Origin of the sequence: Aedoeadaptatus coli, assembly GCF_900343085.1 — a bacterium.
In the GTDB taxonomy this organism is placed as follows: Bacteria; Bacillota; Clostridia; order Tissierellales; family Peptoniphilaceae; genus Aedoeadaptatus; species Aedoeadaptatus coli.
In genome coordinates this window covers 1-56,888 of the sequence record NZ_OPYI01000014.1, presented here as the reverse complement: position 1 = coordinate 56,888, position 56,888 = coordinate 1, and the positions used below count along the sequence as shown (strand labels likewise).

46 protein-coding genes and 1 pseudogene are annotated in these 56,888 nt (G+C 53.7%); 39 read left to right on the top strand and 8 right to left on the bottom strand.

All coding sequences use genetic code 11. The features are described 5' to 3' along the window. The first annotated feature begins 531 nt into the window (after window positions 1-531). Both DG046_RS08090 and DG046_RS09930 read left to right on the top strand, forming a co-directional pair. Window positions 532-1,722 (top strand): pyridoxal phosphate-dependent aminotransferase, encoded by a 1,191-nt coding sequence (locus tag DG046_RS08090; RefSeq protein WP_108832002.1) that lies wholly within the window; start codon window positions 532-534, stop codon window positions 1,720-1,722. A gap of 78 nt (window positions 1,723-1,800) precedes the next feature. Further along, entirely contained in the window at window positions 1,801-1,932 is a 132-nt protein-coding gene (locus DG046_RS09930; protein WP_255419590.1) for a hypothetical protein, read from the top strand. 109 nt (window positions 1,933-2,041) lie between these two features. Here DG046_RS09930 and DG046_RS08085 read toward each other — a convergent pair whose 3' ends face one another. The 3 genes from DG046_RS08085 to DG046_RS08075 all read right to left on the bottom strand — a co-directional run bounded on the left by DG046_RS08085 (window position 2,042) and on the right by DG046_RS08075 (window position 5,163). Continuing rightward, the gene (locus tag DG046_RS08085) at window positions 2,042-4,147 is read right to left on the bottom strand and encodes a stalk domain-containing protein (protein WP_108832001.1); all 2,106 of its coding nucleotides are present in this window, start codon (window positions 4,145-4,147) and stop codon (window positions 2,042-2,044) included. Window positions 4,148-4,211: 64 nt separating this feature from the next. Further along, window positions 4,212-4,766 (bottom strand): ImmA/IrrE family metallo-endopeptidase, encoded by a 555-nt coding sequence (locus DG046_RS08080; protein ID WP_108832000.1) that lies wholly within the window; start codon window positions 4,764-4,766, stop codon window positions 4,212-4,214. Then, window positions 4,750-5,163 (bottom strand): helix-turn-helix domain-containing protein, encoded by a 414-nt coding sequence (locus tag DG046_RS08075; RefSeq protein WP_108831999.1) that lies wholly within the window; start codon window positions 5,161-5,163, stop codon window positions 4,750-4,752. Before DG046_RS08075 ends, DG046_RS08080 begins: the two co-directional genes overlap by 17 nt. A gap of 155 nt (window positions 5,164-5,318) precedes the next feature. Here DG046_RS08075 and DG046_RS08070 point away from each other — a divergent pair, with 155 nt between their 5' ends. The 14 genes from DG046_RS08070 to DG046_RS08005 all read left to right on the top strand — a co-directional run bounded on the left by DG046_RS08070 (window position 5,319) and on the right by DG046_RS08005 (window position 17,997). Further along, a complete protein-coding gene (locus tag DG046_RS08070; RefSeq protein ID WP_108832006.1) occupies window positions 5,319-6,557 on the top strand; it encodes a DNA polymerase Y family protein in 1,239 nt (412 codons plus the stop codon). A 94-nt stretch (window positions 6,558-6,651) separates the two neighbouring features. Next, a complete protein-coding gene (locus tag DG046_RS08065) occupies window positions 6,652-6,852 on the top strand; it encodes an AtpZ/AtpI family protein (RefSeq protein ID WP_234411489.1) in 201 nt (66 codons plus the stop codon). Next, window positions 6,849-7,235 (top strand): ATP synthase subunit I, encoded by a 387-nt coding sequence (locus DG046_RS08060; protein WP_108831998.1) that lies wholly within the window; start codon window positions 6,849-6,851, stop codon window positions 7,233-7,235. The genes DG046_RS08065 and DG046_RS08060 overlap by 4 nt, the downstream gene beginning before the upstream one ends. Then, window positions 7,232-7,957 carry a F0F1 ATP synthase subunit A gene (gene atpB, locus DG046_RS08055; RefSeq protein ID WP_108831997.1) on the top strand — a complete coding sequence of 242 codons (726 nt, stop codon included), beginning with the start codon at window positions 7,232-7,234 and terminating at the stop codon, window positions 7,955-7,957. The genes DG046_RS08060 and atpB overlap by 4 nt, the downstream gene beginning before the upstream one ends. Window positions 7,958-7,987: 30 nt before the next feature. Further along, window positions 7,988-8,245, top strand: coding sequence for an ATP synthase F0 subunit C (gene atpE, locus DG046_RS08050; RefSeq protein WP_108831996.1), 258 nt, complete (start codon window positions 7,988-7,990; stop codon window positions 8,243-8,245). A gap of 34 nt (window positions 8,246-8,279) precedes the next feature. Then, on the top strand, window positions 8,280-8,780 hold the full coding sequence (gene atpF / locus DG046_RS08045) for a F0F1 ATP synthase subunit B (protein WP_108831995.1): 501 nt from the start codon (window positions 8,280-8,282) through the stop codon (window positions 8,778-8,780). Next, complete coding sequence (atpH, locus tag DG046_RS08040; RefSeq protein ID WP_108831994.1) at window positions 8,773-9,303, top strand: ATP synthase F1 subunit delta; 531 nt, start codon at window positions 8,773-8,775, stop codon at window positions 9,301-9,303. Before atpF ends, atpH begins: the two co-directional genes overlap by 8 nt. 11 nt (window positions 9,304-9,314) lie before the next feature. Next, complete coding sequence (gene atpA / locus DG046_RS08035; protein ID WP_108831993.1) at window positions 9,315-10,814, top strand: F0F1 ATP synthase subunit alpha; 1,500 nt, start codon at window positions 9,315-9,317, stop codon at window positions 10,812-10,814. Window positions 10,815-10,823: 9 nt separating this feature from the next. Next, a complete protein-coding gene (gene atpG, locus DG046_RS08030) occupies window positions 10,824-11,681 on the top strand; it encodes an ATP synthase F1 subunit gamma (protein WP_108831992.1) in 858 nt (285 codons plus the stop codon). Between the two features lie 14 nt (window positions 11,682-11,695). Continuing rightward, the gene (atpD, locus tag DG046_RS08025; protein WP_108831991.1) at window positions 11,696-13,153 is read left to right on the top strand and encodes a F0F1 ATP synthase subunit beta; all 1,458 of its coding nucleotides are present in this window, start codon (window positions 11,696-11,698) and stop codon (window positions 13,151-13,153) included. Beyond that, entirely contained in the window at window positions 13,150-13,560 is a 411-nt protein-coding gene (locus tag DG046_RS08020) for a F0F1 ATP synthase subunit delta/epsilon (RefSeq protein ID WP_108831990.1), read from the top strand. Before atpD ends, DG046_RS08020 begins: the two co-directional genes overlap by 4 nt. A gap of 204 nt (window positions 13,561-13,764) precedes the next feature. Then, a complete protein-coding gene (gene cls / locus DG046_RS08015) occupies window positions 13,765-15,339 on the top strand; it encodes a cardiolipin synthase (protein WP_159082107.1) in 1,575 nt (524 codons plus the stop codon). 9 nt (window positions 15,340-15,348) lie between these two features. Further along, the gene (locus tag DG046_RS08010; protein WP_108831988.1) at window positions 15,349-17,094 is read left to right on the top strand and encodes a DUF4153 domain-containing protein; all 1,746 of its coding nucleotides are present in this window, start codon (window positions 15,349-15,351) and stop codon (window positions 17,092-17,094) included. A gap of 30 nt (window positions 17,095-17,124) precedes the next feature. Continuing rightward, on the top strand, window positions 17,125-17,997 hold the full coding sequence (locus DG046_RS08005; protein WP_108831987.1) for a TMEM165/GDT1 family protein: 873 nt from the start codon (window positions 17,125-17,127) through the stop codon (window positions 17,995-17,997). 123 nt (window positions 17,998-18,120) lie between these two features. On the opposite strand, the gene DG046_RS08000 is transcribed toward DG046_RS08005, so the two are convergent. Continuing rightward, window positions 18,121-20,898 carry an S-layer homology domain-containing protein gene (locus DG046_RS08000; protein ID WP_108831986.1) on the bottom strand — a complete coding sequence of 926 codons (2,778 nt, stop codon included), beginning with the start codon at window positions 20,896-20,898 and terminating at the stop codon, window positions 18,121-18,123. 302 nt (window positions 20,899-21,200) lie between these two features. On the opposite strand from DG046_RS08000, the gene DG046_RS07995 reads away from it, so the two are divergent. The 10 genes from DG046_RS07995 to DG046_RS07950 are packed head-to-tail and all read left to right on the top strand — an operon-like array spanning window position 21,201 to window position 36,023. Continuing rightward, window positions 21,201-21,869: a tRNA1(Val) (adenine(37)-N6)-methyltransferase gene (locus DG046_RS07995; RefSeq protein ID WP_108831985.1), complete on the top strand. Its 669-nt coding sequence runs from the start codon at window positions 21,201-21,203 to the stop codon at window positions 21,867-21,869. Beyond that, a complete protein-coding gene (gene rsmI / locus DG046_RS07990; RefSeq protein WP_108831984.1) occupies window positions 21,859-22,671 on the top strand; it encodes a 16S rRNA (cytidine(1402)-2'-O)-methyltransferase in 813 nt (270 codons plus the stop codon). The genes DG046_RS07995 and rsmI overlap by 11 nt, the downstream gene beginning before the upstream one ends. After that, the gene (locus DG046_RS07985) at window positions 22,668-23,618 is read left to right on the top strand and encodes a DNA double-strand break repair nuclease NurA (RefSeq protein ID WP_108831983.1); all 951 of its coding nucleotides are present in this window, start codon (window positions 22,668-22,670) and stop codon (window positions 23,616-23,618) included. The genes rsmI and DG046_RS07985 overlap by 4 nt, the downstream gene beginning before the upstream one ends. A 23-nt stretch (window positions 23,619-23,641) precedes the next feature. Beyond that, window positions 23,642-26,581, top strand: a complete 2,940-nt coding sequence (locus DG046_RS07980) for an S-layer homology domain-containing protein (protein ID WP_108831982.1) — start codon at window positions 23,642-23,644, stop codon at window positions 26,579-26,581. A gap of 25 nt (window positions 26,582-26,606) precedes the next feature. Further along, entirely contained in the window at window positions 26,607-28,442 is a 1,836-nt protein-coding gene (locus DG046_RS07975) for an ATP-binding protein (protein WP_234411488.1), read from the top strand. Then, complete coding sequence (gene glgB, locus DG046_RS07970) at window positions 28,439-30,205, top strand: 1,4-alpha-glucan branching protein GlgB (RefSeq protein ID WP_108831981.1); 1,767 nt, start codon at window positions 28,439-28,441, stop codon at window positions 30,203-30,205. Before DG046_RS07975 ends, glgB begins: the two co-directional genes overlap by 4 nt. Before the next feature lie 9 nt (window positions 30,206-30,214). Then, window positions 30,215-31,348, top strand: coding sequence for a glucose-1-phosphate adenylyltransferase (locus DG046_RS07965; RefSeq protein WP_108831980.1), 1,134 nt, complete (start codon window positions 30,215-30,217; stop codon window positions 31,346-31,348). A gap of 9 nt (window positions 31,349-31,357) precedes the next feature. Next, entirely contained in the window at window positions 31,358-32,485 is a 1,128-nt protein-coding gene (gene glgD, locus DG046_RS07960) for a glucose-1-phosphate adenylyltransferase subunit GlgD (RefSeq protein ID WP_108831979.1), read from the top strand. Next, on the top strand, window positions 32,482-33,903 hold the full coding sequence (locus DG046_RS07955; protein WP_108831978.1) for a glycogen synthase: 1,422 nt from the start codon (window positions 32,482-32,484) through the stop codon (window positions 33,901-33,903). The genes glgD and DG046_RS07955 overlap by 4 nt, the downstream gene beginning before the upstream one ends. After that, window positions 33,900-36,023 (top strand): alpha-amylase family glycosyl hydrolase, encoded by a 2,124-nt coding sequence (locus DG046_RS07950; RefSeq protein ID WP_108831977.1) that lies wholly within the window; start codon window positions 33,900-33,902, stop codon window positions 36,021-36,023. Before DG046_RS07955 ends, DG046_RS07950 begins: the two co-directional genes overlap by 4 nt. 121 nt (window positions 36,024-36,144) lie before the next feature. On the opposite strand, the gene DG046_RS07945 is transcribed toward DG046_RS07950, so the two are convergent. Further along, window positions 36,145-37,104 carry an L-lactate dehydrogenase gene (locus DG046_RS07945; protein ID WP_108832003.1) on the bottom strand — a complete coding sequence of 320 codons (960 nt, stop codon included), beginning with the start codon at window positions 37,102-37,104 and terminating at the stop codon, window positions 36,145-36,147. 549 nt (window positions 37,105-37,653) lie between these two features. On the opposite strand from DG046_RS07945, the gene DG046_RS07935 reads away from it, so the two are divergent. Together DG046_RS07935 and DG046_RS07930 are read left to right on the top strand one after the other, a co-directional pair. Next, on the top strand, window positions 37,654-39,582 hold the full coding sequence (locus DG046_RS07935; protein WP_108831975.1) for an acyl-CoA dehydrogenase family protein: 1,929 nt from the start codon (window positions 37,654-37,656) through the stop codon (window positions 39,580-39,582). 17 nt (window positions 39,583-39,599) lie between these two features. Further along, the gene (locus tag DG046_RS07930; RefSeq protein ID WP_108831974.1) at window positions 39,600-40,835 is read left to right on the top strand and encodes an FprA family A-type flavoprotein; all 1,236 of its coding nucleotides are present in this window, start codon (window positions 39,600-39,602) and stop codon (window positions 40,833-40,835) included. Window positions 40,836-40,927: 92 nt separating this feature from the next. Here DG046_RS07930 and DG046_RS07925 read toward each other — a convergent pair whose 3' ends face one another. Then, complete coding sequence (locus DG046_RS07925; protein WP_108831973.1) at window positions 40,928-41,416, bottom strand: hypothetical protein; 489 nt, start codon at window positions 41,414-41,416, stop codon at window positions 40,928-40,930. 228 nt (window positions 41,417-41,644) lie between these two features. On the opposite strand from DG046_RS07925, the gene DG046_RS07920 reads away from it, so the two are divergent. The 6 genes from DG046_RS07920 to DG046_RS07895 all read left to right on the top strand — a co-directional run bounded on the left by DG046_RS07920 (window position 41,645) and on the right by DG046_RS07895 (window position 51,232). Continuing rightward, window positions 41,645-43,276 carry a putative manganese-dependent inorganic diphosphatase gene (locus DG046_RS07920; protein WP_108831972.1) on the top strand — a complete coding sequence of 544 codons (1,632 nt, stop codon included), beginning with the start codon at window positions 41,645-41,647 and terminating at the stop codon, window positions 43,274-43,276. 163 nt (window positions 43,277-43,439) lie between these two features. Beyond that, window positions 43,440-43,979, top strand: coding sequence for an HdeD family acid-resistance protein (locus DG046_RS07915; protein ID WP_108831971.1), 540 nt, complete (start codon window positions 43,440-43,442; stop codon window positions 43,977-43,979). Between the two features lie 2 nt (window positions 43,980-43,981). Next, window positions 43,982-45,361, top strand: a complete 1,380-nt coding sequence (locus DG046_RS07910; RefSeq protein ID WP_108831970.1) for a radical SAM/SPASM domain-containing protein — start codon at window positions 43,982-43,984, stop codon at window positions 45,359-45,361. Between the two features lie 35 nt (window positions 45,362-45,396). Next, window positions 45,397-46,095, top strand: a complete 699-nt coding sequence (locus DG046_RS07905) for a GTP pyrophosphokinase (protein WP_108831969.1) — start codon at window positions 45,397-45,399, stop codon at window positions 46,093-46,095. 14 nt (window positions 46,096-46,109) lie between these two features. Then, window positions 46,110-46,856, top strand: coding sequence for a TVP38/TMEM64 family protein (locus tag DG046_RS07900; protein ID WP_234411487.1), 747 nt, complete (start codon window positions 46,110-46,112; stop codon window positions 46,854-46,856). A gap of 128 nt (window positions 46,857-46,984) precedes the next feature. Next, complete coding sequence (locus tag DG046_RS07895) at window positions 46,985-51,232, top strand: 2-hydroxyacyl-CoA dehydratase (protein ID WP_108831967.1); 4,248 nt, start codon at window positions 46,985-46,987, stop codon at window positions 51,230-51,232. A gap of 69 nt (window positions 51,233-51,301) precedes the next feature. On the opposite strand, the gene pdxS is transcribed toward DG046_RS07895, so the two are convergent. Next, complete coding sequence (gene pdxS, locus DG046_RS07890) at window positions 51,302-52,159, bottom strand: pyridoxal 5'-phosphate synthase lyase subunit PdxS (protein ID WP_108831966.1); 858 nt, start codon at window positions 52,157-52,159, stop codon at window positions 51,302-51,304. A 108-nt stretch (window positions 52,160-52,267) separates the two neighbouring features. On the opposite strand from pdxS, the gene pdxR reads away from it, so the two are divergent. After that, window positions 52,268-53,638, top strand: coding sequence for a MocR-like pyridoxine biosynthesis transcription factor PdxR (gene pdxR, locus DG046_RS07885; RefSeq protein ID WP_234411490.1), 1,371 nt, complete (start codon window positions 52,268-52,270; stop codon window positions 53,636-53,638). A gap of 64 nt (window positions 53,639-53,702) precedes the next feature. Continuing rightward, window positions 53,703-54,290, top strand: coding sequence for a xanthine phosphoribosyltransferase (locus tag DG046_RS07880; RefSeq protein WP_108831964.1), 588 nt, complete (start codon window positions 53,703-53,705; stop codon window positions 54,288-54,290). A gap of 42 nt (window positions 54,291-54,332) precedes the next feature. On the opposite strand, the gene DG046_RS07875 is transcribed toward DG046_RS07880, so the two are convergent. Next, window positions 54,333-54,857, bottom strand: a complete 525-nt coding sequence (locus DG046_RS07875) for a nitroreductase family protein (RefSeq protein ID WP_108831963.1) — start codon at window positions 54,855-54,857, stop codon at window positions 54,333-54,335. Window positions 54,858-55,026: 169 nt separating this feature from the next. On the opposite strand from DG046_RS07875, the gene DG046_RS07870 reads away from it, so the two are divergent. The 3 genes and pseudogenes from DG046_RS07870 to DG046_RS07865 form a co-directional block, all read left to right on the top strand. Further along, window positions 55,027-56,238 carry a S1C family serine protease gene (locus tag DG046_RS07870; RefSeq protein WP_108831962.1) on the top strand — a complete coding sequence of 404 codons (1,212 nt, stop codon included), beginning with the start codon at window positions 55,027-55,029 and terminating at the stop codon, window positions 56,236-56,238. A gap of 232 nt (window positions 56,239-56,470) precedes the next feature. After that, a pseudogene (locus DG046_RS10030) lies at window positions 56,471-56,542 on the top strand (hypothetical protein); the annotation flags it as partial. Beyond that, on the top strand, window positions 56,543-56,888 hold a 346-nt coding region (locus DG046_RS07865; protein ID WP_234411486.1), incomplete at its 3' end, for a helix-turn-helix domain-containing protein.

Sequence of the window (56,888 nt, the reverse complement as noted above, 5' to 3'; positions counted from 1 at the left end):
CCACGTGCTGCTTAAATTCATCCGTAAAGTTTCTTCTTTTTCTAGGTGCTTTATCCATGTGATCCTCCTTGTTGATCATAAGATACCACACCTTAAGGAAACTGTCCTAATTATTGTAACCTATCCAGGGCGAATCGCAACGCCCTGGCCCCTTCCCCGGGTTTCAGAACCGTGCGGGAATGGTTTTTAAGCGAAAAATAAATCAACACGTCTTTCAGTTGGCTACGCATATCAACTATTTGCCATCCGCAGGATCCCTCGGCGGGCAGGACTCAATTGGAATCAGAAATCAAGAACAAACATAATTGAAGAAGCGACATAATTTAAAAAAGTCCGCAGCGTAAGCAATCTCCTGGGGGCTCGGGGGCGTCTCCTCCTTCCTTCAACATCATGAAGCCCACTTTCCCATCAAAACAAAAGAAAAAACCAAAATCCCCGCTTTTGCCGACAATATACCCTCGTTCTTCCCTTGAGAAATCGTTTTATATCCACTATAATGAAGATAGTCATAGAGAAAGAGAGGAGACTATTATGAAACTATCCAATCGTATCGAGTCCATGCCTTACAGTGCCATCCGTAAACTCACCCCCTACGCAAACAAAGCGAAAGAAGCAGGGAAAAAGGTTTACCACTTAAACATTGGTGCACCGGACGTCGAAACCCCGCAAGAATTCTTCGATGCCATTAAAAACATCGACATGAAAGTATTAAGCTATGCACCCTCTCCGGGTCTTCCCGAACTTCGCGAAGGCATGGCAAAATACTACCAACGCAGAGACATCCCCATGACCGCTGACGACATCGTCGTTACCGCAGGCGGCTCCGAAGCCCTTCTTTTCACCCTGCTCGCAATTACCGATGTAGGCGATGAAATCCTCACCTGCGAACCCTACTACACCAACTACTACTCCTACTTCATCGAAACCTCGACCACGGTAACCACTTTCCCCACCGTCGTCGAAGACGACTTCCACCTCCCCTCGAGAGAAGTCATCGAATCCAAGATCACCGACAAAACCAAAGCCATCCTCTTGGCCAACCCCGGCAACCCCACCGGTGCCGTTTACACCCAAGAAGAAATCGAATTGATCGCAGACATCGCCATCGAACACGATCTTTGGATCATTGCTGAAGAACTCTACCGCGAATTTATCTTCGACGGCCAAAAATTCCACAGCTTCGGTACCATCGAACGCATCCAAGATCGCCTGATCCTTCAAGACTCCATCTCCAAACGCTTCAGCGGTTGCGGCGCCCGTATCGGTAACCTGGCCTGCATGAACAAAGACTTCATCGCCGCCGCCAACAAACTGGCGACCGGCCGCTTGGCTTGCCCCACCGTGGACATGATCGGTGCCGCAGCCCTCTATGAAATCGACGATTCCTACTTGGATCAAATCTCCGAAATCTATCAAGAACGTCGCGACGTCATCGTCGAAGAATTAAACAAGATCGACGGCGTGAAATGCAACATGGCCGGCGGCGCTTTCTACACCGTAGCCGACCTGCCCGTCGACGATGCCGAAGACTTCTGCCGCTGGTTGCTTGAAGAATTCGATGTCGACGGCGAAACCCTCATGATGGCTCCCGCCGCAGGCTTCTACGAACACAGCGAAGACTACCTGAGCCAAGTTCGTTTGGCCTACGTACTCAACGTCGACGCATTGAGAAAAGCAATGCACATCCTCGACGAAGGCCTGAAAGCATACAAAGCAAGATAAGAGAAGAATAAAAACCTTAGGTAAATGCACGGACCCCCAAAAGTCGGACCGAGAAATCCGACCTTTAGGGGTCTTTTAATGGCAAAATACAGTGACGAATTGAAAAAAATCGTCGAAAAAGGCAACGGCGACGACAATAACGATCGAATCAAAGAAAATTTAGGAGGCCTGAGCCCAAAGCAATGCCTTGAACGCATGATATCCGCATAGAAAATAAGTTATGTAAAACAAAATCGAGCAAGCGAAATGCTTACTCGATTAAGTCCGACTGTATGGGGCACCCGTTTTTTCGGGTGCTTTCCTTTTGCCCTAAAAGGCTTTAATTGATTTTTTGGAAGATGGAGATGGAGCGATCGGAATTTTCGTAGTACACTTCCATGCCCATATTTTCCACGATAAAGCGCAGGGGCACCATGGTGCGGTTGTTTTGGATCGTGGCGCCCACATCGAGGGCGACGGTGTTGCCGTCGATTGTGGCTTCGTTTTTGTTCGCGGGAAGGGCAATGGTGTGGCCCTTGTAGTTTACCATGGCCGTGCGGCTCTCATTGTCCCAGGTGACTTCGGCGCCGTAGGCTTCCATTAAGAAGCGCAGGGGCACGAGGGTGCGGTTGTTTCGAATCACCGGCGTCGTGTCCATGGTGCGGTTTTCGCCGGCGAAGGTAAAGTTTTTCTTGCCCACGGTCATGCGCACTTTCGCATAGCCCGGCGATTCCTTCACATAGCTGGCCTCGTGTCCGCCGAAGTTTGCCTTGTAGGCCACGTAGGCGCCTTGTGCTTTTTCTTGGCGGAAGATGGCGGCGGGCTCTTTCACGCCGGCGCCGGGAGCTTTCCAGCTGCTTGTGTCCGATTTCGCCGCGCCGTTTTCTACGGTCCAGGCGATTTGGGCCGGGTCGATGGCGATGCTTCTGCCGGCTTTGGTGACGCCTTTCGGGGCCAGGCTAATGGTGTTGCCGCTCTCTTTTGCAGCGAGGGTGAAGCTTTTTAATGCGGCGGGGCTTTGAATGTCCACGGGCAGGGTGATGGTGACGCCGCCTGAGGTGGTCAGGACGATGTTGGTCTTGCCCACCTTCGGCGAGAGGAAGCGGCTGTAGATCCAGGCGTCTTTGCCGAAGGTGCTGTCCGTTAAGCTGTAGCCCACGTTTTCGGCTTTAATGGGATGGTAGTTGCTGTCCCAGGCCTTGTTCAGCTTGTAGGTGGCCACTTCGCCCAACACGACGTGGCGGGGGCCTGCGATTTCGCCGCCTGCCAGGGCGGTTCTGGGTGCGTTGTTCATGACGCCGATGCCGTTGACGATGCGCCGCTCGGCGCCGTTTTTCTCGGGACGGGTGATTTTCGTGTTTTTGAAATCGCCGTGGCCTCGGGCCACCAAGGTGGTGGAGCCGCCGCCGTCTAAGTTAATGGCTTTTTCCACGCCCAGGGCGGCCACGGTGGCTGCCCATTCGTCCAGCTTCATGCCGCGGCTTTTTTTCGTGCGGCCTTCCGTGGCCACGAGGTAGACGGTTTTGCGGTCTTTGGAAATGGCCGCGGCGCTTCGGGCCCGGTAGCCGTCGATGGCTACCGCGTCCATAATGTAGGGCTGGGGCCTGCCGCCGTTGACCAAGAGGGCGTGGCCGCCGATTAAAAAGCGCCAGTTTCTGTCCGGGCTCACGCGGTAGTCCAGGCGCAGTTTTTGCCCGGGCTTCACGTGGTTTCGAATAAAGTCTTTGGCCCGTCCGTTGACCTGCAAAATGTATTTGCCCTTGGGGGTGACCATGGGAATAGGCTTGTCGAGTGAAATCCGTTCCACGACGAAATTGCCGTCGACCAAGACTTCGCCGCTTCCTTTGAGTCCGCGGGAGGGAGCGGTCCAAAAGTCGTTGTACAATTGGATGCTGTCTTTGTGGGAGGGGACTTGGGTGTGGTTGATGATGTAGTCGGTTTTGTTCAGGCCGCTGATCTTGTAGTGGGCACCGTCTTGGGCGGTGGCGCGGCCGTTGAAGGTAAAGCTTTCGATGTAGGCGTTTTTCCCGCTGTCGATGCCGAAGGCGAAAAGGCCCACGGATTCCAGGGGAGAGGACTGAAGCTTGCCGTCCACGACAGAGGGGCCGAAGGGGGCGCCTTGCTTGGACATATTGAAGAAGTCGCCGTTAATGCCGGCGTAGGCGTCGGTGCGATTGGCCATGTGGCTCACCGTGTCTTTGCGGGTGTAGTTGCCCGCTCCGGCCATGACCTCGAGATCCGCCCCGGGATTGTTCAGATCCACTTGGATCACATCGACGATGTGGTTTCTTCCGCCGATTTTTGCGGAAAGCTCGCGGCGCACCACGCCGGGGGAGACGGTGGTGCGGCCGTTTTCTTTTAGGGAGACGGCCTCGGCGCCTTTGGGCACGAGAAGCACGAGGGCCAAGACCCATAAAAATACAAATTGCCTTTTAAATACGTTCAAAGGAAACACCTCTTTCTTTCTTCCATTGTACTGGAAAAGGGATTTTCTGTGGGTGTTAATCCCGTTACAAATCCTCGGGAAGCTTGCGTCCGTCGATTTTTCTGTAAAACTGATTGTCTGCCGGATCCAGGGGCGGCAGATCGTAGCCCATGCGCTGCATTTCGTTGAGCTTAAAGATCATGAGGTTCACGTCCACGGAAAAGGCCCGGGCCATGTCCATGTAGGAGTAGCCCGATCGCGCCATGGCGTAAACCGCCTCGTCTTCCAAAAGGAAGTGGGCGGAGAAAATATTGGCCTCAAGCTCCATGGCATCGGTTAAATGGAAGAGGGTGTATTCGATGAGGGCATCGGCCTCGGCGTGGTTTCTGTGGTAGAGGTGGTGGCCCAGCTCGTGGGCCAGGACCATGCGCTGAATCGGCGCCGGCATGCGGTCGTTGTAAAAGACGAAGGGCTTGTTCAACACCGTTTTGTACATCCCGAGGAGCTTCGTGGAGGTGGCCATGGCCACGAGGCCTACGCCCAGGGCCTCCAGCACCGCCTTGGGATCTGCGCCGTAGCGGGCCCGCAGGCGATTGGCGTCGTCGTAAAGGTGGCGGTAGCGATTACTCGTCTTGTTCATAAGGATCGCCCGCCTTCTTCGATTCGTTCTCCAGCTTCGCGCGGAAATAGGCTTCCTGTATGGCCTCAAACACCGCCTGCTTGTCTTCCTCGTCCAAGCGGCCGCCGGCAAAGAGCCCGATGCCCCCGTCCACCAATTCCCGGGCGTCGGCACCGCCGCTTTTTCCCCAGCGGGCCTCGGCCGCTGAGATAAAGGCGTCTTCTTCCGTAAAGAAATAGGTTTTGGGCACGTGGAAGAGCGCGGCCAGGGCGTCGTAGGTGGCGTCGTGGCGGGGGCGCAGGCCGCCGGTTTCGTAATTGGATATGGTGCGCAAAGAAAGGCCCAGGGCCTCGGCCAAATCCTTTTGCGTCATGCCCCGCTCCTTGCGCAGGTTTTTTATTTTTTCTCCGAATGTCATGGGTCACCTCGAATGGTTTATACGCAATTAAATTGCGCGTCTATGGAAAAACAGCCTTGAAATATGCAATCAAATTTCGTATCATGGAAACAAATAGGAAATCGAGTTGCGTAAATCATAAAATGAATTGCGTCTTTTGTCAAGAAAGGATCGCCGTGAAACGGGTTATTTTACATTCGGATATGAACAATTGCTACGCCTCCATCGAAATTCAGAGAAACCCGGCCCTCCGGGGCAAGGCCCTGGTGGTGGGGGGCTCTGTGGAAGATCGCCACGGCATCGTCCTGGCCAAGTCCGTGGAGGCCAAGGCCATGGGGATCAAAACCGGTGAGGCCCTGTGGCAGGCGAAAAATAAATGCCCGAACCTTATCGTGGTGGCGCCCCACTACGAGGTGTATTTGGATTTTTCCAGAAGGGCCCGGGCCATCTACTACGACTACACCAATCAGGTGGAGCCCTTCGGTCTCGACGAGTGTTGGCTGGATGTGACGGGGAGTGTGCATCTCTTCGGCACAGGCGAGGCCATGGCCCACGCCATTCGCCGGCGCATGAAAGAAGAACTGGGCATTACGGTTTCCGTGGGCGTGAGCTTTACAAAGACCTTCGCGAAGCTGGGAAGCGACATGAAAAAGCCCGATGCCGTGACGGTCATCGCCGAGGAAGACGTGGCGAGGAAGGTCTATCCCCTTCCCACCGACGCCATGATCGGCATCGGCAGCAAGACGAAGGAAAAGCTGCGGGCCGTGGGGATCCACACCTTGGGGGATTTGGCTCAGGCGGATCCATCTCTTTTGAAAAGCCGCCTCGGGATCAACGGCGAAAAGCTTTGGAAAAAGGCTCGGGGCATGGAGGAAGATCCGGTGCGGGACCGAGACGACCTTCTGCCCGTGAAAAGCGTGGGCAACGGCATCACCCTTCGGGAAGATTTAAAGAACCCCGTGGAGGTGCGGCGGATCTTTCAGATTCTCGCCCTGAACGTGGCGCGCAGGCTCAGGGAAGGGGAGCTCATGGCCCGGGGCATCGAGATTCATTTGCGGGATAAAGATTTAAGAAGCATGACCTTTCAGCGCATGCTCCCCACCGACGGCGCCTCCTCTTTTTTGCTCCGTGACAGCGCCTTCGATCTTTACACGGAGAAGGTGGATCCCGCTCGCCCCATTCGCGCCGTGACCCTTCGGGCCACGAATCTCGTGCCGAGCAAGGCGGCGGTGCAGACGGATTTTTTCTCAGATTACGAAAAAAAGAAAAAAGAAGAGGATTTGGACCGGGCCATTTATACAATTCGTCGGCGCTACGGGGAAGAGGCCATAACTTTTTTAGGGCTCCTGAACGATACGAAAATGCCCATTCGTACCAATGATGTGATCACTTTGCCCCATCCCGTCTTTCGATAATCGTTTAAAAACCCCTGAAAACGGGGTAAATAGATTGAATAGAACATGGGGATCCGATAAAATAGGGGATAGACAGAAAAGGGAGGTGGTGTCCGTGAAAAAGTCGCCTTACACCGGCTTGGCCTTAATTACGCAGGTGGGACTGAATATCCTTCTGCCCATATTGGGGTGCATGCTGCTCGGTGCGTGGTTAGACAAGAAAACGGACGGAAGCGGATTGTTTCTTCTGATTCTCACCCTTCTGGGCATCGCCGCCGGCGTCATGAACATCCTTCGCTTGGGCAAGAAGCTATGAAAGATCGTTTCACCAACGAATACATCGCCCTCACCGCCGGGCTTACGCTCGTGGTCTCGGGGGTGCTTCTTATGGCCTTAAAAGACCCGAAGCCCGCTGTGTTGGGCTGGATCTTCGGCTCGCTGATTGCCATGGCCATGTTTAAGCTCATGTACCTTACCTTGCTCCGCGCCGTGGACAAAACCGAGGCGCAGGCGTCGCGCTACGCGGGTATGCACTACCTGTTTCGCTTCGCCCTGTACGCCGCGGCATTGGTGGTGGCGGCCAAGGCGGAGTATTTGAGCCTTGTGGGGACGTTTTTCGGTCTATTATCCGTCAAGTACGTGATACTCTTTAGAAACATGTTCGACTATCTTCGCAGTAAGAAAGGAGGGGGCTTTTGAAACGAGGCATCGTCTTTCACGCAGGTGATAAGACCATATGGCTCCACGAATCCCTGTTCACGACCTTCGTCATCGTGATCGTGCTCGGGATTCTCAGCTTGTATATTCACTCGAAAATCAAAAAAGCCGATTTCAAGGAAAAGCCCACGGGACTTCTGCACATCGTCGAGATCGCTGTCGAGGCGATCAACAATCTGACCGTGCAGACCATGGGCGAGCACAACATGGGGTTTGCGCCCTACATGCTCTCCTTGGGCGCGTTTTTAGTATGCGCCAATCTGTCCGGGCTTTTGGGCTTTGTACCGCCGACAAGCGACTACAATGTCACCCTGGCACTCGCTTTAATTACCTTTGCCATGATCCACTTCTTCTCCGTCAAGACCAAGGGGATCGGAGGCTACTTAAAGCAATACGCCGAGCCCATCGCCATCTTAACGCCCATTAATATTTTAGGAGAGCTGGCCAATCCCGTCTCTCTCAGTTTCCGTTTGTTCGGCAACATATTAAGCGGCATGTTAATTATGAGTCTGGTCTATCAGGGATTAGGTTTGATCTCAAAATTCATCATTCCCCTCGTCGCGTGGCCCTTACACGGCTATTTCGACGTATTCAGCGGCGTGTTGCAAACCTTTATCTTCCTCATGCTGTCCATGACCTACATTAACTCGGACATGGCGTCTCCGGAAGAAATCGCAGAGAGAAAAGCAAAAAAGCAGTCGTAATCATAGAAAGTGTATAGGGAGGAAAACACTATGCAAATCACCAGTGAAGCGTTCATCTTAGGTTGCTCGGCCATCGGCGCCGGTTTAGCAGTTATCGCAGGGATCGGCCCCGGTGTCGGTCAAGGGTATGCGGCAGGTCAAGCGGCAGCCGCCGTGGGACGTCAACCGGAAGCGAAAGCGGACATCGTTCAAACCATGCTCCTCGGTCAAGCCGTTGCGGAAACCACGGGTATTTACGGTCTGGTTATCGCTATTATCTTATTATTCGTAAAACCCTTATTAGGCTGATTAAAGGCGCAGAGAACCGAAAGGAGTTGTCCCTATGGAAATTTTTGTCGTGCCGGACATGTGGAATGTGTTGGCACAATGGGGCGCCACACTTATCCTGTTTCTCGTCATTCGCCACTTTGTCTATAAGCCGATGAACGAATTTTTGACAAAAAGGCAAAACAGTGTCGTCTCCGAAATTGAAGAGGCGGAGGAACTGTTGCATGAAGCGGAAGCGCTTCGCGACAAATACAAGGATAAATTACAGCAGGCCCGCAAAGAGGGGGCTGAAATCATCGAAGCCTCCAGAGAACGGGGCCGCGATCTGGAAAAATCCGCCGAGGAAGAAGCCAAGGCCCACGCGGCAAAGATCATCGACAAGGCGGAAAAAGACATCGCCCTGGAAAAGGCCCAAGCCTTAAAAGACGTGCGCGAAGAAACCGCCGATCTCGCCGTGATGATCGCGGAAAAACTGCTACAAGACAATATTGACGCAAAAAATCAAGACGCATTGGTAGACGGCCTCATCAAAGACTTGGAGAAGAACCATGTATGATGAAGGCCTGAGCAAATACAGCATCGCTCTCTATGAAGTGCAGAAAGCATCCGGCGACGATCTGTTGGATTATCTGGACGATGTGCGGGAGGCATACAAAGACAAAGCCTTTCTCACCGCCCTGTCCCATCCGAAGCTTCGCCCGGAACAAAAACACGCGCTAATTAAAAAAGTGTTTGGCGACACATTGCCCGAGCCCTTGTTTAATTTGCTCTACGTCGTGGCCGATCACGGCCGCTCGAATCGCCTGGTGCGCATTTTAGACGCCTACGAAGACATGTGCTACGAGGCCAAAAACATCGAGCGGATCGTCGTCGTCGCGCCCATGCCCCTGTCCGACGAAAAAGTTGAAGCCATCCGAACCGCCTACGGAAAAAACCGTCCGGGCCAAGTGGAGGTAAAGGTCGAAATCGATCCGAGCTTAATCGGCGGCGTGAAAATCATCACCGAAGATGGCGTCATCGACCGCAGCCTGTCGAGGCAGCTTGAGGATTTAGGGCGCAGCTTGAGAAGAAACGCATAGAGAGGTGAGACATGAATCTAAGATCAAAAGAGATCGGCGCCGTCATACGGGAGCAGATCAAAAACTATAATGTCGACTTGGTCATGGAAGATGTGGGCACCGTCATCGAGGTCGGCGACGGAATCGCCCGCATCTGGGGCCTGGAAGACGCCAAGGCCGGCGAATTAATCGAATTTCCCGGCGGCATTTACGGCATGGTCCAAAACCTGGAAGTTAACAATGTGGGCGTCGTCTTACTCGGCGACGGCGACATTAAAGAAGGGGACGAAGTCAAGGCCACGGGCAAAGTCGTGCAGGTTCCCGTCGGCGAAGGCCTTCTGGGCCGCGTCGTCAACGCCCTGGGCGCGCCCATCGACGGCAAAGGCGACTACCCCTACGAAAAAACCATGCCCATCGAAAAAATCGCCCCCGGGGTCATTACGAGACAATCCGTCACCGAGCCCCTGCAAACGGGCACCAAGGCCATCGACGCCCTGTTCCCCATCGGCCGCGGCCAACGGGAACTGATCATCGGCGATAGGCAAACGGGCAAAACCGCCATTGCCATCGACGCCATCATTAATCAAAAAGACACCGACGTCATTTGTATCTATGTGGCCATCGGTCAAAAGACCTCCACCGTGGCACAAATCGTCGACACATTGGAACAACACGGAGCCATGGATCACACCATCGTCGTGGCGGCCACGGCGGCGGAACTTTCGCCGATCCAATACATCGCCCCCTACGCCGGGGTCACCATGGCGGAAGAATTTATGGCTCAGGGAAAAGACGTGCTCATCGTCTACGACGACCTGTCGAAACACGCCGTCGCCTACCGGACCATGAGTCTTCTTTTGCGTCGTCCGCCGGGACGTGAAGCATTCCCCGGCGACGTCTTCTACCTGCACTCCAGATTATTGGAGCGGGCGGCCCGCATGAGCGACGAGTACGGCGGCGGATCCATTACGGCTCTGCCCATTATCGAAACCCAAGCCGGAGACATTTCCGCCTACATTCCCACCAATGTCATCTCCATTACCGACGGCCAAATCTTCTTGGAAACGGACCTGTTCTTCGCCGGGCAACGGCCGGCCATTAACACGGGCCTTTCCGTCTCTCGGGTCGGGGGCGCCGCCCAAACGAAGGCCATTAAAAACGTGTCTTCCACCATGAAATTGGATCTGGCCCAATACAGAGACCTGGCCTCCTTCGCCCAATTCGGCAGCGAACTGGACAAGGAAACCCAACGGACACTGGCCCAAGGGGAGCGGATGATGCGCATTTTGCGTCAACCCCAATACCGCCCCATGAAGCTGGAGCATCAAGTCTTGATCCTCTACGCCGTCACCAAGGGTTATCTCTTGGATGTGGATGTGGACGATGTGTTGAATTTCGAAGAAGAGTACCTGCTCTATGTGGAAAATCACCATCCCGAACTCATTAAAGACTTGCGCGAGCAAAAGACCATGACCGATGCCATCGAAGACGCGATAAAAGCAAGCCTCGTCGAGTTTAAACAGACGCGATAGGAGGTTTTTATGGCATCTACGAGAGAAATTAAACGGCGCATTCGAGGCATAAACAGCATTTTGCAAATTACCAAGGCCATGGAGATGGTCTCCACGGCCAAGCTTCGTCGCGCCCGCATTCGACTTGCCAAAACCAGACCTTACTTCCAAACCGTCGTCGACGACATTCAAGGCATTCTCTCCATTTTGGGAGAGGACCATCCCCTTCTGGCGAAGCGGGAAAAAGAAACCGTCCTCTACATCGTGCTTACCTCGGACAAGGGGCTGGCCGGCGGCTACAACGCCAATGTGCTGCGCCTCACCGAAAGCACCATTAAAGCGGACGGCTGCCGATCAAAACTGTTGGTGGTGGGCAACAAGGCCAAGGACTATTTCGAGCGTCGCGATTACGACATCGTGAAAGCCTACACGGGCCTCAGCGAAAACCCGAGCTATTCCAACGCCCGGGATCTGGCTGCCGTAGCCATGGAACTTTACGAAAATAAAGAAGTGGACGCCATTCGAATCGTCTACACGAAATTTATCTCCACCATCAGCTACCAAGCCGGCGTCACTTCCATCTTGCCCTCCGAGGACTTAAAGGCCAAGGAAGATTCCCACGCCCCTCGGACGCAAATCGAATTCGAGCCCTCGCCCGAATCGGTACTGGACTACCTGATCCCCATGTACGTGGAGACGGCCATCTTCGGTGCCCTTATCGAAGCGGCGGCCTCGGAACAGGGATCCCGACGGGTATCCATGGAAAATGCGTCGGACAATGCCCACGACATGATCGACGAACTGCAAACCAATTACAACCGGGCCAGACAAGCGGCGATTACCAATGAAATCACCGAAATCGTCTCGGCTGCGGATGCTGTGCAATAGGAAGAGGTATCGGTATGCATGAGAATATAGGAACCATCTGCCAGGTCATCGGGCCTGTTGTAGACATCCAATTCGAGCAGGATCACCTGCCGGATCTGTTAAACGCCATTAAAATTCAAAACGACGAGGAAGTCCTCACCGTGGAAGTGGCCCAACACATCGGCGACGACATGGTGCGTTGCATCGCCCTGGGCGCCACCGACGGCCTGAAGCGGGGCATGGATGCGAAAGATACCGGCGCGGCGATTTCCGTTCCCGTAGGAAACGAAACCCTGGGCCGCATGTTCAACGTCCTCGGCGAGCCCATCGACGGCAAAGACGCCTTAAAGGGCGATGAAACCATGCCCATTCACAGAAAAGCCCCCACTTTCGAAGATCAGGACACCTCCAATGAAGTCTACGAAACGGGGATCAAGGTCATCGACCTCCTCTGCCCCTACGCCAAGGGCGGCAAGGTCGGCCTCTTCGGCGGGGCCGGCGTCGGCAAGACCGTCTTGATTCAAGAGCTGATCCACAACATCGCTCAGGAACACGGGGGGATTTCCGTCTTCACCGGCGTCGGCGAGCGTACCCGCGAAGGGAACGACCTTTACTACGAAATGATCGACTCCGGCGTCATCGACAAGACGGCCCTGGTCTTCGGCCAAATGAACGAACCGCCGGGAAGCCGGATGCGCGTCGCCCTGACGGGCCTCACCATGGCGGAATACTTCCGCGACGAAGCCGGCCAAGACGTGCTCTTATTTATCGACAATATCTACCGCTTTACCCAAGCGGGGAGTGAAGTCTCCGCCCTCTTGGGCCGCATGCCTTCCGCCGTCGGCTACCAACCGACCCTGGCAACGGAAATGGGCGCCCTTCAAGAGCGGATCACCTCCACGAAAAAAGGCTCCATCACCTCGGTGCAAGCCGTCTACGTTCCCGCCGACGACTTAACCGACCCGGCGCCTGCCACCACCTTTAACCACTTGGACGCCACCACGGTTCTTTCGAGAAACATCGCCGGCATGGGGCTCTACCCCGCCGTGGATCCTCTGGACTCCACGAGCCGTATTCTCGACCCCAATGTGGTGGGCGAAGAACACTACGCCGTGGCGCGCAAGGTACAGGAAGTGCTTCAAGAGTACAAAGACCTGCAAGACATTATCGCCGTTTTGGGCCTGGAAGAATTGTCCGAAGACCAACGGATCACCGTGGCCCGTGCGCGGAAGGTGCAACGGTTCTTGTCGCAACCCTTCAGCGTCGCCAGCCAATTCACCGGCATCGACGGCAAGTACGTGCCCATCGAAGAGACGGTGCGCGGCTTTAAGGAAATCTTAGAAGGCAAGCACGACGAGGTGCCCGAATCCGCCTTCCTCTTTGTCGGCGGCATCGACGAAGTTTTGGAAAAAGCGGCGGCGGCCGAAAAAGAATCGGAAGCTTCGGAAGCTGCGCCTGAAAAAGACGAAGCGGAAGAAGGGGATGAACAATGATCGACCTGCGTCTGGTGACCCCTCACGCCGACGGCTTTGAAAAACAGGTGGACAAAGTCATCGTTCGCGGGATCTTAGGCGATTTGATGCTCATGGAAAACACGGCGCCCATCGTCACGCCCCTGGCCTACAACACCATGAAGGTCTATATGGACGGCGGCGTAAAAGTCGGCGTCGTTCACGGCGGCTACGTGTCCATGAAAGACAATGTAGCCACCGTGGCTACCACCGCCTTCGAGTGGACCTACGACATCGACGCGACGCGGGCGCAAAAGGCCAAAGACCGTGCCGAAGCGTGGCTGAAAGAGGCGGAGTCGAAGGGAGAAGACACCAGTCGGCAAAGCTACAAAGAAGCCAAGCTTTCCCTGCTGAGGGCCATTAACCGTTTAAACAATGCCGAAAACTGAAAAGCGAGCCGTCGGAGATCTCCGGCGGCTGTTTTTGTGGGAGAAGAAGGTGAGGGAAAAGGCGGGTTTGCCGAAAACGGGAAAATTCACAGATACTTTCTGAGAAATCCCCGCCGCCGCGCTTCTGGTATGCACAATTGAGGCGTGCTATAATAAATTCGTAAACGGCTCGCTTTCAATATGGGATTTAGAGAAGAGGACATGATGAGTGACTTCGCGGATTTTACCAATCGTTTCAGAATAAAAAACTCCCTTCCCGGAGTGTTGACCACCTTGATTCTCTACGGCGTTCTGTTTTTGCTGCAGTTCGCCTTAATCTATGCCGTGGGGCTTTTTCTGAAAGAGCACGAAGACCTGCTTCAAGGGCTCTTCTTTGTCGTGGACTTAGGCGTCGGCCTGCACATCGTCAACGACAAACGAAACGACCCGGTGTACAAGGTGGCCTTTCTCTTTACCATGATCATTTTGCCCATGTTCGGCGCCTTTCTCTACATCTTGAGCAAATGGGACATTATGCGCCGCTGGTTTTCGGAAAAATTCGAAACATCCAAGAAGAAGAACTTCACCTACTACCGCCAGGATCCGGAAATTATGGAAGAGACCCGCATGGAAGATCCCCTCTTCTACAACACGGCGCGTTTTTTGTGGAATCAGGAAGATTTCCCCATTTACCGAAACGGGGAATGCGACTATTATCCCATTGGCGAAGACTACTGGCGCCGCATGCTTGAGGAGCTTGAAAAGGCGGAAAAATTCATCTTTATGGAATACTTCATCGTCCAACAGGGGGAAATGTGGGACAGCATTTTAGATATACTGAAGCGCAAAGTCCAAGAGGGCGTGGAAGTGCGCCTGATGTACGATGGCACGGCGGTGCTCACAAAGCTCCCAATTAAATACCGCCGCGCCATGGAAGAATTGGGCATTAAGACCAAGGTCTTTAAGCCCATCGTGCCCGTATTGAGTCTGTATCAAAACCACCGGGACCACCGAAAGATTTTGGTCATCGACAACAAGGTGGCCTTTACCGGCGGGATCAATTTAGCCGACGAGTACGTGAACCTGACGGCTCCCTTCGGCCACTGGAAGGACACGGGCGTCACCATCTACGGGGCGGCGGTGCGCAGCTTCACCAATATGTTTTTGGCCATGTGGGATGTGAACGCCGACGATCCGGAAAGCTTTAGGCCCTACATTATGCCGCCGGAAGAAGAATACAAAGGCAAGAAGTCGGGCTATGTGATTCCCTTCGGCGACGACCCTTACGGCAAGAACCGCGTGGGCAAAGAAGTCTACAACGACATGGTGAATCAGGCGGTAAACTATCTGCACATTATGACGCCTTACTTGATTCTCGACGACGAGACCAAGAGCGATTTAATCCACCTGGCCCACACGGGAACGGATGTGAAGATCATTACGCCCCACATCCCCGACAAGAAAATCGTCTTTCGGGTGACCCGCAGCTACTACAAGGAGCTCATTCGAAACGGCGTGGAGATCTACGAATACACGCCGGGCTTTGTCCACGCCAAGAGCTTCGTCTCCGACGACCGAAAGGCCGTGGTGGGCACCATTAACTGTGACTACCGCTCCCTGTTTCTCCACTTCGAATGCGCCGCCTATTTTTACGACGAGGCCATGGCCCGCAAAGTGGAAGCGGATTTTCAGGAGACGCTCAAGGAATGCACGCCCTTTACCATGGACATGTGCATGGAATTCAACTACTTCCAACGGGCGGCGGGCCGCGTGCTTCGCATCTTCGCCCCCATTATGTAGGAGGTATCTATGAAACTTTTACGCCTTATTGCTCAGGAGCTTAAGCAGGGGAAGGAGGCCTTTCGCCGCTTTCCCCTGTCCATGGCTTTTGCCGTCTTGGCGGCGATCTTTCAGTGCATCTGGCTTCAACGAAACGAAGCCACGGTGTTTAACGCCTCGCCCCTTCTCTTTTCCGCCGTCGCCGTCATCGGTTTTTTCGTTACCGCGGCGGCCTATTTGTATCTTGAAAGCGTGCGGGAAAAGGAAAATTTCCACGCCCTGCTTTTGGGCACCTGGTTGGGCGTGCTGCTTTTTCTCGTGATCAGCGGCTTTCGCCTGGCCTCCATGGGAAAAGAAGGGGTGGACATTTACTTCGCCATGCCCACCTGGGCCCTCTTCGCCGCCTCGGGGATCATGGTCTTTTGCGGCGGAAAGATCCACGACGAGCGCAGGTTCCCCGCCTATGTGCTGATCCTCACCATCGAAATCGCCGTGGCCTATCTCTACGCCTTCGTCCTCTTCGCGGCCATGTGCCTCTTGCTCGTCGGGGCCGATGTTTTATTCGGCGTGGTGGATTTTTCCACGGCGGTTATGTATTTGGCCACGATTTGCTTTATGCCCTTTATGGCGGCTATCTTTCTCTCACGCCTAAGCGCCGTGGAAGGGGGCCGCAGCCCCTACGGCGCGGGCATCCACGTGATCAACAATTTGTTTAACAATATTCTCGCGCCGGTTCTGGGCCTTTACGTCCTGCTCCTGTACCTGTACATGGCGAAGATTCTCTTTTTGCACGAGCTGCCCACCACCAGCGTCGTGAACCTCATCCTTTGGCCCATGGCCCTTGCCGTCTTCGTGCTCTTTATGGTGGACCACAACCGGGACCGCACCGGCGCCTACTACTTCAGAAAAGCCATGCCCCCGGCGGCCCTGCCCCTCTTGGGCCTCATGTACTACGCCTGGTTTTTGCGGGTGCATCAATACGGCCTCACGGAAAATCGCTACATGATCTTCGCCCTTGGCCTGTGGGTGGCCTTCGCCATGGTCCACTTCATCGTTCAGAAGCGGGAGCTGCACATGATCCTCCCCATGACCTTGGTGGCGGTGCTCTTGGTTTCCGTCTTCGGCGGGCCCATCAGCGCCGACAGCGTGGCTTTTCGCTCCCAGAAAAAGCGCCTGGACCGCATCCTCGTCGCCAATCACATGTTAAAGGGCGGCGAAGTGGTGCCTTCCGGGAATCTCTCCGTGAAAGAAAAGCGGGAGATTCAGGAAATCGTCGATTACCTGATACAGCACCACGACGTGTCCCACGTGGCCTATTTGCGGGACGCCAATTCCTCCGAGGCCATGGAACGCATCTACGGCTTTACGCCGGATAACGCCGGGCCGGTGACGGATTTAAATTACGCCATGGATATGGCAGAAGGCGTGGACGTTTCGGGCTACGACAAGGCCTACTTTATCGACACCTACGGCGTCGGGGAACCGGAAGCCGCCTCGGGTCTGAAGACCGAGCGAATCCGCGGCAGCGTCACCGTGCATTTAAACGACGAGGATTCCGTGAACGTGGATCTGAAAGCTGTGCGCGAGAAGATCCGCATCTTGCGCCAAACCAAAGGCGAGATCGAGCCCGAGGACCTGACCATGGAAGGGGAAAGAAACCGCTGCGCCTACAAGATTTACGTCACGGGCACGGTATTTTTCTCCGCCCAAGGGGAAGTGGATCCCGACGCGGGAATCTCCCTTTGTGTATTGGTTCGGGAGAAGGAAGGAAAGTAAGCATCAGAAACAGGAAAGGGAAGCATTATTTTGCGTGAATTCATCGAAGCCTTTGTCATGGTATTTATCGGCGAAATGGGAGACAAGTCGCAATTCTTGGCCTTGGCCTTCGCCACCACCTACCCGACGCGGACGGTGCTCGGCGGGGTGAGTTTGGGGATCGGATTAAACCACGGCCTGGCCATTTTGGCCGCCGTCTTAATCGCCGGCGTCTTCAACAACCTCACCTTTTTACAGATCATCGCCGGCATTCTGTTTTTATTCTTCGGCCTCTCGGCTCTGAAGATGGATTACGACGAAGAGGAAGAAGAAGCGGTGAAGGCCTCCTCCATGGGGCCGGTACTCACCGTGGCCTCCGCCTTTTTCGTCGGCGAACTGGGCGACAAGACCCAGCTCATGGCCATGACCCTGGCCATGAACAGCGAGCGGCCGGCAGTGATTTTTCTCGCCACCGTCTCTTCCATGATCCTCGTCTCCCTCTTCGGCATCCTCGTGGGCAAATACGTGGGAAAGAAAATTCCCCAAGTGACGCTCAATTACTTTGCGGCCTTTCTCTTTCTCCTCTTCGGCACACTGAAACTCTACGGCGCCGTGGACGCGGGCTTTAAGACGCCCTTCTGGATCATCCTCTACGCCCTCATCCTCGCCATCGCCGTAGTGTACATCTTGATTCTGAATCAAAAGGCGCGGAAAAAACGGGACTCCCGCTACCTTTACGAAGCCTACAAGCGGGTGCGTGCGGCAAAGACCCCGGAAGAAGAGGCCGCCATTGCAAAAGAAATCGAAGCCATTACGGGGAAATACTTCGGCGAAGATATTCCCTTTATCGGCGACGTGCTGGGCCACGTGGAGCGCATCCACGGCGTGGACCCGGAAATATACGACGACATCAAAAAGCTGTGATCGGTAAGGGCCGCTCGCGGCTTTTTTTCTTGCCCTCGAGTCATCAATAAAGATTGAACAAAAAAAGAAGGCCGAATCTTCAGCCTTCTTTTCGTTTTTATGAGATAGAGTTTGTCGTTCTTCTTAATTAGGGATGCCCGTAGGAGCCATGGGGAAAGTGAAGCGCTTGCCGTTTAACAGGATCCACGTTTCGTTCTTTCCGTCTGCCTGTCTATGGTAATCGTGACCGTTCATGGCTTCTACCGCGGCCCCGTATGCCCAGTGGCTTTCGTCCATATCCCGCATCGGCGCGAGTTCGGTTTTGTGTGCCTTAGCAAAAGCGAGATCGGCGTAGCGGTTTAACATGCGATTGGTGGTGGAGACCACTTCGGCACGGGTAATCTTGTTTTCCGGCTTAAAGCTTCCGTCGGGATAGCCGTTGACCCAGCCCTTATCGGCCGCCGAGGCGATAACGTCATAGGCCCAGTGACCTGCTCCCACATCGTTAAAGGGCAGGCTCAAACCGATCTTCAATTGATCGAAGCGCGATGCGATGGCGGCAAATTCCGCCCGGCTGATGGGGTTGTTCGGTTTAAAGGTACCGTCGGGATAACCTGTAATCAGCTTGTTTTCCGTCATATAAGAGACGGCAAAGGCATACCAGTCATCCTTCGTCACATCGGCGTAGGGCATGGTGTAAACCTTGTTCGCTTCCGGACGATCCTTTAAGAGGCGGGCAAACATCATGGTGACTTCCGCCCGAGTCATGTTGCGGTTCGGCCCGAAGGTCAAGTCGGGATAGCCCTTCATATAGGCCAAGTGATCGACAAGATTCAGCTTGCTGTCTGCCGGGTTAATCGGCGTCACGGTCCAACCGGGGGTCGAGGGAGTTTTTTCTTCTTTGTATTTCAGCGTAAACTGAATCGCCGTGTTATTAGCTTCATCGACGATGACAAAGTCTTTTCCGTCTTTACTTTGCAGACCTTTAAAAATAAAGTTGAAATCGATGGAATTGTCATTGAAGGTAGCCGTCGCCTTGAAGTTCCCGCCGACGGTTCCCTTAACGGTATAGTTGGTGTTCGGCTTCGAATCCTTGTTAAATTTCGCGCCGCTCAAGGTGACCTTAAGGACGTCGCCGGCGCCGTTGACGGCAGTTTTAATATCCTCAAAGGTTGTGTACTTTCCTTCTTGGTCTTGATCCTTGAGCTTCATGGTCACAGTAACCTTTCGGCCGACGGTCTTCGTGTCCGTAATTTCGAACTTGTCCTTGGCGCCGTCAAGCGTTGCGGTGACCGTAGCCGGATCAAAATCCATTTCCTTCGGCAGTTCAAAGGTGGCGACCATCGAGAAGTCCAGGTTCGAGATGGCAATCTTGCTGCCCTGAACGGCGGCATTAGAATATTTCTTTTCGATATCCGCTAGTTGCTTTTTAATGGGCACTACATTTAATGTGCCGCTAAACTTTTGAACCACATTCTTGCCGGTTTCATAGACCTTCGTGTGTTCCGTTTCGTCGCCGATCAAAATGTCGCCTTCCAGGGGGAGCGTAGCTTTGATTTCCGGTATATAATTCAGCGTAAACTGAATGGAGGTATCGCTAGCATCTTTAATGATGGCATCACGCCCCTCTGCGCTTTGTCGGCCTACAAAGTCGAAATTAAAGGGCATGGCATTGCCGTTCATAGTGGCGGTTGCTTTGAAGTTTCCGCCGATGGTTCCCTTAACGGTATAGTCGGTGTTCGGTTTCGAAGATTCGTTAAATTTCGCGCCGCTCAAGGTGACCTTAAGGACGTCGCCTGTGCCGTTAACGGCCTCTTTAATGTCCTTAAAGGTTTTGTACTTACCTTCTTTGTCTTGGTCCTTGAGCTTCATGGTAACGGAAACCTTTTGGCCCTCGGTCTTCGTGTCCGTAATTTCGAACTTGTCGTTGGCATCGGTAAGCGTCGCTTTGACGTCAGCCGGGTCAAAATCCATTTCCTTCGGAAGTGTAAAGGTGGCGGTCATCGAGAAGTTCAGACCCGAGATGGCAATTGCCTCTTCTTGGCCGGATGCCCCGGGATGGCTGGTTTCGGTATTCGCCAGTTGCTGTTTAATGGGCCTTACATCTAATGCGCCGGTAAAGCTTAGAGTCGCATCCTTGTGAGTCGTGTAAACCTTGTCGTGCTCCGTTTCGCCGCCGATTAAAATGTCGCCTTCCAGTGGAATTTTTGGCGTACCATTCTGGTCGGGATCGATCGGTTTGGACGGGTCGGGTGCGGCGGGAAGACCGGTTGCCAAAGGTTTCGTTGCTTTATCTGACGCAAATATTATTTTTCTTAAGCTCCAGAGTCTACCACTTGGATGGATTTCGATTTCACCATCGGAGGTTATGGATTTGTTTCCTGCACCGGGGACGTCTTTCGTATTAAAGCTGTAAGGAATGGAAAGATCGACTGTTTTCGTCGAAGGATCGTTTTGTACGTCCTTTTCGTAATTCTTCTTCAAACTGGGATTATCGACGTCTTGCAATGGGATTTTAAAGGTAACGACATTTCCGCTTGTCGTGGCCTTAATGCCGTCTCCATAAATAATATTGGAGGTGTTCGCTGTGGTGATGCCTTCTCCGATGGATACATTTTCCGGAAATTGCACGCGGTATTCGATATAGGCAATCGTATTTTTGCCCTCTTTTCCGTGGGGATAACCGCGATCGGGAATTTTCGGCATGATAGGACTCATAACCGTAGCTAGGGGGATACTGGCAGTCCATGTTCCCTGATAGTTTCCTGTGGACGAATCTAAGTTTCCGTTGGTTTTAACGTAGTCGCCAATGGCTAATTGCGGGGTTTCACCTGCAGCATAGGCTAAATTGCCTCGGGGGGGGGTAATGATACCGAATACCATCACCATGGCGACGATGAGGGATAAGAATTTTCTTTTCATCGTTTCAATACTTCCTTTCTTTTTTTGAATAAGTAAAAACGGACGGGTTTGCAGGGCCGATCTTTATTGGCAGAGGTCGATAAAGGAACCGTTTCTGCTACCTTTATTTTACCACTATTTAGATAAAAAGAGTTCAAGCATTATGCAGTCGGGAAGTAAACAGATTGTTTTTTGCGCTCTCGGTTGTTCTGCAGGCTTAGATTTAAATTTCCGGTTTTGGTAAAACCATGGCTTTAGGGAAAGGGCGCCGCTTTTTTAGTACCGGGATCGTCCTTCGGGTATAATACAAGTAAGGAGGGCTTATGGGCAGTGATTATATTCCCGCAAACGGGATGCGTATTTTTCAGAAGAAGGGCGTCTTTTCCTTCAGCATGGATTCCGTGCTTCTCGCAGCCTACGGCGAGAGTAAAGGCCGGGTGCTGGATCTGGGCTGCGGCAGCGGCTATTTGGCTTTAATGGCTACGAAGGATGCCGACGAGGTGGTGGCGGTGGATCGATCGAAGGAGGCTGTGGAGCTGGTGGAAAAAAGCGCCGCGGCAAACGGCGTTACCATTCACACGGCGGTGGGAGATTTCAGAGACTTGGATCTCGCGCCCTTTGATGTGATCTTTACGAATCCGCCATTTTACAGAGACAGCGTGAAAAACGACGACCCGTCTATTTCCGCGGCGAAGCATTTGGATCCGGACATGCGCTGGTTTTACGAAGCCGCCCGCTTTTTAAAGCCCGGGGGAAGGATCTACGGCATCGTGGACGTGGCGCGCTTTCAGGAAGTGATGGCGGATCTCACCGCGGCCAAGGTGGCGGTGAAGCGCATGCGGCCCGTGTATTGGAAGAAGGGCGAGTCGGCCCGGCGCATTCTTTTTGAAGGGGTCTCGGGCGGCGGTTGTTTTATGGTTCTGGAGCCCGCCCTTTACGTTTACGAGAAGGGCGCGTACAGCGAGGAGGTCGCAGGTTATTATGGCAGGTAAGGTGTATTTTTGTCCCACGCCCATCGGCAATTTGGAAGATATTACATTGAGGACCCTCAGGGTGCTGAAGGAAGCGGACGTGATTTTCGCGGAAGACACGCGGCACTCCCGGCCTCTTTTGAATCACTACGCCATTGCCACGCCCATGGAAAGCTACCACAAGTTTAACGAGGCGGAAAAAATCGCCGCCATTTTGGCGCGGCTGGATAACGGGGAAGATGTGGCGGTCATATCCGACGCCGGCATGCCAGGGGTGTCCGATCCCGGTGCCGTGCTCATGACGGCCCTTTTAAAAGAGGGCCGTCCCTACGAGGTGCTCCCCGGGGCCTGCGCCCACGTGAGCGCGTCGGTCATCGCCAATTTAGAAGAGGGCCGCTATCTTTTCTGGGGCTTTTTGCCGCAAAAGCACGGCGCCCGGGTGAAGACCCTGAAGGAGTTGAAGGATCTGCCCGTCCCCGTGATTTTCTACGAGGCGCCCCACCGCATCGAGAAATTCGCCCAAGATGTCATGGAGTCCATGGGCAATCGGGTGCTGATTTTTGTGCGGGAGATTTCGAAGATGTACGAGGAGCGCATCGAAACCACCGTGGAGGATTTTCTCACCAATATCGACGACTACACGATCAAGGGGGAATTTGCCGTGGTGCTCATGCCTCGGCGGGAGGAAGAGACCGTGGACATTCTCTCGGCTCTGAAGGAAAAGATCGACGAAGGCATGAGCCCTTCCAAGGCGGCGAAGGTGGTGGCCAAGGAGTGGAATCTGCCGAAGAATGTGGTGTATAAGGAGAGTTTGAAGCTTTGAATCAAGAAGATCTGCTGGCCTTTCGTCGGGAAATCGACGCGCTGAACGAGGCATTAAAGACGAAGTACGATCCCCTGTTTCAAAAGTCCGGGGCGGAATTTAAAAAGGATCTCACGAAAGACGTGGGCACGATCCACGCACTGAATCCCTTAAGCGAGGATGAGCTTCAAAAGGTGGGCCCCGTGGCCGGGGTGGACGGCTCGGTGATTCGCCAGGGCGGCGCCTATCCTCACTATGTGGAATTTTATCAGGGCCTGGCCCTGAGCATGCAGAAGAAGGAGCGGCGCATTCGCCGCATCTACACGCCCCTTCTCGCCGGAGACGACGCCGCGAGCGCGGAAAAGCTCCACGACCGCTACCTGGCCGAGGTGGAGCTGGAGGCGGCCATGGCCTTGGTGGAAGAGGAGGACGTGGCTGTCCTCATTATGGACGGTGGCCTGTTGCGCTACGCCATCAACTCTCCCGCCAAATGGGAAGAGCTGCGGGGCCTTTGCCTCGCTGAAAATACCCTCCTCGTCGGCGCCATAAAAGACATAAAGACAAGGGACATCGCCCGGCGCATGGGCCGGGGGCACGATTTTTACGACCGGGAATACCTGGCCGGAAAGCTGGACGTGGGCGAGCTCTTAATACTCGCGGAGGATGGAGACGAGGAGGAAAAGGGCAAGACCGCCGCGGGCCTCGTGGGGGCCTTCTACCGCCCCACCCGCCACTGGGAAGTGGTGGGGATGGACGTGCTCTCTGAACAAAAAGAGGCGCTGAATTTCCTCGCCCGCCTCCTCTACACCCTGACGCCGAAAAACGGCCGCGGCGTGCCCTTTTGGATCGACATCGTGGACAGGGAAGTGAAGGTCAAGCAGAAGGAAGTGCGCCTGATTTTGGAAGAGGCCATGGACCGCGAGATGATGGAGCGATTTTTCGTGTCGGAAAGAGATCGAAGAGTGTAAAAATGTGATGAAAGGAAAATGACATGAAGCGTTTTGAACGAGCAGCATTACTTATGGTACTCGCAATTGCCCTTTTGTTTTCATCGGCCCCGATTCGGGCGCAGGGAAATGAGCCGGTGCACGTCTATATTTTAATGGACGCCCAAGCGATGTTCCCCGAGGAAACCCGCTTTGCCGGCACGATTACAGATTTTGCCGAAAGAATTAAAAAGCAAAACCCGAAAAACCGCGTGTCCGTCGTAGTGAAAGGCGACGTCATGTCGAATGATACCTACGGGGATTTCTTCGGAAATTACAGCGGACTTCACCACCGCGTCAACCTCATTTACGGAAACGGCGAGTATACTTTTAAAGATGGTGTTGCTCGCGTGAAGGAGCTTCAAAAAAAGGACGACCCGAGTTACCGAAAGGTGCTCCTTATGATCGACAACGAATGCGATGTATTCAAGGCTGCCGATGGCGCCTTTATGTTTGTAACCAATGATTCGGACTATGCGCGATATGAAAATCTCGCGACCAGAGGTTTTATGGATACGATGAAAGTGGCGGAGCCCTTTTGCAAAAATCAGGAGGTCTATTCCGTTCGCTTTCCCATCTATACCGGTGACGGCGGACCGCAGGATTATGCGGCTTATACTTCAAAAACCTTCGATCTGAAAAGACGAATGGGTACGCTGATTCTTCACAGTCTCCAAAATCAAGGCTATTACGAAATGAGAGACTCGGATCCCGCCGAACTGGACAGGGTGTTGCGTCAATATGGAAAGAAAATACTTGAGGGCTCCAAAAAGCGCGTGCCGGCTCCCTACACGATCACCGAGCGCATCATCGCCGGCGGCGATAACGACCGCACCTACGATGTGTCCGTGACCGTGGAGAAAAAGCCCGAAGCGCGAAATGTGCGAAATCTGCGCTTTCAGCTGGCCCTCCCCACCGGCTATGAAATCGTAAAAGACAATATAGAAGCCGGCTACAGCACGACAAGTGAGGTAAAACTCGACGACATAAGCGGGAAGTACGCGGACATTCAGTGGAAAATTCGCTTCAGTGGAAGAACGCCCAAGGCCGGAGATAAAATCACCCTTACTTACACAAACGACGATTACCTGCCGGAGCGGGTAGTAAAACAATTGGACATTCGGCCCATGGTGCTTCGGGAAAATTACTGGAGTTTTCCGAATTTCGGCCATCTTGAAAACCACCGTTTTTCGAATGGTTATGTTCAATCCTTGTACGACAGCTTGCCGCCGAAAGACCGCAAGCTTATGGACAAGGGCATGAGAGAAAATGTCGGCGGCAATTGCTACGGCATGGCCTTTACGTCGATTTTGGCCAATGAGAACAAGCTGGATAAGGTAAAGTTTGAGCTGAGAGATTTCGATAATCGTCCCGTAAAAAATAGCGACCCCATCGCCAAAGTGAACAAGGAGAGCGCGAAGGACATTATCCACTTTTACCAATCGTCCCAAGGCTGGGCCGCGCCTCGGAAAAAGGCTTTTCGTGTAAAGAGCAATAAGGAAGGAATCCAAAAGCTCGTGCGATCCATGAAGGATGTGGAAAATAAAGCTGCGCCGCCGGTGCTCTTTTCCTACACCTATAAGGGGACGGATGGAAAGTATTGGGGCCACAGCCTCGTCATGTATCGCATGACATCCAGCGACAAGGCGGGCTACGATTACGTCATCGACTATTACGATTCCAACGAACCCGGCGCCTTGGGCAACACGAAGCTTTACGTTAATTCGAAAACCGGAAGCTTCACCTCCCCCTCGATCTCTTCGAATGTGGTGCGGATCAGCGCCATTGCGCCTCGCATCGATTCCCTGGATCCCTTCAATTTAAAGGAAGTGGCCGATGAAGACAGCGTGCTCTTTATTAAGCCGGGAACCGTCTTTCAATTGGAATCCTTCGAAAGCAAGAGACGCTGGGCCATCGATACGCGGAACATGGAAAATACGAATCTTCCCTGGAGCGTTCTTTCAGGGGGCAAAGGGGAAAGCTATTATATCGTCGTCCTTCCGGAGAAGGACGCCGGCTACGCCTTGCTTCCCGAAGAAGGGACCGTTCCCGTGGACGCCATGGTTTCCTACAAGGATCAGCTTCTGGTCGCCAAGGCGGAGGGGACGAAAGGATTGGGCTTTAAACCCGGCGGAAGCGTGGTTCTGGATAGCGCAAAAGGATCCGTGGAAGCGGAGTTTGTCCGCAACAACCCGAAGGGCAATGAAAAGAATTACTACGCCGTGAAGGGAAGGGCGAAAGGCACCGTCGCCTTTTATCAAACAAAGGACGGCTTAAAGGGCGAAGGAAACCTGGAGAATGTTCAGCTGCGCTACGGCGACGGAAAAAACCGAGAGGCGACGAAGCGGATCGATCGCTTTGACGGCGGCTACTTCGCCGGAGGAAATAACAGGGGCTTTCCCTTTACGGACGTGGCGGAAGAAAGCTGGTATTATCCCGCCGTGGGCTACGTCTACGAAAAGGGGCTTATGACGGGGATCCGCGCGGATAGTTTCAGCCCTGAAACGTCCATTACCCGGGCACAAATGGCGCAGATTATTTACAACATGGAAGGCGGCAAACAGGCGACGGGCCCCTCGTCATTTAAAGACGTCCCGAAAAGCCACTGGAGCTATGAGGCGGTAAGTTGGGCGAAGGATATGAATATCGTCGAGGGCTACGGAGACGGCAGTTTTAAACCCGACGCCCCCATTGCCCGCCAAGATGCGGTGGCCATTATGTACCGCTACAAGATGAAAAATGCGGGTGAGGCGGTTTCAAGAGAGAAGTTCGATGGATTTAAAGATCGGGACAAAGTGGCGAGTTACGCCGAAAAACCCATGGCTTGGGCTGTGGAAAAAGGCATTATTAACGGCGACAATCATAAGCGTTTAAATCCGAGAAGTCCCATGAAGCGGGCGGAAATGGCGCAAATCTTAAAAAACGGAGAGAAAATCTTCCGTTAAATGCAAATAGATGGGAGCGAGTGTGATGCAAATAAAAGTAGTGGGACTGACCAATCCCAGAGAAGTGACCGTAGGGAGTCGGGATCATAATTTCCGGGTGGCGGAATTTTTAATGATCGAAGATCCGGTGCAGGGGGCGATCCTCGGGGAAGTAGTGGAAGCCGAGACCTACAACCGCTTTATTCCCATGGACGTGGGCGGCGATTTCGTCGACGACGGGGTGCTTGCCTCTTTGCGGCAATTGGGCTACGACATTCACAACGAAACCATTTACGTGGCCAAGGTGCGCTTTTTGCACGAGACCCCCTACCCGCCCCTGACGGGCTCCGACGCAAGACCGCCGGAATTTTCAGAAATCAAGAGCCTTCTCGTGCCTACATCCCCGGATGAAGGCTTGATACTCGGGGCGATTCGCCATACAGATTACCTTTACGATGCCATGGAAGACAATCTCAAGGGCCTTTTTGCCCTCTACGAAGACGGCACGCAGCTTCCTCAAAAGGACGTGCCCTATGTACTGGACCTTCGGGCCATGCACCAGTACCCCCACATGGGGATTTTCGGCGGCAGCGGCAGCGGGAAATCTTTCGGCATGCGGGTGCTTTTGGAAGAGCTTATGGAAAAAAACGTGCCCGGCGTGGTCCTCGATCCCCACTACGAAATGGATTTTTCCAATGCAGCGGAAGGGGGAAAGAGCTACGAAAAGAGCCACCGGCGCTTTCAAATCGGCGTGGACATCGGCATCGACTTCAACTCCTTAAACGGCGGCGATTTAAAGACCATCTTAAACGCCGTGTCGGAACTTTCCGAGGCCATGAAGAGCACGGTGGATCTCTTGTTTAAAATCGACACGGGCCTCACGGGTTTTACGACGGTGCTCGAGGATTTAATCGAGGGCCACGAAGCCGGATCCGTGGACAAGATTCGCGAGATGACCATGGTGCCCTCGCCGGATCAAAAGAAATGGCAGCGGATTCAAAGCCGCTACGAGCGCTTCGGCAAAGCCACCAACATTTCCTCCCTTAGGGGGATTTTGTGGCGGCTCAAAAGCGTGGAGCGAGACGGCCTTTTTTCCGGCGACTCGAGGCCCGTGGAGGAGGCGATCTTCGACGGGAAGCTCGCCGTGATTCAAGGCTCGGTGAAGCTTATCCAAATGTATGCCACCTATCTCATTCGCAATCTCTACAAAAAGCGCCGGGACTATAAGGACGCCCAGTTCGTGCAGCCCGCAGGCGGCGATTACTTCCCGCCCTTTTTCGTGGTCACCGACGAAAGCCACACCTTCGCCCCCAAGGGCATCCCGGCCCCGTCGAAGAGCGTGCTTCGTGAAATCGCCCAAGAAGGGCGGAAGTACGGCGTGTTTTTGATCCTGGCCACCCAGCGGCCCACCTTGCTGGACGACACCATCACCGCTCAGCTCAACTGCAAGATGATCTACCGCACCGTGCGGGCCCAGGACATCGACACCATTCAGGGCGAGACGGACATTAGCGTGGAGGAATCCCGTCGCCTGCCCTATTTGCAAACCGGCGACGTGTTTATTTCCTCGTCTCATCTCGGCCGCACCACCTTCGCCCGCATTCGCATGGCGAGAACCACCTCGCCCCACACGGAAAATCCCTTCGACGAATTGAAAAAGGTGAAGACCGCCTCCCAAGACCGGCTCTTAAAGGCGGCGGCGGATTTCTTCCCCATTTCCGCGGCGAGCAATATTCTCTCTGTCTTGCCGGAGCTGGAGAAGCGGGGCCTGTCCTTTACGCGGGAAGGGCTTATCAGTGCCTTGGATCAATTGGCGGAGGAGGGAAAGATTAAGCGCAGCGTGGACTTTTTAGGAAACAGCAGATACGAGGCGATTCGATGAAGTACACCTACGACGACGTGGACGGCGTGGCGGCCTATCTGTTTCACCGCGGAGAAAACGCCGAGAGCTACGGGCTTTTCGGCCCCCACCGAAGAGACGGGGGGATTTCATTTACCCTCTACGCCCCTCGTGCGGAGAAAGTGGAATTCGCCGCCGCATCCAATGATTGGCAGGGCCTTCCCATGAAGCGGGATACGGCCACGGGCCTCTTTCAAATTACGGCGGATGTGCCGGAAGGGGACAGCTACAAATTTAAAATCTTGGGCGAGGGCGGCTGGACATGGAAGGCGGATCCCTTCGCCTTCAGCTCGGAAAAAATTCCCGGTACCGCCTCCGTGGCCGTGCCCCTGGAAGCCATTCCCGAAGGCGAGATTTTGGCGCCGCCCCTTTACTCCATTTACGAATGCCATTTGGGCAGTTGGATGCGCTCGGAAGACGACGATTTTTTAAACTACCGCGAGCTCGCCCACAAGCTCATCGACTACGTGAAGGAAATGAATTTTTCCCACGTGGAGCTCTTGCCCATTATGGAACATCCCTACGACGGCAGCTGGGGCTATCAGGCCACGGGATTTTTCTCCGCCACGGGCCGCTACGGCAGCCCCCAAGACTTCGCCTACTTTATTCGCTACGCCCACGAGAAGGGCATCGGCGTGATCCTGGATTGGCCCTGCGCCCACTTCTGTAAAGACGAACAGGGCCTGCGCTATTTCGATTCCACGCCCACCTACGAATCCGACGCCCCCTATTTTGCGGAAAACCGCATTTGGGACACCATGGCCTTCGACTTTACCAAGCCCCACGTGCGGAGCTTTCTCTACTCCTCCGCCGATTACTTCGCCCGTCTGGGCATCGACGGCATTCGCGTGGACGCCGTGAGCTACATGCTCTACAAAGGCTTCGGCGAAGAGGCCACGGACACGAAGGATCCCGCCAATGTGCGGGAAGAGAGCCTCTACTTTTTGAAAGAGCTCGTGGGCCGCATCAAGGCCCGCCACCCGAAGCTCTTAATGATCGCCGAGGAATCGGAAGATTTCCCGGGCCTTACGGCGCCCCAGGCATCCGGCGGCGTGGGCTTCGACCGAAAGTGGAACATGGGCTGGATGCACGACACATTAAAGTACATGGAGATGGATCCCATTTACAGAAAATACCACCACGACGCCCTCACCTTCCCCATGGTCTACGCCTTTAACGAAAGATACATCCTGCCCTTCTCCCACGACGAAGTGGTCCACGGAAAAAAGAGCATGTTGAATAAGATGTACGGCGGCTACGAGGAAAAATTTGCCCAGTTGCGGCTCCTCTACCTTTACATGGTGGCCCAGCCCGGGGAGAAGCTGCTCTTTATGGGCCAGGAATTCGGCCAGTTTAAGGAATGGGTGGATCACGAGGAATTGGAATGGTTTTTGTTGGACTACGACAGCCACAAAAGTCTCAAGGAATTTGTTCAAGCACTTCTTAAAATTCACAGAGACCATGCGGCCCTCTCGTGTCCCCTTCCCGCCTACGAGGGATTCAAGTGGCAGGCCGTGGACGAAAAAGAGGCCTCATCCATCGCCTTTTCCCGCATCGCCGAAGAGGAGGAGATTCTCGTGGCCTGTAATTTTACGCCGACGGAGACCACCCTCCGCCTGCCCCTCGAGGGGACATACCTGCGCCTCTTCGACACCCACATGAAAAAAGAAAGCCCCACGCCTGAAGATGGGTATTTATCCATTAAGCTATCGCCTTACGAGGGCAGTTATTTTATAAAAGAGTAAGGAGGCATTATGGACATTCAAAACGAAGTATTGGCCCTTTTGTTGGCAGGAGGACAAGGTTCTCGCCTGAAAGAGCTGACCAAGCACACGGCGAAACCGGCGGTGCCCTACGGCGGCAAGTACCGCATTATCGACTTCGCCCTATCCAACGCCGCCAACTCAGGCATTCCCACCATCGCCATTTTGACCCAGTACAAACCCCTGCAGCTCAACGAGCACTTGGGCGTCGGCGAGCCCTGGGACTACAACCACGCCCCGGCGGGGATGAAAATCCTCTCTCCCTACGCTTCGGAGGAAGGGGGCCGCTGGTTTACGGGAACGGCCAATGCTATTTACGAAAATCTCGACTACATCGACTCGGTGAATCCCCGCTACGTGGTGATTTTATCGGGCGACCACATTTATAAAATGGACTACATGGCCATGGTGAAGGAACACGTGGCCAAAGGCGCCGACGGCACCATTTCCGTCATCGAAGTGCCTTGGGAAGAGGCGCCTCGCTTCGGCATCGTCAACATCGACGAAGGGGGTCGCATCGAGGAATTTGACGAAAAGCCCGAGCATCCGAAAAACAACATGGCCTCCATGGGCATCTACGTCTTTACCTGGAAGGTGCTCCGGGAATACTTAATCGCCGACGAAGAGAAAGGCGAGAGCGATCACGATTTCGGCAAAAACATTTTGCCCACCATGTTAAGCGAGGGGCGCAGGCTCTACGCCTACCGCTTCGACGGCTACTGGAAAGACGTGGGCACCGTGCGCAGTTATTGGGAAAGCAATTTGGATCTTTTGAACCGCAAAAACAGTTTGCGCCTCTTGGACGGCGACTGGCGCATCTACACCAACAACGCCAACTTGCCGCCTCATCGCATCGGCAAAGAAGCCAAGATTTCCGAGGCGCTCATTAACGAAGCCTGCGAAATCTACGGCGATGTGACGAAATGCGTCCTTTTTTCCGGCGTCCGCATCGAGGAAGGGGCCACGGTGATTAATTCCGTGCTTCAATCCAATGTGGTGGTGAAATCAGGCGCACGGGTGGAAAATGCCATCGTCATGGAAAATATCACCGTCGGAGGCGATCAGGTCATCGGCGACAGCGCCACGGTGAGCTTGGTTTCCGAAGACGGCATACGAGTGGAATAGGAGTGAGTTATGTATTCGACATTGGGAATTATTGCGCCGACCTACGACGATTCGGCCTTCGACAGCTTGACCCGTTCGAGAAATCTATCCATGTTGCCCTATGGATGCCGCTACCGGCTCATCGATTTGCCCCTTTCCAATATGACCGCCCACGGCATTCGCTCCGTGGCCGTCTACACGGGAAAAAAGATTCGCTCCTACATGGACCATTTGAGCATGGGAGCACCGTGGAATTTAAATCGCCGCTTCAACGGCCTGTTTCTCTTTCCGCCGACAGTCAGCGAAGACGAGCTGAATAAGTACGGAGAAATGGCGGAGTTTCAAGCCACTGCGGAGTTTTTCGAGCGAGCCAAGGAGGAATATGTCCTCTACATGCGCCCGGGGATTTTAACGAAAGTAGACCTCACGGCCCTTCAGGAAAAACTTCTCGCCGAAGAGGCCGACGCCGCCGTGGTTTACAAGCAGGTGGAAGACGAGGCCATGGCCTACGCCGGGGCGCAGAGCCTGTTCTTCAACGAAGAAGGCGGTTTGGAAAATTTGGGCTACCACTTCGGCAGCGACAAAACCGTGAGCCTCTACATGAATATGATTCTTCTGAAAAAAGACATCTTCACTCTTTTGGTGCGAAAGGCGCTGGAGCGCGGCGACATTTCCACCATGGAAGATGTGCTCTTTAACTACAAAAAGAAACTCCGCATTATCGGCTACGAATACGAGGGCTTCTTCGAAAAAATCGACAGCGTGAAATCCTACTACGACGCCAATATGCGGCTCTTGGATCCCGATTACTTCGACGACGTCTTTTACAAAGGCGGCCGGGTCTACACCAAGACCAAGGACGAACCTTCCACCTTCTATACGAAAACCGGCGAGTCCGTCAACTCTCTTTCCGCTAACGGCGCCTACATCGACGGCTCCGTCACCAACTCCCTCATCTTCCGCGGCGTGGTCGTCGAAGAAGGGGCCGTGGTAAAAAATTCCATTATTATGCAGAAGTGCCGCATCGAAAAAGACGCCGTGGTAGTCAACGCCATATTGGACAAAAACGTCGTCGTCGGCGAAGGGGAACACCTTATCGGCTCCGCCCAATCCCCCTACGTGCTGGAAAAGAACCTGGAAATCGGTGAAAGCCGATGAACATCGTCTACTGTGCGGGGGAAGTGCACCCCTATTTAAAAACCGGGGGCCTGGCCGACGTCATGGGAGCCCTTCCGGGGGCCGTGAAAGGGCCTGAGGATACCGTGTCCGTGATCATGCCCCTCTACGGACAGATTCCCGAGACCTACAAGGCTGCCATGGACTACATCGGCTACGACTACATCCACATGGGTGGCGCGGACATGTACATGGGCGTCATGCACCTCAAAGAAAAGGGCGTTGACTACTACTTCATCGACGATCGGGATATGTTTTTCCGCGACAGAGTCTACGGGGAAGACGACGACGGCTATCGCTTCGCCTTTTTCTCCAAGGCCTGCGTGCGGCTCATGGCCTATTTGGACATGGTGCCCGATGTGGTTCACGCCAACGACTGGCACACGGGCCTGGTGCCCCTCTACGTGAGGGATTTCGCCAAGGGGGATCCGCGCTTTTCGAAGACCGCCACGATTTTCACCATTCACAACATTAACTACCAAGGCATCTTCGACGAGGCCGTCTTTTCCTACGCCGATTTAAGCCGGGACTACTTTACGGAAGAGGGCGTGAAGTATTACGACGGAGTGAACTTCATGAAGGCGGGGATTCAATTTGCAGACGTGGTGACCACCGTGTCGAAAACCTACGCCTGTGAGCTGGAAGATCCCGCCTACGGATTGGACATGGCCGGGCTTATTCGCCGCCACAAAGATAAAATGACGGGGATACAAAACGGCATCGACACCGAGGAATACGACCCGAAGAAGGATCCTTTGATCGTAAAAAATTACGACGCAAAGAATTTGAAGGCGAAGGAAGAAAATAAAAAGGCCCTGAAGGAGGAATACGGATTGGCGCCCGGGGATCGTCCCCTCTTTACCATCGTGAGCCGCCTCGTGGACATTAAGGGCATGGAGCTGGTTCTGGATGCGGCGGAAGCGCTCCTGAAAAAAGATCTGGACATTCTCGTGGTGGGCACGGGGGATGGGCGCATCGAAGAGGCCTTCCGCGCCCTGGCCCGGGCCCACGATAACTGTGCCGTGCGCATCGCCTTCGATTCCGCGGCGAGCCACCGCATTTACGCCGGCGGGGATTTCTTCCTCATGCCTTCCTTGACGGAGCCCTGCGGTCTGGCCCAAATGATCGCCATGACCTACGGCAATCTCCCCATCGTGCGGGAAACCGGCGGTTTGGCGGACACGGTGATTCCCTTCGACGAAGAGGGACGTGGCGGCGGCTACACCTTTAAGCGAGCCGAGTCCTGGGATCTTTTGGATGCCGTGGACCGGGCATTGGCCGACTACCATTCGCCTGCCGATAGCATCCACCGAAAAAGCGCCATGGCCCAAGATTTCAGCTGGAAGAGATCCGCGGCGGCCTATCGCGAACTCTATCAATCGGCGAGGAGCAAGCGATGAGCGCGAGGGAAGAGGACCTGGCGCGGAAAATGGAAGAAGCCATAAAAGGCGATGTGGAGGAGTTAAAGGCCTATCTCGCCGAAAAGCGGCAAGGGATTCGAAAAAAAGAATGGGGTTATCCCAATCCCGAGGCCGTCGTCGTCGGCGGCGATGAGGAAAAAATCGAGGGCCTGAAAGAAAGCGCCCGCGCCCTCTACGATGCCCTGAAAAATTGCCCCACTCTGGATGTGTCCGACGTGGTCGTGGCGGCGGAAGGGGCGGAAGATAAAGCGATCAATCTTGATCTTACCACGGGGCACAAAATAAAAGTCGTGCCGGAAGATGTGCTGCCGGACATTTACCTTACGGACGATCCCTACCGGGCGGCCCTTATGGCGGCCATGGATGCGGATGTAGTAAAAGATGTGGACCTTCTCCGCGATCTGCGGCGCTTCAGAAAAGAAGAAGAGGCTGCCCCCGGCGTGGGCTACGAATTTCACGTCTACGCACCGGAAAAAGAAGCCATGGCCCTCTACCTTTACGACGACGAATTTACCGTGGAACGCACCCGCATCCCTATGGAAAAGCGGGAAGACACCTTTTACGCCCAGATTCCCATGGAGCGCCTCCCCGTCTACTACAATTTCGGCGACGGCGAAGAAGAATTCGTGGATCCCTACGCCAAGGCCCTTTCCCTGAACGGCAGGCGGGGCTACGCCTTCGACGGCATCGAAAGTTATTTCTCCGGGGACTACGTGGAGAAAAAAGAGCATCCCGTGATCTACGAGCTCCACGTCAAGGACTTCACCTACGAGCTCGATGTAAAAAATCCCGGCACCTTCTCCGCCTTGGTTGAATCCGCCTCAGCAGGCGGCGAGGCTGCAGGCTTCGATCACCTGAAAAATCTCGGCGTGGACTACATCCACCTCATGCCCGTGCACAATTACCTCACGGTCTTCGAAGAGGCCGAATCGAAGCGAGATGATGAAAATTACAATTGGGGCTACGATCCAGACCACTACTTCGCCCTTGAAAACAGCTACGCCGTGGATCCCGCCGATCCCACATCGGCCCTCGCGGGCTTTGCGGCGCTGATTCGCGCCGCCCACGCCGCGGGCATCGGCGTTATTATGGACGTGGTGTACAATCATTTGTACCTCGGGGAAAAATCCTCTGTGGTCCGATTGAATCCTCGGGCCGTGCGCCGCTTCGAAGACGGCACACTGTCAAACGGCAGCGGCACCGGCACGGAAGTGGCCACGGAAGAGCCACACACGAGAAAACTGATTTTAGACAGCATCGAGTACTTTCAAAAACTCGGCGTGGACGGCTTTCGCTTCGATCTTTGCGGCCTGATGGACGATGAGACCATGGCCGAAATCGAGGCCGCCGTCTACGAAAGAAACCCTGCGGCCCTTCTCTACGGCGAGCCATGGATGGCCGATGAAAGCGCCTTGGACGAATCCCTGCGCCTGAAGACCGAGGCGCGGGCCACGGCCTTTTTCGACGACGACTACCGAAACGGCTTGAGAGGCGACAGCTTTTCGAAGACCATGGGCTGGATCGGCGGCGATTTTTCCGCCCAAGACCACCTCGTCAGCGCCCTTTCGGGGGGCGGCAAGCACGCAAACAATCTGGCCTACTTCTCCTGCCACGACGACCTCGTCCTCGGAGACTTTCTGGACGAGGCCATGGACGCACCGGAAGAAGAGAAAGAGCGTGCCGCCAAGTTGGCCTTCGCCGTGCTCCTCCTGACCCCGGGTCCCGTGCTCTTCGGCGAAGGCGACGAATACCTGCGCCGCCGCTACAAAGAAAATCCCTACGACGGCCCCGCCTCCGCCGTGGCCCTGCACTGGGAAGAACTTCTTGCGAAAAAAAGCCTGTCGAACTACGTGAAAGACCTGATCGAGCTGCGAAAAGGGACGGATCTTTCTCGACATGAAATTTCAGGGGATGAGCCGGGCCTTCTCCTTATAAAAAATGAAGGCCGAATCTTTGCCGTCAACGGCACCGACGAGGCGAAGGAAATAAAAGGCTTGGAAGAAAGAGAATACAAAATCATCTTCGACGAAAAGGGAAAGACCGACGAGGCACTTCGAGAACCCCTCGTCCCGCCGAAAAGCTTCATTGTAATAGAATAACAGTCAAACAAACGGGCATCATTCGGTGCTCGTTTTTTATTGCCTTCACCCTATTTTATCCCAGAAAAAAAGCGCCCCGCGGGACGCTTTTTCATTTTCTAAGAAGTCGTATGTGGCTCGATTAGAAACCGAGCTTTGCCATGCCTTGGTCTTGAACTTCTTTCAATGCCTTGTAGGAAATTTGCATTTGTTCTTGTTCTTTTTCGTTCAAGGGCACTTCGATGACTTTTTGGATGCCGCTTCGGCTCAAGACCACGGGGGTGCCCATGTAGATGTCTTCGCAGCCGTATTCGCCTTCAAGGTAAGCGCCTACGGTAATAATGGAGTGGGAGTCTTCGATGATGATGCGGCAGATCTTTGCGAGGACGGTGGCCACGCCGTAGTAGGTTGCGCCCTTGGCGTCGATAATGTGGTAGGCCTTGTCGCGAACGTCGGTGTAGATTTTTTTCTTGGCCCCTTCGATGTCGTCGGTTTTGTCGGCGAGCCATTCGTCTAAGTGGCGACCGCCGATGGAAGCTTGGCTCCATAAGGGGAAGGAGGTGTCGCCGTGTTCGCCCATGATGCTGGCGGAAACGTCGCGGGGATCAAGCTCCAGGTAGCGGGCGATTTCGTCGCAGAAGCGGGCAGAGTCTAAGGACGTGCCGGAAGAGATGACCCGTTCTTTCGGGAAGCCGGAGATTTTAAGCACGGCGTAGGTCAAGATGTCCACCGGGTTGGCGGCGACGAGGAAGATGCCGTTGAAGCCGGATTCCATGATTTGTTCCACGACGTCTTTGACGATGGCCAGGTTTTTGTGAACCAGGTCCAAGCGGGTTTCGCCGGGTTTTTGGGGTGCGCCTGCGGTAAGTACGACGATGTCGGCATCGGCGCAGTCGCTGTATTCGGCGGCGTAAATGGTCTTTGCGGAGTTGTAGGTCAACGCGGCGGTTAAGTCCATGGCGTCGCCTTGGGCCTTTCTCGTGTTCACGTCGATGATGCCCAGTTCGCGGCCCAGGCCCTTTAAGGTCATGGCGAATGCGAAGGAAGAGCCGACGGAACCGTCGCCGACGAGAATTACTTTTGCGTTCGGGTTTTGAATCATATTGCTCATGTGAAGAACCTCCTGAATCGTTATTATCTTTTCAATTAATTTTCATTATAGACGACGAAAGGCAAAAAGGGAAGGGTAAAAACGGAAAATTTATTTTTTGGGAGAAATAATAAGGTCGACAAAATAATAAATAAAAAATGGGTAATAATCACGTAAATTAAGAGAAAAATGCAAAGCACAATGTCCGAAAATTTCCGAAAAGCGGTGGATTTTGTATTTTTAAAGTGCAAGAAGGGTAAGATTGAATTAAAAATCTCCGAGAAAAAGTTTTCTTTTTGCCTGCAGAATCCTCGGATTTTATAAAAAAGACCGCTTAAATTCAAGGCCGTGGGGTAAGTTCTTAATACATGATTTGAGAACGGGCGAAAATAATCGAGGAATTTTGTATTTTTTCGAAAAAACAAAAGGTGGAATGCCTTTACAACGGTAAAAGCCTGTGTTATAGTAAAACTATACGTAAGAGGTGCAGTTTACTGTACCGGCTTTTTCTCGGCCGTTCGTATGCATTGTCGTCTCTGTCATTGATTGCAAGGAGGAAATATGTTATTCAAAACCAACGAAGCGCACGAGGCGCTTAGAAAGAAAGTTCGCGAGTTCGCGGAAACCGTTGTCGCACCGGTCGCTTTTGAGCTTGACCGCGAAAACAAATTCCCGGAAGATATCGTGGCGCAAATGGCCGATTTAGGCATTATGGGTCTTCCCACCGCTGAAGAATACGGCGGTGCAGGGGCCGATGTCATTTCTTACGCCATTGCCGTAGAAGAGTTGGCCCGCGTGGACGGCGGCGTCGGCGTTATTTTATCGGCGCACACCTCCTTGGGTACTTATCCCATCGATCACTTCGGTACGGAAGAACAAAAGCAAAAATACCTGGTTCCCTTGGCAAAGGGCGAAAAGCTCGGCGCCTTCGGTTTAACGGAAACCAATGCCGGTTCCGACGCCGGCGGAACGGAAACCACCGCTGTTTTAGACGGAGATCACTACATTTTAAACGGACAAAAGATCTTCATCACCAATGCGCCGGCCGCTGACACTTACGTCGTCTTTGCCGTTACCACACCGGACATCGGCACCCACGGCATCAGTGCTTTTATCGTAGAAAAAGATTTTGAAGGCTTCACCTTCTCCGATCACTACGACAAATTAGGCATTCGTTCCTCCACCACGGCGGAACTCCACTTCAACAATGTCCGCGTACCGAAAGAAAACCTCTTAGGCAAAGAAGGCAAGGGCTTTAACATCGCCATGGCCACCTTGGACGGCGGCCGCATCGGCATCGCCGCACAAGCTTTGGGTATCGCTCAAGGGGCTTACGAACACGCCCTGGCTTACGCGAAGGAACGGATTCAATTCGGTCAACCTTTGGCAGCTAATCAAGGTATTTCCTTTAAGCTGGCCGACATGTACACGAAGATCGACGCAGCTCGTCTGTTAATCTATCGCGCAGCGGAAATGAAGACCAATGGCGAACGCTACGGCCTCCAAGCAGCTGAAGCGAAGATGTTCGCCTCCGATATGGCTCTTGAAGTGGTCAACGACGCTCTGCAAATTTACGGCGGCAGCGGCTTCATGAAGGGCATGGAAGTGGAACGCGCTTACAGAGATGCGAAGATTACCACCATCTACGAAGGCACCAACGAAATTCAACGCGTCGTCATCGCAGCCAATATTATCGGCAAGGCCGCTCGTTCTTCCGGCGGCGGCAAGAAGAAAGCGGGTAAAGGCCCCATCACCGGCATCCGCAAGAAAGAAATTTTCGACAGCGACAATCAAGAAGAAAATGTCAAGAACCTCATCGCCGCGCTGGAAAAAGACGGCTACGACTTCAGCGTCGGCATCGACTTAATGACACCCATCGTCGATGCAGAACGTGTGGTCTCCATGGGTAAAGGCTTTAACGGCAACAGAGACTTGGCCGAAGATTTGGCACGCGCATTCGGCGCAGCCATCGGTTCTTCCCGTCCCGTCGCAGAAACCGACAAGGTTCTTCCCATCGAACGCTACGTCGGTATGTCCGGTCAAAAATTCCGCGGCAACCTCTATGTGGCCTGCGGTATCTCCGGTGCCGGCCAACACTTAAAGGGCATTAAAGACGCCGCAACCATCGTGGCCATTAACAATGCCCCCAACGCCATGATCTTCAAAAGCTGCGACTACGGTATCGTCGGCGACATCGAAGAAGTTGCACCTCTGATTATCGAAGCCTTGGGTACGGAAGGCAAGGGCGAAGCACCTGAAATGGTCAAGATGAAACGCTCCAAACCGAGAAAGACCGCACCGAAAGACGACATCTACGTCTGCCAAGGCTGCGGCTACGAATACAATCCCGAACGCGGCGACGAAGAAAGCGAAATCGAAGAAGGAACGCCCTTCGACAAATTGCCTGAAGAATACATCTGCCCGAAATGCGGCGAAGAAAAAGACAATTTCATCAAGGTCGATTTCCCCGAAGACCGTACCTTTAAATAAGCATTAGGAGGTAAGTAATGTATACCGTAAGAAAAGTAACCGAAGATTTATACTGGGTAGGCGCCAACGAACACCGCCTGCACCTGTTTGAAAATATTCACCCGATTCCCCGTGGCGTCAGCTACAACTCCTACCTGCTTATGGACGAAAAAACCGTCCTCTTCGACACGGTAGACTGGGCTGTATGCCGGGAATTCTTAAACAATATCGAACACGTCTTGGACGGCAGAGATCTGGACTACGTGATTATTAACCACTTGGAACCGGACCACGCCGCATCCCTGGACGAAGTGTTGATTCGCTACCCCAATGCCAAAGTCATTTCCAACGAACGGGCCTTCATGATGATGCGCCAATTCGGCTTCGACATCGACGGCAAGGAAATCGAAGTAGCCGAAGGCGACGCCATGAGCTTCGGTCAACACGAAATCACCTGGGTCGCAGCACCAATGGTACACTGGCCTGAAGCCATGGTCAGCTTCGACACCACCAACGGCGTCCTCTTCTCCGCCGACGCCTTCGGATCCTTCGGCGCATTGGACGGCAAGCTCTTTGCCGATGAAGTGAACTTCGATCGCGATTGGATCGACGACGCCCGCCGCTACCTGACCAACATCGTCGGCAAGTACGGCCCCCACGTTCAAGACCTTCTGAAAAAAGCCGGCACCATCGACATTAAGATGATCTGCCCCTTGCACGGACCGGTCTGGAGAGAAGATCTGGGCTACTTTATCGAAAAATACGACAAATGGTCTCGCTACGAACCGGAAGAAGACGGCGTGCTCTTGGTTTACGCCTCCATGTACGGCAACACGGAATACGCCGCACAATGCTTGGCTACCAAGCTTTGCGAACGTGGCATGACCAACATCCACATGTACGACGTGTCCAAAACCCACGTCAGCTACCTGGTATCGGAAGCTTTCCGCTTAAGCCACATCGTCTTGGCATCGGTAACCTATAACCTGGAAATCTATCCCGTGATGCACCAATTCTTGGAAGAAATTCGTATGCTGAACCTGCAAAACCGTACCGTCGGCATTATCGAAAACGGCACATGGACACCCCAAGCCGGTACCCTCATGGAAGAATTCCTGGACAAAAACATGAAACTCATGGACGTCCTGGGCGGCGAAGTCACCGTAACTTCTTCCCTGAACGACTCCACGGAAAAAGAATTAGATGCCTTGGCCGACTCCATTATCGAATCCTTCGAAAAAATCAAGGAAGAAAAAGAAAAAGCACAAGCATAAGCTTAGATCAAAAAGTCCGATCCTACGGGGTCGGGCTTTTTTATGTGCTTTTCCATGAAAAAAACCACCGGATGGCGGTGGTTTTGATTGATTTAATCCTTATAGAGTACCCCTTCATTTTCTGCGCCGGAGATCGTCCAAGTCTTATAGCCGTCAATATTGTCGGGGTTTTCATCGGATCTGTACGTCTTATTGTATTGACTGTAAATCAAGTAATCGTAATCATTTCCCTCTTTATCTTTGTCGGAATAAATGTACAACTCAAAATCGGAGGGTCGAGCGCCGCCCCAATATTTATCGCCGATTTTCTGCATGAATGCCACATCGACTAAGTCCTTAAAATCCTTCATAATGGATATCAGTTTTTCTTTTTCCAAGGGACCCTCATAGACCATCTCCGCTCTCAAAGTGGGCCTTCGAAAGTAGAACTTTAAATCTTTTATATGTTCGTCGGACCGGCACATGGTTTCTGTAAATTGCCTGACCTCTTTCATGTGCACTCTTTTATCCGGATTACATTCCACGAGGATTAGTAAAAGGGCGGAAAGAATGATGCCGGCAAGAAAAAACTTTTTTTTCATCGAAAACCTCCGAATGTTCCATGAAAAGTTGACGGGACGAAATGTTAAAGGGCGATGCACATCTTTATTTTTCAATTATACTATATATTAGTGAATGATGGCTTTATCGATCACGCGCCCCCGGTGGCGGATCGGGCTTTTTTGTTGTGGAAATTTTTCCCGCCAAGGGGATTTTTTCGCGGCGAAGGGAGAAAAAATCGTGGTATAATAGCCGAACTTGGAGGGTTTATGAAGAATAAAATTTACATTACCGGACACAAGAATCCGGACACGGACAGCATCGCATCGGCCATCGCTCTGGCGGAATTGAAAAACAAAACGGGCCATCAGGCGGAGCCCATTCGCTTAGGGGAAATCAGTCGGGAAACGGCCTTCGTCTTGAATTACTTCGGCGTAGAGGCGCCGAGGCTCAAGACGTCCATTACGCCGCAAATTCGCGACCTGGATATGGACGGGGCCTACTGTGTAAATCCCGAACTTTCCATGGCCGGCGCCATGGAAATTATGCAGAAAAACAATATGTCTTCTCTGCCCGTGGTGGACGGGGAGGAAAATTTAGTCGGCATCGTGAGCCTTTCGAATATCGCCGCCTCCTACATGGAAATTTGGGACGATCGCATCATGGGCCGCTCGGACACGGGCCTGGAAAACATCAAGGACGTTTTAAAGGGCCGGTGGCTCCATTTGCCGGAGGTGCCGCGGCCTTTGACCGGGAAGATGGCCATTAAAGCCATTAAGAATCAAAACCTTATCGAGGAAGGAGATGTGGTCATCGTCGGCGACGACGTGGACGATCAAAAGGCATCCATTGAGAAAAATGTCTCCCTTTTGATCCTTACCATCTCCACTGAATTGGACGAGAACCTGTTGGCCCTGGCGAAAGAGCGAAATGTGGCCGTGATTTCTACGGGCCTTTCCACCTTTATGGTGGCGCGGATTTTGCCTCAGGCCGTCCCCGTCGGCCACGTCATGACGAAAGAAAATTTGGTGGTCTTTCATAAAGACGACTTAATCGACGAGGTGCGGGAGAAAATGGCGGAGTCCCGCTTCCGCTCCTATCCCGTCTTAGACGACAAACATCGCGTGGTGGGGAGCATTTCCCGCTACCATTTGATTACGGATTTAAAGAAGAAGATTATTCTCGTGGATCACAACGAGCGTAATCAATCCATCGACGACTTGGACAGCGCGGAAATTTTGCAGATCGTGGACCATCACCGAGTGGCCAATGTGGCTACGGCATCGCCTATTTACTTCAGGAACGAACCCGTGGGTTCCACGGCCACCATCGTCTCGAAAATGTATTTCGAAAACGGCATCGTGCCGTCGAAGCGCGTGGCCGGGCTGTTGTGTGCCGCCATTATTTCCGACACGCTTCTGTTCCGCTCCCCCACGTCCACTGCGACGGACCGCTACATTTTAGATAAAATGAGCAAAATAGCCGCTTTGGACGTGGAGGATTTTGCCATGAAAATGTTCAAGGCGGGCACCGGTCTGGAAGGGAGAAAGCCGGAAGAGCTTTTAAACACCGACGTAAAAAACTTTACCTTCGACGGATCCGTGGTGCGCATAAGCCAAATCTTTACCATGGATTTAGAGAGCATCGCCTCGGTGGAAGCGGATCTGAAGGCGGCCATGGAGGCGACCATTCAAAAAGAAGATGCGTCGTCTTACGTCTTAATGATTACCGACATTTTCAGCGAACTTTCCGAGGTCATCGTCGTGGGGGACTATAAAGAAGCCCTGGCCCGCCAATTCGGCGCGGCCCTCGAAGGCGACAAATTTACGGCAAAGGGGCTTCTGTCTCGAAAGAAGCAAATGGTGCCCAAGCTCGGCGCCGCCGTGAGTGAAAGTCGTTAAGGGAAGCGGGGCGGATTTTTCGTCCGTGCCCAATGAAAAAAGGGTGTAAATTACTAAATTTATAAGACAATTAGGGCAAAGTGTTTAGATTTCGAACACTTTGCCTTTTTTGCATGTACGAAAACGGGACTTTTACAGATAGGATAAAGGTGGAGGTGAGTCAATGAAACGATTAAAAAAAGTTAGGCAAATGTACACCCTGTTTTCCGTCGGGCTGATCTTATTAGGTGCCATGCTCTTAATATGGCCGAACATGGCCGCCGACGTCTTTTTCAAGATCATCGGCGTCTTGCTCGTGCTCTTCGGCATCGTCAAGCTCGTGGGCTATTTCTCGCCGGATTCCATGGAGCTTGCCTTTCAGTTCGACTTCGCCATGGGCATCGCCTCGGCCCTCTTGGGACTGGTTATGCTGTTTCGGACGAATCAGCTTCTGGACATCGTCGTCATCGCAATCGGCCTGTTTATGATTCTGGATGCCCTGCTCAGGGTGCAAACGGCGTTGGATGCGCGGCGCATGGGCATCAGGCGCTGGCGCATGCTGTTGATTATGGCTTTGTTGACCGCCGCCTGCGGGGTCTTGCTCTTTATGAAGCCGACCCAAGCCACGGGAGCCCTGGTCATGTTGGTGGGGCTGAACTTAATGATCGATGGTCTGCTCAATCTCTTCGTTGTGCAGTGCACCGTTTCCACCTTTAGGAGGTAAATATGGGTAAATTAACACACGCATCGGCACGAAAAGCAGCCGGACTCGGCGTCGATGTTATTTTAAAGAAAGTCAATAAAAAGGATCGAAACGAGGAAATGCTGAAGCTCGTGGACCTCATGGAAAAATTCATGGAAGGCGACGAGCTCGCCCTGGATTACGATTGGATTCGCGGGCTCGTCGGCGACGAAAACACAGCCTTGAACGGCTACTTAAACCGCGCCTTCGACGAATTGGATCCCAATGTGGTCAAGACCACGGTGTTAAACCTGGGGTTTGAAGCCATGCTTTCCGGCACGAAGACCATGCACGCCATGCGAAAAGAGCACGGATGCAATATTCCCTGGCTTATCTTAATGGACCCGACCAGCGCCTGCAATCTCCACTGCACCGGCTGCTGGGCGGCGGAATACGGCAACAAATTAAATCTGAGCTACGACGACTTGACCAAAGTGGTGAGAGAAGGCAAGGAGCTGGGGATTCATTTCTACATGTTTACCGGCGGCGAACCCTTGGTGCGAAAAGGTGATATTATTAAGCTTTGCGAGGAGCACCGCGACTGTCAATTCCTGGCCTTTACCAACGGCACCTTGGTGGACGATGCCTTCTGCGAAGAAATGAAGCGGGTAGGCAATTTAATGCTGGCCATCAGCTTGGAAGGCTCGCCGGAAGTCAACGACCTGCGCCGAGGCGAGGGGGTCTACGAAAAAGTCATGGCCGCCATGGATCGCCTGAAGAAAAACGGCCTGATCTTCGGCACCTCCATTTGCTACACCTCGAAAAACTGCGAGTCCGTCACGGATAAAGAGTTTATTCAGCTCATGGTGGACAAAGGCTGCCGCTACGCCCTGTATTTCCACTACATGCCCGTAGGCAACGACGCGTCGGTGGAACTTCTGCCCTCTCCCGAACAACGGGTGGCCACGAAAAATCGCATTCGGGCCATCCGCAATCTGACCCACGGGGAAGGCCTCTTTACCATGGACTTCCAAAACGACGGGGAATACATGGACGGCTGCATCGCCGGCGGACGAAACTACTTCCACATCAACGCCAACGGCGACGCGGAGCCCTGCGTGTTTATTCACTACTCCAATGCCAATATCCACGACTCCTCCCTCTTGGAAATCTTGAAGAGCCCGCTGTTTATGGCTTACCACGACAATCAACCCTTTAACGACAATCACTTGCGGCCCTGCCCCATGCTGGAAAATCCGGAAATTCTTCAGCGCCTGGTAAAAGAAACCGGCGCCGTGTCCACGGATCTGCAGTCGCCGGAATCGGCAGAACACCTTTGCGGCAAATGCGAAGGCTACGCAAGCAGCTGGAAGCCCGTAGCCGATCGCCTGTGGCAGGAAGAAAAGCAGGCGGAAGGAAAATAAGCCGCGGGTAGGGCGCCGATAAAAAAGGAGACGGAATGGAACCGGAATACCTATACAATCGACTCACCGTACACTTTCTTGAACAACTCCAGAATCAAAAGATCTCCTCCATGGTGCGAAAATCCATTCAGCCCTACAAGGAACTCATGAGCTATTACAGCTGCGCCATGATGGAAGTGGAGATGAAATTTAAGGTCTTGAGCGAGGAGCTCTCCATGCGCGACGACCGCAATCCCATCGAATCCATTCGCACCCGGCTGAAGACGCCGGAGAGCATTCGGGAGAAGATGGTGCGCAAGGGCTGTCCCCTCACCGTGGAGAGCATCGAGGAAAATCTCCACGACATCGCCGGTGTGCGGGTGATCTGTTCCTTCCCCTCGGACATTTACACCTTGGCCGACGCCCTATTAAAGCAAGACGACGTGCGCCTGATCGAGAAAAAAGATTATATCAAACACCCGAAGGCCAACGGCTACCGGAGCCTCCACTTAATCGTGGAGATCCCCATTTTTCTCCACGACCACAAAAAGACCATGAAGGTGGAGGTGCAGCTCAGAACCATTTCCATGGACTGGTGGGCCAGTTTGGAACACACGATTCGCTACAAAAAAGACTTGCCCGATTCGGACTTTATCGAAAAAGAGCTCAATGAATGCGCGGAAATGGGAGCGGCCATGGACGCGCGGATGGAGCGCTTGTACGGTATGGTGTGGGAAGGAAATCGCGATTTGTAAAAGGAGGACGGGGCGTGGCACTGTTTAAGAAATTCGAAAAGAAGACGCAAAAGGGAGCGGACAATAACGAGGCCGACACATCGGCTATGAAGGAGCAGTTCAGAAAAGTACAAATCGTCGCCGTGATTTCATTCGCCATCGCCCTGATCGCCATTTTTCTCAGCGTAAAAGAACATGTAACCATCGAAAGCCTCACCGCCGGCGTGGAAGGAAACTCCGCGCGGGCGGCGGGGTTTTTGTGGCTTCTTTTCGCCATTAAAAGCCTTTCCGTGGTCATTCCCCTGCCGTCGCTGTACTTGGCGAGCGGCCTTCTCTTTCAGCCCGTAAAGGCGGTGTGTATCAGCTACGTGGGGCTGGCCATTACCCTGACCATCCCCTACATCCTCGGGCGCTGGGCCGGCGGCGAAGGAATCGACTACATTACGGCCAATTACCCGAAAATAGAAAAAGTCCTTGAGTTTCAAAAGAAAAACGAGTTTTTCGCCAATTTTATCGTCAGGCTCATCGGCTGGTTTCCCTGTGACATTTTAAGCTTCTACTTCGGCGCCTCCAAGACGCCCTACATCACCTACCTCACGGCGTCACTGATCGGGTGCAGCATCGGCGTGGTGACCAACACCCTCTTGGGTGATGTGATTTTAAATCCCCTGTCCAAGCCATTCATTCTCCTCATGCTCATAAAAATCGCCATTTCAGCCGCCGCCATCGCTGCCGTGTACTTCTTGAATAAGGGGAAAAGCGACGGAAAATCGGAAGACTGATTCAGACAAAGTCCGTGAAAAAATAATGTGGAGTAAGAGCAAAACAATACTGCCTTTTCATAAAAAAGATGTTATAATCTAGTCCAACGGCAAAAGCGAACAGTATATATAAGAAAGAAGGTAGTGAAATGTTGCTGCACATGGGCTTGGACGTGGGTTCCACCACGGTAAAACTTGTGGCATTAAACGATAAGTCGGAGGTCTTATATTCTACTTATCAACGACATTTTTCCGATATGAAAAAAACCGTCGCCGATATTCTGACGACGGTTTCAAATAAATTTCCCGACGACGAAACCACCATCAGTGTCACCGGCTCCGGCGGAATCGCCGTGGCGGAATTTCTGAATGTTCCCTTTATTCAGGAAGTGGTGGCCGGCACCGCCGCCATCGAGGCCTATTTGCCCGAAACGGACGTGGCCATCGAGCTGGGCGGGGAGGATTCGAAAATCACCTACCTGCGCGGCAGTTTGGAACAGCGCATGAACAGCATTTGCGCCGGGGGCACCGGGGCCTTTATCGACCAAATGGCCTCCCTCCTGAAAACCGACGCCGCAGGCCTCAATGAACTGGCCAAAGAACACACGAAAATTTATCCCATCGCATCCCGCTGCGGGGTCTTTGCCAAAACCGACGTGCAGGCCCTTCTAAATCAGGGAGCGACGAAAGCCGACATCGCCGTGTCGGTTTTTCAATCCGTGGTCAATCAAACCATCTCCAATTTGGCCTGCGGCCGTCCCATTCGGGGGAAGGTCGCTTTTTTAGGCGGCCCCCTCACGTTCCTGGACGAATTGAAAAAGCGCTTTATCGAAACCCTGAATCTCGCAGACGACGAGATTTTGGCGCCGGAAAACGGCCAGATCTTCGTGGCTCTGGGCGCCGCCTTAAAGAGCGTGGATCACGCCCCCGTGAAGGTAAAAGATCTCTACGAACGGCTGGGACAGGAAGAGGACGTCCACGTGGATGCCGACGCCCTTCTGGAGCCTCTTTTTGAAGACGAGGCGGCCCTTGCGGCATTCCGCGCCCGCCACGCTGGCTGCGATTTGCCGAGGCGGGATCTGGCCTCCTACGCCGGCCCCCTTTACGTGGGGATCGACGCCGGGAGCACCACGACGAAAATGGTGGCCCTTTCCGATGAGGGCGAGGTTTTGTACGAAGCCTACGGCCCCAACAACGGCTCGCCCCTGGATCGGGTGAAGGTCTATCTCATGGATCTCTACGACCGCATGGCAGCCGACGCCTACGTGGCCTCATCCGGCGTCACGGGCTACGGCGAGGACTTTATTAAGGCGGCTCTCAAGGTGGATCGGGGGGAAGTGGAAACCATCGCCCACTTCCGCGCCGCCCGCTACTTTGAGCCCGAGGTGGACTTTATTTTAGACATCGGCGGCCAGGACATGAAGGCCATGAAGGTGAAGGGCGATGTCATCGAGTCCATTCTCTTAAACGAAGCCTGCTCCTCGGGCTGCGGCTCCTTCCTTCAAACCTTTGCCGGCGGCGTGGACTTAAGCGTGCAGGATTTCGCCGCCGTGGCCCTAAAAAGCGACGCGCCGGTGGATCTCGGGAGCCGCTGCACCGTGTTTATGAACTCCAAGGTGAAGCAGGCCCAAAAAGAAGGGGCGAGCGTGGCGGATATTTCCGCGGGCCTCGCCTATTCCGTCATTCGAAACGCCATTCAAAAAGTCATTAAAATTCGCGATCCGAAAAAATTGGGCGAGCACATCGTGGTTCAGGGGGGTACCTTTTACAGCGACGCCGTGCTCCGCGCCTTCGAAAAAATCACGGGCAGAGACGTGGTGCGCCCGAAAATGAGCGGCACCATGGGCGCCATCGGCATGGCCCTCATCGCCATGGAAGAAGGCGGCGATGCGAGCACCCTTCTCTCCCGGGAGGAACTGGACGAATTTACCTACACCACGAAACACGCCCGCTGCGGCCAATGCGCCAACAACTGCGCCCTCGCCGTGAATATCTTTAAAGACGGCAGCCGCTACATTACCGGCAACCGCTGCGAGCGGGGCGCGGGCATCGTGCGGGGGGAAGACGAAGCCCTGCCCAATCTCTACGCCTATAAATTAAAGCGGGTCTTCGACTACGAAAGCCTTCCCGAGGGCGCGCCCACCGTGGGCATTCCCCGGGTGCTGAACATGTACGAAAACTACCCGTTCTGGCACACCTTCTTTACGAAGCTGGGCTACCGCGTCGTCCTCTCCGACATGTCTTCCAGAGACCTCTACGAAAAGGGTCTGGAGTCCATTACCTCGGAGACGGCCTGTTATCCGGCGAAGATCACCCACGGCCACATCGAAAACCTCGTGGAAAAAAAGGTGGACGGGATCTTCTATCCGGCCATCTTCTACGAAGAACAGAAAATGGCCCGGGCGGACAACACCTTAAACTGCCCGGTGGTAGCGGGCTACAGCGAAGTCATTAAAAACAATGTGGAGAGCATCGAGAAAAGCGGGATCCGCTACCTGAATCCCTTCCTCTCCTTCGACAATCGGGAAAAGCTCGCCGAGCGCCTTTCGGAAGTATTCCCCGAGCACGACAAAAAGGCCGTGAAAGAAGCCGTGGCCGCCGCCTACGACGAAGAAGACCGCTACCGCGCCGACGTGCGCGCCGCAGGCAAGCGGGCGATGGATTTTCTCGAGGAAACGGACAGCGTGGGCATCGTCCTCGCCGGCAGGCCCTACCACGTGGATCCCGAGATCAACCACGGCATGGCGGAAATGATCACCGGCCTGGGCCTTCCCGTCTTGTCGGAAGACAGCATTGTGGATGAGGAAAACATCGACGGCAAGCTCCGCGTCCTGGACCAGTGGAATTACCACTCCCGCCTGTATCGGGCGGCGAAAATCGTCGGGGAAAGCGAGCACTTGGAAATGGTGCAGCTGAACTCCTTCGGCTGCGGCCTGGACGCCGTCACCACGGATCAGGTTAACGAAATTCTGGAGTCTTACCACAAAATCTACACCGTCTTAAAAATCGACGAGGTAAACAATCTGGGGGCGGCGAAAATTCGCCTGCGCTCTTTGATTCAAGCCGTACAAAACCGCACCTTGGATAAAGAAGCCGAGTCCATGTACAAAGATCCCGTGCTCTTTACGGAAGAAATGCGTAAGACCCACACCATCCTCATTCCGCAAATGGCGCCGATCCACTTCAGCCTCCTCGCCCCCATGCTAAAGAGCGAGGGCTTCAATGTGGAAGTGCTGCCGGATCTTTCCAATCACGTGGTAGACGAAGGGCTCAAGTACGTCAACAACGACGCCTGCTACCCCTCCATCTTTGTCGTGGGCCAATTTATGGAAGCGGTAAAAAGCGGCCGCTACGACACGGACAACTTAACCCTGCTTATGAGCCAAACCGGCGGCGCCTGCCGGGCCAGCAACTACGTGGGCTTTATCAGAAAGGCCCTGAAGGATGCAGGCTACGGCCACATTCCTGTCTTGGGCGCCTCCTTCCAGGGAATCGAACGGCACCCGGGCTTTCAACTGAGCAAGAGTCAGATGGTACGCCTCGGGAAAAAAGCCGTGCAGAATCTGCTTTACGGCGATCTGATCATGCGCCTTTCAAACGCCACCCGGCCCTACGAAGTGGAAGCCGGGGCCACGAAGGCCGTGACGGAAAAGTGGCTCGATCAATTAAATGCGAAAAATCGCCGCTACTCCCGGGCGGAATTTAAGAAAAACATCGACGCCATGATTGCCGATTACTCCGCCGTCGAAAGGCGGGAGGAAGTGCGACCGAAAGTGGGCGTCGTCGGAGAAATCCTCGTGAAGTATCTGCCCGAGGCCAACAATCACGTGCAGCGCCAATTAGAAGAAGAGGGCGCGGAAGTGGTGGTGCCGGACCTCACGGACTTTATGATCTACTCCTTTAAAAATGCGAAGATCAAAGAACATCGCTACGGCACGTCGAAAATGGGCAGCTTCTTTGCGGAAATCATGATCCGCTACGTGGAAAGCTACCGCCGCACCATTCGCGAAGCCCTGGCGGATTCCGCCTACGACGGCCCCGAAACCGTACAGACCCTCATGGCCTATGCCGAAGAATTTGTGGATCTCGGGAATCAATACGGCGAAGGCTGGCTGCTCACGGCGGAAATGGTGGAACTCATTCGCTCCGGCGCCGGCAACATCGTCTGCGTGCAGCCCTTCGGCTGTTTGCCCAACCACATTACGGGCAAAGGCGTGATTAAATCCGTGCGGGAAGCCTATCCCACGGCCAACATCATTCCCATCGACTACGACGCCTCCGCCTCGGCGGTGAACCAAACCAATCGCATCAAGCTTATGATGTCTCAGGCGGAGAAAAATAAATTCATAAACGACGACCTGGCGAAGAAACACAAAAAAATCGCCGCCGGGCGGTAAAACAAAGAAAAGCGGATTTCCGAGAAAGGAGATCCGCTTTTTGCGTTCTGAAGAGAGAGACTGTTTAACTTACCGTTCCGCCATAATGGTTTCGATTTCGTCGGGATTGATGCCCACCATGGCTTCGCCGATGTCTTCGCTCACTTCGGCGATGACGCTGTCGTCCATGTAGTTTTCTACGGCTCTCACGATAGCCTTGGCGCGTTTTTCGGGGTTGTCGGATTTAAAGATCCCGCTTCCCACAAAGACGCCTTCGGCACCGAGGCGGCGCATAAGGGCGGCATCGGCGGGGGTGGCGACGCCGCCGGCGGAGAAGTTGGCCACGGGGAGCTTGCCGTTTTCGTGGACGTAAACCAAAAGATCGTAGCTCACGCCCATTTCCTTGGCCAGGGCGTAGAGTTCGTCGGATTTGGCGCTTTTCACGTAGGCGATTTCGCCCATAATGGAGCGCATGTGATCCACGGCTTGGGAAACGTCGCCGGTGCCGGCTTCGCCCTTGGTGCGGATCATGGCCGCCCCTTCTTCGATGCGGCGAAGGGATTCGGATAAGTTACGCGCGCCGCAGACGAAGGGCGTGTCGAATTTCTTCTTTTCGATGTGGAAGGTGGTGTCCGCCGGGGTGAGGACTTCCGACTCGTCGATGTAGTCGATGCCGATGGCTTGGAGCACGGATGCTTCCACAAAGTGGCCGATGCGCACTTTGGCCATGACGGGGATTTTTACCGTCTTTTGAATTTCTTTGATCATCTTGGGATCGCTCATGCGGCTCACGCCGCCGGCGGCGCGAATGTCGGCGGGAATTCTTTCCAATGCCATGACGGCCACGGCGCCGGCTTCTTCGGCGATCTTCGCTTGTTCGGGGCTGGTGACGTCCATAATGACGCCGCCTTTCAGGGAATCGGTGAGTTTGATAAATGCTTCGTTCATGTGTTCCTCCTTGTGATTTATGTAATCTTTACAGTGACATTGTAGGCCAGATTTGGTACCATCAAAAGGATCAAATAAATAAAATTTGGAGGGACCAGATTGTTTACCATGCACTTTAACGGGGACGAGCCGCTCTATGAGGCCCTGTACGAACACATAAAAGACGCCGTGGCCACGGGCGCCATGAAGGAAGGGGAGAAGCTTCCATCGAAGCGGGACTTGGCCCGCCACTTGGGCCTGTCCGTGAACACGGTCACCGCCGCCTACGATCAATTGGTGGACGAAGGCTACCTCATCGCCAGGGAGCGGGTGGGCTATTTCGTGGCGGCCATCGAAAATCTCCACAAAAAAATCGCCCCGGCTTCGGCGGCGCCCGTGCGCGAGTTGCCGGCCTACGATTACGATTTCGACTTAAACAAAAATGCCGACTACCGCTTTCCGGACAATCACTTCAAAAAATGCCTCCAGTGGGCGGCGGAGCAGGAGGAGCCTTTAAACCGCAGGGAAAAAGAAGGGCTCGCGGAGCTCAGGGCCGCCGTGGCCGATTACCTGAAGGCCTCCCGTGGCGTGGACGTTTCTGCGGAAGACATTCTTTTAAGCGCGGGCATGGAGTATCTGCTTTTGATCCTCATCGCGCTTTTGCCGAAAGACGCGCCCTTTCGCCTGGAAAACCCGGGTTACATCCGGCTGAAGAAGATTTTCGAGCAAAACCGCGTCCCCTACGATTTCATGGCCGTGGACGAGGCCGGCGTGGATCCCGACACCCTCACAGATGAAAAGAGCATTTATCTCGTGACGCCCTCCCATCAGTTTCCCACGGGGAGCATTCTGCGGGTGGACCGGCGCATCAAGCTTTTAAACCACGTCAAGGCTACGGGAAGCTACATTATCGAAGACGATTACGACAGCGAATACAAGTACTACGGCAGGCCCATTCCCGCCCTAAAGAGCCTGGATGGCGTGGACCGGGTGATCTATATGTCCAACTTTTCAAAATCCCTCTCGCCCACCTTGCGCATCTCCTTTATGGTGCTGCCGAGGCCCCTTATGGCCCGCTACCGCCACTTGAGCCCGGTGATGAACTGCCCCATCCCCAATCTCGTGCAGCTGGCCCTGGCTCGGTACATGCGAGAGGGCCACTTCGAGCGGCGGCTCAATCGCCAGCGGAAGATTTACGACGAGCGGAGAAAAATCGCCGCGGAGGCTTTTTTAGGCGACGATCTCTTTTCCGTGGACGACAAGCGGGCCGGGATGCACTTTATTTTGACCTGCAAGGTGGATGGGAGCGAGGCGGAGCTCTTGGCCTATTTGAAGAAACACCGCATCCACATGAAGGGGCTCTCGGATTTCTCCCAAGGGCAAGGGCAGGAGGGCTATCCCCGCCTCATCGTGGGCTACGGCAACATGAGCGTGGATAAATTAAAAGAGGGCCTCGACGAATTAAAATCCCTCATAAAAAAATTTTCCGCCGCAAGCTGATTTTTTCGTGGAGGATGGACGTGCTTGTGTTACACTGTTTAATAAATACCAGCGAGGAGGAACCATGGGTTATTTACAAAAACGAATCGAAGCGGACGGGGTCATCTACCCGGGAAATGTGTTGAAGATCGATTCTTTTCTCAATCATCAAATCGATCCCAAGGTGATGAAGGAGATCGAGGCGGAGTTTTACGACTATTTCAAGGACCGAAAGGTGACGAAGGTGCTCACCGTGGAGGCCTCGGGCATTGCGCCGGCCATTATGGTGGCGGCTCATTTCGACGTGCCCATGCTCTTCGCCAAAAAGGCGCGCCCCGCCACATTAAAAGCGGAAGATGCCTTTGTCACCGACGTGTATTCCTACACGAAAAAAATCACCTCCAAGGTCATGGTGAACAAGGCCTATTTGACGGCGGAGGATTCCGTCCTGATCATCGACGACTTTCTCGCCAACGGGGAAGCGTCCCTGGGCCTGGTGGACATCGTGAGACAGGCCGGGGCCAAGGTGGCCGGCGTGGGGATTTGCGTGGAAAAATCCTTTCAGCCGGGCCGCGGGCGCCTGGAGGAGGCGGGGCTCGACGTGTATTCCATCGTGCGCATCGAGGCCATCGACTCGGAAAATCAACGGATCACTTTTAAAGAAGGGCATTAAAATAGCGGCCGGAAGCGAAAGGCTTCGTGGCCGCTTTTTCTTTTAGAAGGTATCTTTGTGTACCTTGGAGGAAATGTCGAAGTATTTTCTGCTTTGGATCCATTCGTCGGGGATTCCGAAGGGGATCAGACACAAAATGCCGTAGTTTTCGGGAATATTAAAGAGCTTTTTCACGATTTCTTCGGAGCTTTCCCCTGCCGAATTGGTTTGTTCGCGAATATTGATCCAGCTGGATGCGTAGCCTTCGGCGTGGAGCAAGAGGCCCAGATAAGCCGATGTAATGGTGGCTTCTTCGATCCAGGTGGGTTCCGAGGTGTCGTTGCCCATGACCACGATGATTTGCGGCGCATCGGCCAAATACTTCGTGCCGAAACGCTTTAATTCGGCCAGAGCCTTTTTCTTTTCGGGATCTTCCACCACGAGAAATTCTACCGGGTGGGCGTTGGATTTACTCGGGCCCATGGACGCGTAGGTAAACAGTTCCAATAAGGCCTCGTCGTCCATTTTTTGATCTTGTTTGTACTTGCGCATGGAGCGTCTTTTCTTTACCATTTGTTTAAAATCCATAAATAACCTCCTTCAGTCGCGAAAAGCTCGCGGGAATCGTTTCGTATCTTTCTTACTTATACCCAATAAATATCTTTGTAAAGGTTTCACAAGAAGTTCAACTTCGATGGGTATAGTCATAGTAAATAAACGATGTGAAACTCAGCAGATAAAAATAGAAAGGAATCCCATGGAACCAAACAGAGATTATGGCGGTGAAAACCGCACCACAAGCTATCACTACGGCGGAAAAAAGAAGAGGCGAGGCGGCTTTCTCATCCTCTGGGCTCTGATCTTTTCTTTGATCGGCGGCGCAGTGGGAAGCGTCATCACCTACAAATACATGCCGAAGCCCGCCGTGTCGGAAGGCCTGAAGCCGCAAGTTCAGCCTCCGGCGGACAAGACGAGAAAGCACGAAGCCGGCGTCGTTGAAAGCGTGGCTCAATACGCCATGCCTTCTGTCGTGGGGATCACCACCTCCACGACGAAAAACACCTTAATGGGCCCCATGGCCGTACAGGGAAGCGGCAGCGGCTTTATTCTTTCGGAAGACGGCTTTATCCTCTCAAACGCCCACGTGGTCGGCGCCAAGGGCAACAAAGTCAAGGTGCTTTTAAACGACCAATCGGAAGCCGAGGGCAAGGTCGTATGGTCCGACGAGACCATGGACTTGGGCCTGGTGAAGATCGAAAAGAAGGGCCTTACGCCCCTGCCCATGGGCGACAGCGACAGCATCAACATCGGCGAGACCGCCGTGGCCATCGGCAATCCCCTGGGCCTCGACTTTCAGCGCTCCGTCACCAGTGGGGTCATCTCCGGACTGAACCGAAACATCGGCGAAGTGCAGGGCAATTACATGGACGGCCTGATCCAAACCGACGCCTCCATTAACGCCGGCAACTCCGGCGGGCCCCTCTTAAACAGCGAAGGCCAAGTCATCGGCATTAACACCGTGAAGATTTCCTCGGCGGAAGGCCTGGGCTTTTCCATTCCCATTAACACGGCGAAACCCATTGTGGAACAGGTCATGAAGACCGGCGACTTTAAATCCGTGGCCCTGGGGATGAGCGGCTACACCGTGAGCGCCGTGGAACGCAGCGGCTACGATTTGGGCACCGGCGGCAAAGGCGTCATCGTCGGCGGCGTGGAAGCCGAGTCCCCGGCCGCCGCATCGGGCCTGAAGGTCAACGACATTATTCTGAAAATGGGCGATACGGAAATCCAAAGCATGAGCCAACTGAGGCGCGAGCTCTACAAGTACAAGGCCGGCGACACCGTGGATGTCGTCGTGTCGAGAAACGGCAAGAAAGAAACCTTAAAGCTCACCTTCACGGATTATCAAGTGCCCGCGGTGGGCCAAGAAGAAGGCCTGCGCCGTCTGATTCCGGGCTTAAATAATTAAGGCTCTATAATATCCATTGGGGAGTAAGCTCCTCAATGGATATTTTTGTGCAAAATGATAGCACTTGTTTTCCCTATCACCTAAAATTAAATCACCACAACATAATAAAGGGGGTCAAACAAGTGCAAACAATATTACCACATTACTTTTAGGAATCCAAGATGTTGAGGTCACCGGTGTTTCAGAAGAAAGAAGCCACATTACCATTGATTGCAAGCCCGTTCACGATCGGGTGTGTCCACACTGTGGCTCGTCCCACGCCTGGGTCCACGATCACCGGGAGCAAGTCCTTCGGGACGCACCGATGCGGCGCAAGCACGTGTTTCTTCGCGTCAAAAAGACACGCTATGATTGCAAGGATTGCGGCACGCGCTTTGAAGCACCTCTCTCCTTTGCCGCCAAGGGCAAGCAGATGACAAAGCGCTTAATTGCCTATGTGGTGGATGCTTTTCGAGATATCCGTTCCGTGTCGGAGCTGGCGCGAGAAGTAGGCATTTCAACGACGAGTATTTTCCGTATCGTCGCTTGTTTGTTTGTGCCCCGTCAACGGCTGCCTCGCGTCTTTTGTATCGACGAGTTTAAGGGCGACAGCGGCGGAAGCAAGTACCAGACCACCTTAGCCGATGGGGAGGCCCATCGGATTATCGACA

Excerpts from the sequence above, each read along its gene's own strand:
- DG046_RS08090 (WP_108832002.1), top strand. The coding sequence starts at position 532 with ATGAAACTATCCAATCGTATCGAGTCCATGCCTTACAGTGCCATCCGT.
- DG046_RS09930 (WP_255419590.1), top strand. The coding sequence starts at position 1,801 with ATGGCAAAATACAGTGACGAATTGAAAAAAATCGTCGAAAAAGGCAAC.
- DG046_RS08080 (WP_108832000.1), bottom strand. The coding sequence starts at position 4,766 with ATGAACAAGACGAGTAATCGCTACCGCCACCTTTACGACGACGCCAAT.
- DG046_RS08075 (WP_108831999.1), bottom strand. The coding sequence starts at position 5,163 with ATGACATTCGGAGAAAAAATAAAAAACCTGCGCAAGGAGCGGGGCATG.
- DG046_RS08060 (WP_108831998.1), top strand. The coding sequence starts at position 6,849 with ATGAAAGATCGTTTCACCAACGAATACATCGCCCTCACCGCCGGGCTT.
- atpE (WP_108831996.1), top strand. The coding sequence starts at position 7,988 with ATGCAAATCACCAGTGAAGCGTTCATCTTAGGTTGCTCGGCCATCGGC.
- atpF (WP_108831995.1), top strand. The coding sequence starts at position 8,280 with ATGGAAATTTTTGTCGTGCCGGACATGTGGAATGTGTTGGCACAATGG.
- atpH (WP_108831994.1), top strand. The coding sequence starts at position 8,773 with ATGTATGATGAAGGCCTGAGCAAATACAGCATCGCTCTCTATGAAGTG.
- atpA (WP_108831993.1), top strand. The coding sequence starts at position 9,315 with ATGAATCTAAGATCAAAAGAGATCGGCGCCGTCATACGGGAGCAGATC.
- atpG (WP_108831992.1), top strand. The coding sequence starts at position 10,824 with ATGGCATCTACGAGAGAAATTAAACGGCGCATTCGAGGCATAAACAGC.
- atpD (WP_108831991.1), top strand. The coding sequence starts at position 11,696 with ATGCATGAGAATATAGGAACCATCTGCCAGGTCATCGGGCCTGTTGTA.
- DG046_RS08020 (WP_108831990.1), top strand. The coding sequence starts at position 13,150 with ATGATCGACCTGCGTCTGGTGACCCCTCACGCCGACGGCTTTGAAAAA.
- cls (WP_159082107.1), top strand. The coding sequence starts at position 13,765 with ATGAGTGACTTCGCGGATTTTACCAATCGTTTCAGAATAAAAAACTCC.
- DG046_RS08010 (WP_108831988.1), top strand. The coding sequence starts at position 15,349 with ATGAAACTTTTACGCCTTATTGCTCAGGAGCTTAAGCAGGGGAAGGAG.
- DG046_RS08000 (WP_108831986.1), bottom strand. The coding sequence starts at position 20,898 with ATGAAAAGAAAATTCTTATCCCTCATCGTCGCCATGGTGATGGTATTC.
- DG046_RS07995 (WP_108831985.1), top strand. The coding sequence starts at position 21,201 with ATGGGCAGTGATTATATTCCCGCAAACGGGATGCGTATTTTTCAGAAG.
- rsmI (WP_108831984.1), top strand. The coding sequence starts at position 21,859 with ATGGCAGGTAAGGTGTATTTTTGTCCCACGCCCATCGGCAATTTGGAA.
- DG046_RS07980 (WP_108831982.1), top strand. The coding sequence starts at position 23,642 with ATGAAGCGTTTTGAACGAGCAGCATTACTTATGGTACTCGCAATTGCC.
- DG046_RS07975 (WP_234411488.1), top strand. The coding sequence starts at position 26,607 with ATGCAAATAAAAGTAGTGGGACTGACCAATCCCAGAGAAGTGACCGTA.
- glgB (WP_108831981.1), top strand. The coding sequence starts at position 28,439 with ATGAAGTACACCTACGACGACGTGGACGGCGTGGCGGCCTATCTGTTT.
- DG046_RS07965 (WP_108831980.1), top strand. The coding sequence starts at position 30,215 with ATGGACATTCAAAACGAAGTATTGGCCCTTTTGTTGGCAGGAGGACAA.
- glgD (WP_108831979.1), top strand. The coding sequence starts at position 31,358 with ATGTATTCGACATTGGGAATTATTGCGCCGACCTACGACGATTCGGCC.
- DG046_RS07955 (WP_108831978.1), top strand. The coding sequence starts at position 32,482 with ATGAACATCGTCTACTGTGCGGGGGAAGTGCACCCCTATTTAAAAACC.
- DG046_RS07950 (WP_108831977.1), top strand. The coding sequence starts at position 33,900 with ATGAGCGCGAGGGAAGAGGACCTGGCGCGGAAAATGGAAGAAGCCATA.
- DG046_RS07945 (WP_108832003.1), bottom strand. The coding sequence starts at position 37,104 with ATGATTCAAAACCCGAACGCAAAAGTAATTCTCGTCGGCGACGGTTCC.
- DG046_RS07935 (WP_108831975.1), top strand. The coding sequence starts at position 37,654 with ATGTTATTCAAAACCAACGAAGCGCACGAGGCGCTTAGAAAGAAAGTT.
- DG046_RS07930 (WP_108831974.1), top strand. The coding sequence starts at position 39,600 with ATGTATACCGTAAGAAAAGTAACCGAAGATTTATACTGGGTAGGCGCC.
- DG046_RS07925 (WP_108831973.1), bottom strand. The coding sequence starts at position 41,416 with ATGAAAAAAAAGTTTTTTCTTGCCGGCATCATTCTTTCCGCCCTTTTA.
- DG046_RS07920 (WP_108831972.1), top strand. The coding sequence starts at position 41,645 with ATGAAGAATAAAATTTACATTACCGGACACAAGAATCCGGACACGGAC.
- DG046_RS07915 (WP_108831971.1), top strand. The coding sequence starts at position 43,440 with ATGAAACGATTAAAAAAAGTTAGGCAAATGTACACCCTGTTTTCCGTC.
- DG046_RS07910 (WP_108831970.1), top strand. The coding sequence starts at position 43,982 with ATGGGTAAATTAACACACGCATCGGCACGAAAAGCAGCCGGACTCGGC.
- DG046_RS07905 (WP_108831969.1), top strand. The coding sequence starts at position 45,397 with ATGGAACCGGAATACCTATACAATCGACTCACCGTACACTTTCTTGAA.
- DG046_RS07895 (WP_108831967.1), top strand. The coding sequence starts at position 46,985 with ATGTTGCTGCACATGGGCTTGGACGTGGGTTCCACCACGGTAAAACTT.
- pdxS (WP_108831966.1), bottom strand. The coding sequence starts at position 52,159 with ATGAACGAAGCATTTATCAAACTCACCGATTCCCTGAAAGGCGGCGTC.
- pdxR (WP_234411490.1), top strand. The coding sequence starts at position 52,268 with ATGCACTTTAACGGGGACGAGCCGCTCTATGAGGCCCTGTACGAACAC.
- DG046_RS07880 (WP_108831964.1), top strand. The coding sequence starts at position 53,703 with ATGGGTTATTTACAAAAACGAATCGAAGCGGACGGGGTCATCTACCCG.
- DG046_RS07875 (WP_108831963.1), bottom strand. The coding sequence starts at position 54,857 with ATGGATTTTAAACAAATGGTAAAGAAAAGACGCTCCATGCGCAAGTAC.
- DG046_RS07870 (WP_108831962.1), top strand. The coding sequence starts at position 55,027 with ATGGAACCAAACAGAGATTATGGCGGTGAAAACCGCACCACAAGCTAT.